The organism is Parundibacterium terreum (assembly GCF_014636315.1).
Taxonomy (GTDB): Bacteria; Pseudomonadota; Gammaproteobacteria; order Burkholderiales; family Burkholderiaceae_D; genus Undibacterium; species Undibacterium terreum.
Genome location: NZ_BMED01000001.1, coordinates 1,884,939 through 1,929,716, shown reverse-complemented (window position 1 = coordinate 1,929,716; position 44,778 = coordinate 1,884,939). Strand labels below are relative to the sequence as shown.

Sequence of the window (44,778 nt, the reverse complement as noted above, 5' to 3'; positions counted from 1 at the left end):
ACAGGTGATAGGCTACGACAAGTAAGCTTGTGTGTTTGCCCGTTGTTCGCAAACAATCACAACCGCCTAAGTCTTGTGGTGTGCCCCACCATGAGCACGGAGTACCGATGGTCTATCGGTACTCCAACAAAACTTGATTAGTGCGAAGACTAACCCTCCGACGCACACTCTACTAAGCTTCTTCCGAATTGGATTTGTTGTGACCGCCAGAACAACGGCACCACAATGAATCAACAAGTTATGCCTGATGACCATAGCGAGTTGGTACCACCCCTTCCCATCCCGAACAGGACCGTGAAACGACTCTGCGCCAATGATAGTGCTGCAACCAGTGTGAAAGTAGGTTATTGTCAGGCTTTTATCTAGAAAACCCCTCCCTCGAAAGAGTGAGGGGTTTTTGCTTTGCGCGGCCGGTTTTACGACATCGCTTTATAGATCCGCATCTCTGTTTGGCCGGCTCAACATTCAATTCAATTCAGTTCGTTCGGGCCTCAGACTCCCCTCCGCCATTCAATTTCCCTTCCGTAAAACAGCAAGACTATCGTCTCCTCTGTCTGGCTTTGCCCTCATTTCTCGCATCACCTTCTTTCTTCAGGCGTGAAAAAGGGCGCCGCAGCGCCCTTTTTGAGAATAGCGATATTAATCTTTATTCTTTGCTGGTGACGTTTGTCGCCGACAGCATGCGTTCGACATAGCGAGCAATCAGGTCTATCTCAAGATTGACGAAAGAGCCTGCTTTCAGATGCTTCAGTGTCGTTACCTGTATCGTATGCGGGATCAGGTTAATGGAAAAAGAGCAGTCGGTTTCGCTGTCTTCAACGCGATTGACAGTCAGCGACACACCATTGACGACTACAGATCCTTTATACGCCAGGTATTTGGCCAGCGAGCGCGGCGCTGAGATGACCAGCTCCCAGGATTCATCGACAGGTTTGAATTCCTTTACCTTGCCCAGACCGTCAATGTGCCCGGATACCAGGTGCCCACCGAGGCGCTCCGCCAGAGTCAACGCTTTTTCCAGATTGACCTCATTCAGGCCATCCAGTCCACTGGTCAGTCTCAGGCTTTCCCTGGAGATATCGATATCAAAAGTCGTCGCGGTCTTGCTGACCACAGTCATGCAGGCGCCATTTAGCGCGATGGAGTCGCCTATGGCTACATCTTCCAGCGGCAGGCTGCCAGCGTCCACGGTGAGGCGCAGGCCGGCGTCCGCGGACGTGCCCAGAGGGGTGGAGGAGGTAATTTTGCCGACGGCGGCCACGATTCCGGTAAACATAATCAGTATCTCAATGTGATGGATTAAACCTGGCAAGAATGCGCAGATCTTCCCCAATTTGGGTTATTTCGTGAAAAGACAAGTTCTGCGCGCCATCCAGGCTCTCCAGTAGCGGCAGATCAAACAGGCCGCGCGCATCACCCAATAGCTTGGGGGCGAAATACAATAGTAATTCATCCACGCATTGCTCGCGGATTAGCGAGCCATTCAGCTTGGAGCCTGCTTCTATATGCAGTTCATTGATCTGACGGCGGCCAAGCTCTTGCATCAATGCCGGCAGGTCCACCTTGCCCCTGGGATTAGGCAGACACAGCACCTCATTTCCCGCATCGCGCAACACCGATATTTTTTCCGCGTCTTCGACTGCGCAGACGATCAGGCTGCCTCCGCCTGTCAGAATCTTTGCCGAGGGAGAGATTTGCAATTTGCTATCGACGATGATGCGCAAGGGCTGGCGGTCAACGCTGATTCCGCGCACATTCAATTGTGGATTGTCGTCCTGCACAGTGCCGATGCCAGTCAGTATCGCCCCGGCCCGGGAACGCCACAGGTGGCCGTCATGACGCGCGGCCTCGGAGGTAATCCACTGGCTTTTTCCATTGTGCAAAGCTGTTTTGCCATCCAGGCTTGCGGCTGCTTTCATTCTGATCCAGGGGCGGCCTTTTTCCATGCGGGTCAGAAAGCCCAGGTTGGATTCCCGCGCCTCTTGCTCCAGCACACCTGTGATCACTTCGACACCCGCTGCTTTCAATTTGGCGATACCCTGGCCTTGCACCAGCGGATTGGTATCCAGGCAGGCGACCACAACGGTTTTGATTCCAGATTTGATCAGAGCGTCCGAGCAAGGGGGGGTGCGGCCATAATGGCTGCATGGCTCCAGTGTGACAAAGGCTGTGGCTCCTTCAAGATCATGCCCTTTTATCCTGGCGTCGGCCATGGCCTCTATTTCTGCGTGATTGCCGCCTGGAGGTTGTGTTACTCCCAGGCCCAGGATTTCACCATTTTTTATGATGACGCATCCTACCTTGGGGTTGGGGGCAACCCACTGAGGGGCTTTACCGGCCAAATCCAAGGCCTGCAACATAAAGCCTTCTAAGTCTGCTAGTTGATTCAAGATTCAATCCTTGCTGTTCGCCATCAACTTTGCATGATATCAATAATTGCTGTACTCAGGCCTACGGTCTACAGCTTCGCTTGTTGCAAAATTAGTCAGAGCGTCGTCAGGGTAAGACAGAATAATTGCCGGATGTCTCGCAAAGGCAACCGTTCATCAGTTGCTCCTTGAATAAACGTGCCACAAAATATTAATATGAGGCAACTAAAGGTAGTTGCGTCATATCTTCCGAAGAGCACCCGATTAGTGGCGAGTACGGCACTGAAGTGTATTCACGGAGTGTGAAATTTGCAATATGATGGGGCGCCATTCATTCAAGGACATACTATGCAATTTTCAAAGAAAACAGCCGGTTTTACGCTCATCGAGGTGATGATAGTCGTCATCATTGTGGGGATATTGGCGGCCGTCGCCCTGCCTTCATACAGAAATTACATACGTCAAGGCAAAGTACAAGAGGCAACCAGCAATCTGGCGACCATGCGCATCAGATGGGAACAATATTACCAAGATAACCGCAAATATGGTGGTTACGTGGATGGAGCTTGTAGTCCCGGAATTACTGAAAGCAAATACTTTACTTATCAGTGTGTCAGTAATGACGCAAGTCCACCCACCTATTCGATTGTGGCGAATGGAGTTGCCGGCCAGGATATGGCAGGCTACCAGTACGGGATTGATCAAAATAATGCAAAAACATCTACAGTTCCGTCAGGATCACAGGTGAATTGCTGGATTAAAAAGCCGGGGGAGTCGTGCTGAAAAACGAACTATCCGCATTTGAGAAAGGCTTCACGATGGTGGAGCTGGTGATAGGGATTGCCATCGTCGCCATTGTCATGGCGATAGGCATGCCTAGCTATGGCACCTGGATTTTAAACTCCAAGTTGCGCGGAGCAGCGGAGTCAATCCAGAGTGGCTTGCAGGTGGCGCGCGCCGAAGCTGTCAGGCGTAATGCGGCCGTGAAGTTTACCTTGGGTTCGGGCTCTAGCTGGACCGTGGGTTGCGTTACTGTGTCGGCGACTTGCCCCGCAGTTTTGCAGAGCAGGGCAACCGGAGACGGTTCGTCGGCAGCGGTAACGGTGAATGCAGTAGACGGCACGCCTATTACCTTCGATAGCTTTGGCCGCATGACTGCGCCGACGCCTTCGGCAGGAACTGCAACGCAAATCAATGTGGACATTGATCCTGCAGTGCTACCGGCAAACAAGACCAGAGATCTTCGAATCAATATTGGTGTCAGCGGCAATATCAAGATGTGCGATCCCGATCCTAGCGTGGTTTCGCCTGATCCGCGTGCTTGCTGAGAATAAAAGGGAGTGGATATGAGAAAGGCGTACAGAGTTAAATTGCCGTATCAGCAGCAAGGAATAGTGCTGCTGGAGGGGCTGATAGCCGTGCTGATTTTTTCGATAGGAATACTTGGCATCGTCGGTTTGCAGGCGGCGATGATCAAAGGCACATCCGATTCCAAATACAGGATAGAAGCGGGATATGTGGCCCAGCAGAGAATTTCGCAGATCTGGGTGGATCCGGCCAATCTGGCAAACTATGCCGAGAATCAAACGGACATCTCCGCAACCAGCGGCCTGCCCTCAGGTAAACGCAGTACTACGCGGGGAGCTGCCAGTTGCGACCTCGATATAAACAACCAGCCAAGCCTGAAATGTTTTGTCGTAAAAGTGGAGTGGCAACCACCGGGAAGCACTGAAATACACAATGTGACCACTGTGGCACATGTGCAAGAGTAGTCGATAACAATGAGAGAGCGACGCGGTGTCCCAAACTACACGAATTCCTTTTAGACACATCATGCCCCGCCAGGCAGGCTTTGGACTTGTCGAAATCATGGTGGGCATGGTGATAGGCCTGATCGCGACCCTCGTCATCGTCCAGGTGATGGGCCTGTTCGAGGGGCAAAAAAGAACCACGTCCGGTAGCGCGGATGCGCAGACCAATGGCAGCCTGGCGCTATATACGGTGCAACGGCAATTGCAGCAGGCGGGATATGCACTCCCTATTTATAGCAGTCTTCAGACGGCTATGGCTTGCGTTCCCGCGACCACTACCGACAATGATACCGGCACCGCCAACGTAGATTTATCCCCAGTAACTATTACCGATGGCGGCAATGGTCCTGACGGACAGGATGGCGCCAGTGACAGCATCACGATACGCACAGGTACTTCAGCCATGGGTGGTGCGCCGATCAAAATTTCCAGCGTTACCGGGAATATCATCGGCGTCACCAATAACCTGGGGTGCAGTCAAAACGACATCGCGATAGCTACCAATGGCGCGACTTGTCAGATGAGTAAAGTAAGCAATGTGGACCCGGGATATACCCAGATCACGGTGGCCTCGGCGAATGGAATGGCAGCGGGCGCCGTCCTGAGTTGCGTTGGGAGCTGGACCACGACCACATACAGTGTGTCTGCCGATGGCAATCTGCTGCAAAATGGCGCGCCGATTGCCAGCGGCGTTGTCAATATCCAGGCCCAGTATGGCATTTCGTCGATTGGCAACAATAATACGGTGACCAATTGGGTAGATGCCAAAGGCGGCACATGGGCGGCCCCCACCATCAGCGATCGCAATCGCATCAAGGCGATCCGCATTGCCATAGTCGCGCGCAACGGGCAATTGGAAAAAACAAATGTAACGGATGCATGCACATCTTGGACCGCCGCTGTGAACCCTACGGGGCTGTGTGCATGGCAGGGGACGTCGACGGATCCTGCACCGAAGATCAATGTCAGTGGTGACGCGAACTGGCAACGTTATCGCTACAGGGTGTTCGAAACCATCGTACCCCTGCGTAATATTATCTGGTCCAAAACACTATTAATCCAATGATGAAACAACATCACACGTTTTCGCATAGTCGACATAGCACGCCCAGCAAGCAGCGTGGGGTGATATTGTTTATTGCGCTAGTCGCCTTAGTTACTCTTATGCTGGCAGCGATTGCACTGGTGCGTACGGTCGATACCAGCACGGTAGTTGCCGGCAATCTGGCTTTTAAACAGGCTGCTACCACTTCTGGCGATGGTGGCTACGAACAGGCGATAAAGTGGCTGACTGCGACAGATACTGCCAATTCCGGTATCGACCAGTGGGCTGCAGGCAACGCTCATCCATTCAACGTCAATAACGCCGCAATCGGTTATTACGTGAATGTAGACCCGGCATTTGATCTTTCAGCAAGCTCAACGTGGACTTCGGGCAATAGTGCAGATGGTGGCACCGATGCTTCCGGCAATGCGATCCGCTACGTGATACAGCGCATGTGCCGGGATACGACAGCTTATTTGACTGAAGGGAACTGCCTGTTCAACGATGCGTCGGGCGGCCCAAAAAACAACGGAATTACGGGTTACGGCGGAGCAGGAGCCCAGGTCGGGGGGAAAAACGTCCTGTTCCGGATTACCGTCCGCGTCACCGGACCCAGAAATTCCATTAGCTATATCCAGGGCTTTACCTATTAGGAGTGCTTCATGAAACGCCATATAACCAGCCGCCAAGTCCTACGCAATGCGGCCTGCATCAGTTTAGCATTGAGCCTTGCATTTCCACTTTCGGCCTTGTCTGCACCGACTGTCTCGCTGGCGCCTGCACCTCTGGCCAATTCGACGACCACGTCGGTGCTGCCCAACTTGATGTTCACGCTTGATACATCGGGCAGTATGGGCTTCAATTACCTGCCCGACTGGGCGGATGACAGCATCTGCAAGAACACCAATGGCTCTTACAATCTTGCCTGTGTCAATCAGCCCTTGTTCCAAAGCGCAGACTTCAATGGCGTCTACTACAATCCGGCTATTAACTATCTGCCACCCGTAGACTATCAAGGAACGGCCTGGGCTAGTCAAACCACCTGGACGGCGGTAAAAAACAATGCATTTTCCGGGACGGCGAATACCAATCTGGTGACCAGCTATGTCGATATTGAGTGGTGTACCGATAGTGGTTATACCGACTGCTTGCGAAACGACAACTACATCTTGCCGGGTACGGTCAATAGCAAAGCCTATACGACCTTGCATACCACTACATCCAGTGGCACGGGCACTGTCGTATCGGGTGATGCGACTACCCCAACGACCTCTTCGCGTACCTTCGGCCCGCATTACTACACGATGAACCCGGGGGAGTACTGCGATAGCGCGCAATGGACAAATTGCCAGGCTAGCCAGACTGCGACTTTCAGTTTTCCGGCCAAATTGCGCTGGTGTACTTCGGCAGCCAACGCTTCCGCCTCATCGCCGGCAGCGGGCTCTTGCCAGAAGATTCGCACCGGTAGTTATACGGTGCCACGTTTTCCAACCCGGTTTTATTCTGGCGGCACTAGTGCGGTAGCCGCCGTGCCGGCCAGCGTGACAATGACGATTACCATGGCAAGCAGTTGCAACACTGGCAGTCCGACGAAGAAAGTGGGGATCGCCAGTATCAAGGCCAACAATATCAGCATCCTGCCTGCGGCAACTGCTTTAGAGACAAGCTCCAGCAATCTACGTAAAGACGTTACTAATCAGAGTGCAAGCGCCGGCTATACATTTTCAGGCAGTGGCAGCTCTCTGACAATTACCGCGCCTGCATCTGCGGGGCCTATGACATCTTCCGATATTGTCTTTACGCCTGTCGCCTCTAGTACATGCACATTTTCAACCGCGGTCACAAGTTCGACGGCGTTTGTTGCAGCCACTCCTGCAGTACCTGCCAGCTTCTACGGATCTTTTACCCGTACCGATATTGTTAGCGGAAATACCTATCCCAAGGCCGCAGGACGTACAGATTGTGCTGGTTCGACTTGCACCTACACTGAAGAAATGACTAACTTCGCAAACTGGTGGACTTATTACCAGACGCGCATGCAGACGATGAAGACTGCGGTCAGCCGGGCGTTCAAGCCTATAGACAGCCGTTATCGCGTTGGGTTTATCGATATTTACGGCACCAGTTATTTGCCTATTACGACATTCACCAGCGGCTCGGGTAATGCTAAAAACCTGTGGTATACGAAATTGTTTGGAGCTACGCCCTCCAATGGTACGCCACTGCGCTCTGCCTTATCCCGTGTCGGGAGGATCTTCGCGGGGAAAAAACCGGTCGGTACTTCCGATCCGATGCAATACTCTTGTCAACAGAACTTTGTACTGTTGACGACGGACGGCTATTGGAATACCGATGCCAATACGGATGTTTTGGATATCAACGGCGCCACGATAGGCGATCTGGATGGCGGTTCTACAGCCCGTCCCAAGTATGAGGGGCCGACAGCTTCATCTGCCACGCTGGCCGACGTCGCCAAGTATTATTACGACACCGACTTGCGAGATAGCTCACTGAGCAATTGCACGGGCTCCTTAGGGGTGGACGTCTGCGAGAATAATGTATTTGTCAGCAATACCGACAATAATACCAAACAGCATATGACCACCTTTACGCTGGGGCTTGGTGTGGATGGCACTATCACTTACCAAAGCGACTATAAGAACGCAGCGCCGGGTGACGATTTCTATAAATTAGCCAATGGTACTGGCACCCCCGTATTGAACTGGCCGGTGCCTGTGGCCGATACGGAAACGGCGGTGGACGATCTTTGGCATGCTGCGGTCAATGGTAACGGTACTTATTTTAGTGCCAAGGATCCTACCCAATTATCCAGCGGCCTGAATGCTGCGCTGGCATCCATCCAGGCCAAAGCGGGTGCCGGTGCTGCGGCTGCTACCAGCACCTTGAATCCTGTTGCCGGTGACAATGGCGCCTTCCTGGCCACATATACGACCGTAAAATGGCAGGGCAACCTGGAAAAAAGGCTGATCGACACCCACACAGGCGATATCAGCGATGCAGCGACCTGGTGTATTGAAGACGTAGTGCCAGGGGTTTGTCCTGCTCCCGGTACTATCGTACCTACCACTTCAGGCAGCGCTACCACGTATGCCTGCGTGACACCCGGCCAGGCGGATACGGAATTAGCGGTTGCGTGTACGGGTACGATGGCGTCCAAAGTTAGCGCAGCTAGCGATAGCCGCACGATCAAGATGAAGAGCAGCACAGGTACGCTGGTCGATTTTACCTATGCGAACATGAGCAGCACGCAACAGGCGTATTTTGTCGGCAGCAACCTGAGCCAATGGTCTGTCCTGGATTCGACCACTCAACAGCCGAATGCCAATGGGACCAATATGGTCGCCTATTTGCGCGGACAAAGCGGCTATGACATGCGGGGCTCCAATCCAGCTGCCAACCGCGTTTTCCGTCAGCGTGACGCCGTTACCGGCGACTTTACTGAATCGCAACCTGTATTTATCGGCAAGCCGGTGTTTAGCTACACAGATGCAGGTTATAGCACTTTTGTGACGGCGCAAAGCAGCCGTGGCAAATCCGTGTATATCGGTGGCAATGACGGTATGCTGCATGCCTATAATGCCGATGATGGTACTGAGCGCTGGGCCTATGTGCCGAGCATGGTTATTCCGAACATGTGGAAACTGGCGGATGCCAACTATGCCAGTAACCATACGAATTTTGTCAACGGCGCACCGATTGTTTCGGACGTTTATAGCGGCGGCGCCTGGCACACTATCCTTGTGGGCGGCTTGAATGGCGGTGGGCGCGGTTACTATGCGCTGGATGTTACCAATCCGGCCTCACCCACTTTGCTGTGGGAGATAGACTCTACAACAGACAATGATATTGGGTACAGTTATGGACAGCCGGTCATTACCAAACTGGCAAACGGCACCTGGGTAGTATTGCTGACTTCCGGCTATAACAACACTTCTCCCGGTGGTGGCGACGGGATACTGTTTGTGCGTAATGCATATACCGGGGCTTCGATCAGCAAGATAGCTACGGGGGGCGGTACAAGCACTTCGCCTAGCGGCCTGGCGAAAATATCGGCCTGGGCGGATGATCCTGAGAAAAACAATCTCGTCACGTATGCTTATGGCGGCGATCTTAACGGCAATGTGTGGCGCTTCGATATTAATGCAGCATCGGTAATGAAGTTTGCTACCCTGCAGGATTCCACCGGTAATGCACAGCCGGTTACCGCCGCGCCTTCGTTAGGCAGCATCAATGGCAAGAGGATCATCTATATCGGGACAGGAAAATATCTGGAGTTGAGCGACCTGACCGATACGCACGTGCAGAGTATTTACGCGATCAAGGATGACAATGCAACGACGACCCTGGTCAATCCTCGTACGACCTTAGTGCAGCAGACCTTGACGACCTCGGGCACCAGCCGTACTGCAAGCTCGAACGCGGTTAATTTCAATACCGGACGCGGGTGGTTTATCGATCTGCCGGATAGCGGTGAAAGGATTAATATCAATCCGCTGTTAGTATTTGGCAATCTGTATATACCGTCGACAGTACCTTCCAATACTGTGTGCAGCCCTGGTGGTTATAGCTGGTTCAATTTCTTTGACTATCGTTCCGGTAATAATGGAGCCAATGTGCCGACTTCGACCAAGATCAACTCGACCATCGTCGGTGACGGTATAGTGATTACCGACGGCGGTGGTACTGGTGGAGGTTCGACTAATACAGTGAAGATCGAGGGCGTTACGTCAAATGGTCAGACCTTGATTCTCGGTAGTGCCCCGCTTCCGGCAAAGGGCTACCAGGGACAAAGGGTTATCTGGCGTGAGTTAGTTCCATAGATTTGCATACCGCGCCATGCTGCGGTGACTCACTACCTTGCAACATGAACCTGCCTGCCATATATGTAATATGCGCAGGCAGGTTTTTTTTCGGGCAGATAATAAAAGCTGCGTAGTTACTGAGGCGGGCGGGCGAACGGCAGGGTAGGGCCGGCAGGTTCTATCGTCATTTGTATGCGCATTTCAGTTTTTACCGGAGAACCGTCTTTCTTCCCCGGTTCAAATTCCATGTGCATGCAGGCATTGATTAGCGCTTGCTTCTCTGTTTCGGAAAAATCCCCTTGTTCCATAATGACCTGGTCGATGCTGCCGTTTTCGTTAATTAATAGTCGCAGCACCGCAGAGCGCGGCTGATTACTTGCCAGCACCAGTGCCACATCTGATGACACATCAAGCTTGACCACCGGTTTTTCGGTGATCTGGTTGGTGGGGAGATAGTAGGCAGGCTCAGGCTCACCCAGGTCAAATAAACTGTCTGGTGTACCAATTTTGATGTCGGGCGGAGGCGGTGGGCCGGGCAAATCAGGCGCATTCAACGTGATTGCAGTTCCTGCGGATTCGCGTTCAGGTTTGCGGGCAATACCCGAATCCAGGAGTTCGACATCCAAGGTTTTACCTGCAGAGTGTACTCCCGACAGCGGCTTTCCACGCGGCCGGTATTTTGTATTGGCAGCGACTATCAAAACTATATGAATGGCCACGATCAAGCCTAATACCGCAAGGCGGGTACTTACGCTGCCGAACTGTTTGAATTCTCGGATGACTTTAGCCCATGAGCTTGATAACTCAGACATTGTACTGGACACTAGGCCGGCTCCACTCAGCGATACCTACGGAAATTGAATTATGTTTGCCGTATTTTATATGCTAAGGCTCTCCCCATACTCAAGACATGCATTCCCCGCTGGCAGGAACCTCTAATACGGACTTGATGCGGCCGGAACGGCGTTGATCCTAGGTCTTTTTTACTTCCTGAATCGCTTCCGCAAACTCCGACAGATCTTCAAAACTCTTGTACACCGAAGCAAAACGGATATAGGCGATCTTGTCCAGGCGCTTCAGTTCCCGCATCACCAGCTCCCCGATATAGCCGGAGTTGACCTCGCGTTCGCCGCTGGACAGGAGTTTTTCTTCTATGCGCTGTATCGCGGTATCGACGGCTTCGGCCGACACCGGGCGCTTGCGCAGCGCCAGCATCAGGCTGCCGCGCAGCTTATCGGTTTCAAATTCTGTCCTGCTGCCATTTTTCTTGACGATGACCGGCATTGCCAGTTCTATCCGCTCATAGGTAGTGAAACGTTTGTCGCATTGCGTGCAACGGCGGCGGCGGCGTATCGTGTTGCCGTCTTCCGGCGCGCGGGTATCGATTACCTGGGTGTCATCGTGGTGGCAGTAGGGGCATTTCATATAATTATTCTGTGATGGCCGCGGATGAGTTTAGGTGCTATTCGCAAGTATCCGGCAGCGCTGCGATTCTTTAAAAAATTCGCAGCGCCGTCGGAATGTACTGCCTTACTGCTTCTTATGCTGCATAGACCGGGAAAGCATCCGTCAGCTTTTTGACTTCAGCCTTGACTCGCTCTATCGTTGCAGCATCGTGTGGGTTGTCCAGCACGTCCGCCAGCAAATGGCCTACCTTGGCAGCTTCTTCTTCCTTGAAGCCGCGAGTGGTCATCGCCGGGCTGCCCAGGCGTATGCCGGAAGTGACGAATGGTTTTTCCGGGTCGTTAGGAATGGAGTTCTTGTTGCAAGTGATATGTGCGGAACCCAGGATCGCCTCGGCTTCCTTGCCTGTGATTTTTTTCGCGCGCAGATCTACCAGCATCACGTGCGATTCGGTACGGCCGGAGATGATGCGCAGGCCGCGTGAAATCAACGCTTTTGCCAGGGCATCTGCATTCTTCACTACCTGTTCCTGATAGGTCTTGAACTCAGGCGTCAATGCCTCCTTGAATGCGACTGCCTTGCCGGCGATCACGTGCATCAAGGGGCCGCCTTGCAGGCCGGGGAAGATGGCAGAGTTGATGATTTTCTCGTGTTCGGCCTTCATCAGGATGATGCCGCCACGTGGGCCTCGCAGGGATTTATGCGTGGTGGATGTGACGAAATCTGCGTAAGGCACGGGGTTAGGATAGACGCCGGCAGCGATCAGGCCTGCATAGTGAGCCATGTCGACCATGAAATAAGCACCCACGTCCTTGGCCACCTTGGCAAAGCGCTCGAAGTCTATGCGCAGCGCGTAAGCCGATGCGCCGGCGATGATCAGCTTGGGTTTTTTCTCGTGTGCGAGGCGTTCCATGGCCTCATAGTCGATTTCTTCCTTGTCGTTCAGGCCGTAGGAAACCACGTTGAACCATTTGCCGGACATATTCAGCGGCATGCCGTGAGTCAAATGGCCGCCTTCTGCCAGCGACATGCCCATGATGGTGTCGCCTGGTTTCAAGACAGCGAAGAATACGCCCTGGTTGGCTTGCGAGCCGGAGTTAGGCTGCACGTTGGCGGCTTCCGCGCCAAACAATTGCTTGATGCGGTCGATGGCCAGTTGTTCGGCGATATCGACATATTCGCAGCCGCCGTAGTAGCGTTTGCCCGGATAGCCTTCGGCGTATTTATTGGTCAGTTGCGAGCCTTGCGCTTCCATGACGGCCGGCGACGTATAATTTTCCGAAGCGATCAGCTCGATATGTTCTTGCTGGCGGTGATTTTCTTTCTGGATCACGGCAAACAATTCCGGATCTATATTGGCGAGGGTATGGTTTTTTGCGAACATGACAATCTTCCAGTCGTAAAAGGTGAGTGTGGTGGACCAGGTGCCCGTCCTGTCTATGTGCCGCACAAGCTTCTGTACAGCGTAGTCGACAATAGGGAATAGGCAGCCTTAATCGCTTTTACCATCCAGGCTACCCAGGCGTACGGCTAGGGCCCAATTTGTCCGGACCCGCAGAATCTCACGCTTCCCGATGGATACCCATCTTCCGCCGCTCTCAGGATGCTCCATCTTGGCGATGCAGCATCTTGCTCAGGACGTTTTCGCCAGTTACGTGAGACGAAATGGTGCCCAAATTTTACGTTAGACACCGGATTTCAGCAAGTTCAAGCAGTATTTGCCAAATAATTACAGTAAATTTCCACTTGGAAATATTTGCGGATCTTAAGGGTAGGCTCACTGTTGCCAGCCAGCTTTTTCAGGTCAAAAATCCTGCGCTACAGCACGTCCTGCTGTGCGCAAGACTAAATTGTCAACAAGCTCTAAAATACAGGCTGGTAAAGAACCGTATTTCTTTTAATGCAAGCCTGAAAAATAGACAAGGACATCCCATGATCATACTGATAACTGGCGCGAGCTCAGGATTTGGCGAAGAAATGGCACGCAAGTTTGCCCGTCATGGGCATAAGGTGATCGCTGCAGCCCGCCGCGTCGATAAGCTGAAAGCCCTGGCGGAAGAGCTGGGCAGCTCGGTATTGCCGGTACAAATGGATGTGACCGATAAAGCGTCTATCAATGCGGCCTTGCAGGGATTGCCGGTGGGATGGAAACAAATCGACGTGCTGGTCAATAATGCCGGTCTGGCGCTGGGTACCGAGCCGGCGCATTTGGCCTCGCTGGATGACTGGGAAACCATGATCAATACCAATACCAAGGGCCTGGTGACTGTTACCCGCGCGATCCTGCCGGAGATGGTACAGCGCAATACCGGCCTGATCATCAACATCGGCTCCGTTGCCGGTTCCACGCCTTATCCGGGCGGCAATGTGTATGGCGCGACCAAGGCCTTCGTTGATCAATTTACCCTGAATCTGCGGGCGGATCTGGTTGGCACCGGTGTGCGTGCAACCAATATCGCTCCCGGTCTGTGCGGCGGCACCGAATTTTCCAATGTTCGCTTTAAAGGCAATGATGCCGCCGCCGCCAAGGTCTATGAGGGTACCCAGCCGCTGACGGCAGTGGATATTGCTGAAACTGCCTACTGGATTGCGACGCTGCCGCCGCATGTGAATGTCAATTTCATCGAGATGATGCCGACTTGCCAGGGATATGGTCCGCTGAACATCAAGAGGAACTGAGCCGGGAGTTAAGTGGCGAGGGGGGCGGACTATGCCTGAAACCTTTTGATACCAACTGATACCAAAAATAAAGTTTTCATTGGCACAATGGAGGCCGGGAGGGGGAGTGCAAACTCTCTTTGCCAGGCTCCGATCTTTTAAAAGCAGGAATATGCAGGACAATTTTAGCTGGACACTCCGCGTGTACTATGAAGACACCGACGCAGGCGGCATCGTCTTCTATGCCAACTATCTGAAGTTTTTTGAAAGAGCCAGAACCGAATGGCTGCGTGCCGCCGGCGTCAACCAGCAGCAGATGACGCAGGAACACCAGGTGATGTTTGTCGTCAAGGGGACGGCAGTCGAGTATCATGCACCTGCCTATCTGGATGATGAACTGAAAGTCACGGTCGTGGTCGAAAAGCTGGGCCGTGCCTCCGTTCAATTTGTGCAAGAGGCCTGGTGCGGTGATACCTGCCTCGCTACCGGCAGGATCAAGGTCGGTTGTGTAGCAACCGCCAGCCTGAAGCCCAGTGCGATTCCCGCTCAAGTGCTGGACAGGATCAATTAGCCGGGCAGCAGCTTTGCCCATTGGTGCGGCAGCACACCGCCAAACTCCAGAACTATTGCATAGTATCTATTATTGCAACTTGTTTATAATTCAATAACGTCAACATTAAACACTATGACTGTTACTCAAGATCTTTCGTTTCTATCCCTGATTACCAATGCCTCCATACCGGTGCAACTGGTCATGCTGCTGCTGCTGGGAGTATCGGTAACCAGCTGGACCTATATTTTCAGCAAGATGTTCGCGATCAAACGGGCTCGCGCGCAAACTGAGGATTTTGAGCGCAGCTTCTGGTCAGGCGGTAGCCTGGTCGAGCTGTATCAGGCTGCGGCTGCCAACCGCCGTGGCACCACCAACAAGACCGGCGCATTGGAGCGCATCTTTGAAGCAGGCATGAGCGAATACCAGAAAGTCAAATCCGCCAATAAGGGGACCCTGGACGCCAGCGCGATGCTGGACGGCGCCCGCCGCGCGATGCGCGCGTCCTACCAGCGCGAAATGGATGCGCTGGAATCGCACCTGTCTTTCCTGGCTTCGGTTGGTTCAGTCTCTCCTTACGTAGGTCTGCTTGGTACGGTATGGGGCATCATGAATGCGTTCCGCGGCCTGGCCAATGTACAGCAGGCGACACTGGCGGCCGTTGCTCCCGGTATTGCCGAAGCGCTGATTGCGACCGCCATCGGCCTGTTTGCTGCAATCCCTGCGGTGCTGGCCTACAACCGCTACTCTCACGATATCGACAGGCTGGCGATCCGCTTTGAAACCTTTATTGAAGAATTCTCCAATATCCTGCAAAGGCAGTCGCGCTAATGGCTTCATCGCTACGTGGCGAACGTAAACGCAAATTCAAAGCCGAGATCAATGTGGTGCCTTACATCGACGTGATGCTGGTGCTGCTGGTGATTTTCATGGTGGCTTCACCCATGACCAATCCCAGCGTGATCAATTTGCCGACAGCGGGCCAGTCGACACAGCCGCCAACGGACTACATAGAAATTGCCTTGCAGCCGAATGCGCCTTCAACGATCAGCATCAATAGCAAGGGCAATGCCAACGGCCAAAACAAGCAGGAAAGCAAGGAAACGGCGACCAATATCACGCAGTTGCTGAAAAAATTGGAGGAATACCATGAAGCCAAACCCGATTTATCGGTGATGGTTTCTGCCGACAAGGAGATGAAATATGACGACATCATCAAGGTTATTTCCGAAGCAAAGAAAATGGGCATTAATCGCGTAGGTCTGGCGACGAAGTGATGCAGAGTCTTTCTGCCGTTCTAACCTCGTTCCTGTTATGTTTCGGCTGCTACGCAGCCGAACAGGACACTGGCGGCAGCAAGACCGAAACCAGGCCTGCAACGCAGGCTGAAACGAAAAACACGGCGGATACATCCGTATCTGAGACAGGCAGCGGCACAGGAGCGCCTGTACCGGTCCCCGGCAGTAATGCAAGTGGGTCAAAAAGCGAGGCGGAAAATGAACAGCCGGAATCGGAGCCGGATGAGCCGCAAGCCGGGAGACGGGCTGGCCGCGGCGGCCATCTGAGCCATATAGAGATCGGCAAGGCTCAAGGCGACTGGCTGGCTTTGCTCAGGGAGCACATACCTGAATTGTCGGCCAATGCCGAACCCCAGAATGTCAATCCGGCGATGCTGCGTAAATTGCGGCGCGACGTCAGTAATATCCTCGCCACTGAAGGCTATTTTTCCCCGACGGTTGATTTCGATACGCAGGTTTCCGTCAGTGCCGGCGGTACCGACCGGGTGATCGTCAATATTGAGCCGGGGCCGCGCACCATAGTGCAGGCAGTGAGCCTGAATTTCAGCGGAGCGCTGGCGGACGCGGCCAAGGCGGGACAGGCTGAGGCCGTGAAACGGCGCGATGCCATCGTTTCTGCTTGGGGTTTGCCGCAGGGCGCAGCGTTTCGCGATGATGAATGGAGCAGCGCCAAGAATGCCGCTACCGAGAATCTGCGGGCGGACACCTATGCATCAGCCACCATCGTGGACAGCAAGGCGACTGTCGATGCCGAGAACCAGAGTGCTGCCTTGCAGCTTGAGCTGGACAGCGGGCCCCCATTCACGCTAGGCGAGGTCGTGCTGAGCGGCTTCGTGCGCTACCCGCCCTTGCTGGTGGACAGATACAATCCTCCGCGTAAAGGCGAAAAATATTCGCGTGCGCGCCTGCTGGAATTTCAGCGCGCCTTGCAGAATTCCCCGTATTTTTCTACCGTAGCGGTCAGCGTCGATCCCGATCCTGCCAAGGCAGAAAATGTGCCGGTCGAAGTCAACGTTGTAGAACGCCGTTCGCGCGATCTTGGTTTTGGCGTGGGTTATAGCACCAACACCGGCTACCGCAGCGAAGTGTCTTACCGTGACCGTGATTTGCTGGACAAGGCCTGGGACATGCGCAGCGCAGTCCGCCTGGAGCAAAGGCGGCAACTGGCCTATGCCGATGTTTATCTGCCGCCGCGCGATGGCGGCTATCTGGATTCTTTCGGCGTGCTGGCAGACAGGGCCAATGTGTCCGGCCTGCTGCTGACGCGTACTGCACTTGGTGTCAAGCGCACCAGCACGCATGGCCATCTGGAGCAGCGCCTGGGCTTTAACCTGTCGCGTGAGCGGGCCGAGCCGGATGGCGAAGATGCTACCTATACCAATGCGCTGGTGGGCACCGTGGGCTGGACCTGGCGCGATGTGGATGACAGCTTTGCGCCGCGCAAGGGGCAGATTTATCAACTGGACTTTGCCATATCTGAAAAAGCCCTGATTTCCGACCAGCGCTTTATCCGTGTCTACGGCAAACATCAACGCTGGATCCCGATAGGCAAGCAGGATGGTTTTGTCCTGCGCGCCGAAGTGGGTGAAGTCTTTTCGCCGAGTATTGACGGTGTGCCTGAAGACTATCTGTTCCGTATAGGTGGCAGCAATACGGTGCGTGGCTACAGCTATCAGAGCATAGGTATCAATCAGGGCACGGCCGTGACCGGTGGCCGCGTGATGACGGCTGCCAGCGCCGAATATGTGCACTGGCTGAAGCAATCCAACTGGGGCAGCGCTGTTTTTATGGACGTCGGCGGTGCCTCCGATACCTGGAAGAATATAGACCTCAAGCAAGGCTATGGCGTGGGCGCACGCTACAAGACCCCGGCCGGTCCGATAGCACTTGACCTGGCTTACGGCAAGCAGGCAAGAAAAGTGCGCCTGGATTTCTCTATTGCGATCGCGTTCTAGGGAAAATCATGGACCAGGATATCAAACCGGATCAGCCTCAGCAGCAGGCGCCAGAAAAAAAACAGCGCAGACAGCGAGGGCTGGCTGCACACATCAGCGTGCGCCTCGCGCAATTCAGCCTGGGCTTGCTGGTCATTCTTGCGCTGGTGCTGGGATGGGGAATATGGACCCAGAGCGGCACGCAATCCATACTCAGTATTGTGCAAAGCTTCGGCAGCGGCCAATGGAAATTTTCCGGTGTCAGCGGCCGTTTCAGCGATGAGCTGGCGATCGCTGAGCTCGAATATAAAACCGCCGGCTTGCGTATCAACGCCAGCGGCGTCAAGCTGAACTGGAGCCCTCAGGCGCTGGCGCGCGGCAAGCTGGTGATTCACACGCTGGATGTCGCCGCCCTCACTGTCGCCAGCATTGCCAGCGACAAGCCCGCGCAGTTACCGGATCATCTGATCTTGCCCATAGACCTGGACATTGAGCGGGCCGCCGTAGGCCGTCTTGCGATCGCGACGATAGACAAGAGCGGGCATGAAACCGTCGACACTGAATTATCGGCCTTAACGGCAAAGCTGGAATCGGGACGCTTGCAGCATCAGTTTACTGCGGGCTTGTCCAGCCCCTGGGGCAGGGTACAGGCGCAGGGCAGTATCGCCACGGTCAAACCCTTTGACCTGAAGGCTCAATTGACTTATCAGGGCCGCCCCGGCAAAGACATTCCTGAACTGGGTTTGCAAGGCAGTGTGCAGGGCTCATTGCAACAATTGAATATCAAGGCAGATGCACAGGCAAAGCTGGATGCGCCGCCGGGGGCGGATACAGCCAAGGCGCCAAGCCAGAATGCGACGCTGCAAGGCAAGCTCAGCGCAGATATTGCGCCTTTTTCTATGCTGCCACTGCGTGCACTGCAAGCCAGTATTCGCGGGCTCAATCCGGCAAATTTTGCCGCAGACGCACCAGCGGCCAGCCTGAACATCAATGCTGATTTGCGCTCCGACGGCAAGGCTGCTGCGATGGCCACAGGGGAAAAGCAGGACATAGGCAGCTTATCCGGCACTGTCAGCATAGTGAACTTGCAAGCAGGCCAGATCGACAAGCAGCGCATTCCCGTCACTGGTGTGCAATCAAGTGTACGCTGGTCGGGGAAAGATCTGAGCTTGAAGAACACCAGCCTGCAACTAGCCGGCAACGGGCAAATCAAGGGTGAGGCGCAACTGCAGTTGATGCAGTCGGGCTTGCCTTTGATAGACAGCCGTTTTGACCTGTCCGGTATTGACCTATCCAAGTTGGACAGCCGCCTGCACTCCAGCCAGATCAAGGGCAGCGTTACCGCGCAAACCCGGGCGCAATTGGTCAGCCTGCAGGCCAAGCTCAGCGATCCGCGCGCCAGCCTGCAAGCGGACGCCAGCTACCAACTGGATAAGAATAGCCCGCAATATGCGCTGCTGAGCTTGTCCAGGTTTGATTTGCGCGCGGCAGATTCTCAACTGAAGGGCGAGGGCGAGATATCGCTGGCAACTGCTGGCCAGGCCAGGCAGGCATTCAAGCTCAAGGGGGATTTGCAGAATTTTGATCCTTCGCGCTGGCTGGCTGTACCCGCCGGCCGCATTAATGCCAATTTTACTGTTGACGGCCAATTGCAGCCGCGATTGAATGTCAATCTGCATATGCCGCAGTTGCAAGGCCAATACGCCGACCAGGCTTTGAATGGCGTGGCTGACCTGAGCTGGCTGCAGGGGCAGCAACTGCAGGTCCGCAAGCTGGATCTGCAATGGGGCAAGAATAGCCTGGCGGCCAGCGGTAGCTGGGGGCAGGGGCAGGATGATTTATTGGCAAAGCTGGATGCGCCGGATCTGGCCGCTTTCGCCGCGCCTTTGCACCTGCCTTTGTCAGGTAGCGTTAAAGCGGAAGGGCATTTGCTGGGCAAGATGAGCGAACCTGCCGGCAGGCTGGACTTGAGTGCAGAGAACCTGAACTACAAGCAGCAGTTTGCGCTGAAGTCCCTGAGTGCAAAATTGGATCTGGCCAGCGGCTTGAATGGGGTGATCAAAGGCGATGTATTGGCCCAGGGATTGCGCAGGACGCAGGCGGTGCCAGTGTCAACGGCAGCGAATGCAACAGCGACGGCAACATCAGCAGTAACATCAGCAGTAACATCAGCAGCGGCGCCGGCAGCCGCTAATAAAAAGGATGGCGCTGACGATATGCGTCTGCTGGCAGAACAAATCAAATTGACTGTCAGCGGCAAGCGCGATGCCCATCGCATAGAATTGAATACGCAGATTAATCCGGTCAGGAGCCTGAGTTTGACTGCCAGCGGTGGACTGCATGCGGTCGCTCCCCAGAAGGGGGAGTCCGTGCCCGGCTGGCAGGGGCAGCTGCTCAGCATGAAGCTGACTGGAAAACCCGGCGTAAGTTTGACCGCGCCTACCTCAATCAGCGTGTCCAGCCAACTGGTGAGCATCGCCAACGCGCAGTTGCAGGGGGAGCTGGGCAAGCTGTCGCTGGAACAATTTGAGTGGACGCCCGCGACGATAAAAACCCGTGGCAGCCTGTCCGATGCAGACATTGTGGATATTGCCAATCTGTTCAAGCCGCAGTATCTGGTGGGCGGCAATCTGCTACTGAACGCGCAATGGCAATTGCAACTGAAAGACAATGTGCAGGGCGAGCTGAATGTGCAGCGTCAAAGCGGCGACCTGCGTATCCGTGACAGCGACGGCACCAGCAGACCCATCGCGATAGGCCTGCGCGAACTGCAACTGAAGCTGGGCCTGGGCGGCCTGGTGGCTGGCAGTGACGGCGAGCGCATCGCCTTGCAGCTCAATGCCAGTGGCGCCCGGCTTGGAAACTGGCAAGTGAGGGCCAACTCGGTGATCAGCAAGCGGGACGGCGCATGGACCATCGCTGCGGACGCGCCGCTGGACGGCATGGTCAAGGCCGATGTGCCTGACATCCAGTGGCTGGGACCATGGTTGAACCCTGGCCTGGCGCTGAAGGGAAAGCTGAACGTGGATGCGACACTGGCAGGCAGAGTGGGCAAGCCGCGCTATGAGGCAAAAATACTCGGTAGCGAACTGGAGCTGGCGTTTGCCGCAGAGGGTTTGCTGCTGCCCAATGGCAGCCTGGATGCGCAAATCGATGGCAGCCGCGTCAAGCTCAATAAACTGCAATTTTCCAATACCGTCACCAGTATGCCGCGTCACGAACAATTCCGTGGCATTAACTGGATCAAACAAAAAGGCGAGTTCAACGCCACCGGTGAAGTGGACATCTCCAATGAAACCGGCAGCATACAGGCGCAATGGGATAAATTCCCGCTGCTGCAGCGTAACGACCGCTGGATCGTGGTCAGCGGCCAGGCGGGCGTGACGGAGAAAGACAAGATATGGACGCTGAGCGGCAAGCTGCTGGCCGACGGCGCCTACTTTAAAGTGCCGAAATTGCCGCCGCCGAGTTTGTCCAGCGATGTTGTCGTGCTACGCAAGGAAGATAAAAACAAAACTGCGCAGGACAACGACGATGCGAAAAAGGGGCTGAAAACCCGGGTTGACGTGACGCTGGATATGGGGCCTCGTTTCGTGTTCGTGGGGCGTGGCCTGGATACGACGCTGGCGGGCAGCATACGGCTCAGGGCGATCGATGCCGGGCCGGTGCAGGCATCCGGCTCCATACGTACCGAGGGCGGCGTGTATGAGGGCTACGGCCAGCAGTTGGCGATAGAGCGCGGCATCCTGAACTTCCAGGGGCCTCCCAATAATCCAGGCCTGAACGTGCGCGCGCTACGCCGCGGCCTGCAGGTGGAAGCTGGGGTCGAGGTCATAGGCACGGTCGCGGCGCCGCAAGTCAGGCTGGTATCGGAGCCGGATGTGCCGGATGCCGAGAAATTGTCCTGGCTGGTGCTGGGACGCGGATCGGATCAGATCGCCGGCAACGACGCGTCGCTGCTGATGTCGGCCGCAGGTGCAATTTTTGGCGGTGACGGCAGCAGGAACGTGCCGCGCGACATCGTTCAGGGTCTGGGTTTTGATGAATTCTCGGTGGGATCGGCGGATAATAGCGCCGGTTCCAAATTGCCTACGCAGACCATCGCGGGCGCTACAGCAGTCAGCTCTACCACGACCGACCAGGTGGTGAGCGTCGGCAAGCATCTTGCGCCCGGCCTGGTACTGTCGGTGGAGCGAGGCTTGTCCGATGCCAGCGGGGCGGTAAAGCTGACATGGCAACTGACGCGCAGGGTGAGTATTATCGGACGTACCGGCACGGAGTCTTCGGTCGATGCGTATTACACCTTCTCGTTTGATTGATTCTTTGCTGACTTGCTGCGTAAAGTTGTTGAATTTATATGTAAATGTTCGCAATGTCATTGGAAGGTGTTACAGGCAGTAACAAAGAGTTGTCGTAAGGATAGTAGCCTTGCGGTTTATAATTTTGGGTTGCAGACAAAGCGTTGATTGAGCGATAGGCCCAATTGGCGATTTTTGGATGTTTATAGAGAGAAATAGTCCTGGCCGGAACTTAACGGTGACAGGTATATCATACGATTCATGACAGCATTTTCCCCGAATACCCTGCCAAAAGAACCTGGACGCTGGCCCGCGATTGCGCTGGCGACCCTTGTGCACATTTTGCTGCTCGCCTTTTTATGGATAGGCGTGCAGTGGCAAAATCAGGAATCCACCGCGGTGGAAGCAGAAGTCTGGGACATGCAGACGCGCGAAGCTGCGCCAAAACCGGTGCCACAGGAGGAGCTTGCGCCTGAACCGGTAAAAGTACAGCCACCGCCGCCACCGGTCGTTAAGCCGGATGTGCCCAAGGAAGATCCCGAGATTGCACTGGAGCAGGAGCGTAAGCGCAAGCTTGCCGAGAAGAAAAAAGAAGAAGAGCAATTGAAGCTGGAGCGTGAAGAAGCCAAGCGCAAAGCTGACAAGGAAGAAAAAATAAAGCAGGAAAAAGAGAAAGAAAAACTGAAGCTGGCAGAGGATAAAAAGAAAGCCGAAAAACTGGCCGCGGACGAGGCTGAAAAGAACAAGCAGGCTGAGCTGAAGAAAAAGCAGAACAGCGACCAGGCCGCGCGCGACAAGGTGTTCGCTGAAAACATGCGCCGCCTGAATGGCCAAGCGGCAACGACCGGCAGCGGTGGAAATGGCGATGCACCAAAATCGACCGGCAATAACCGCGGGGATCCCAGCTATGCAGCCAAGGTCAGCGCCAAGATCCGCTCCAATAGCAATTACAATGCAAGTGATAACACGAGCAATAATCCTACAGTGGAATACAGGATAGACCTATTGCCAGATGGCACACTACGTGGTGCAATACGCAAGCTCAAATCTTCCGGTGCTCCCGGCTTTGATGAAGCTGTGGAGCGCGCCATCGATAAGTCGCAGCCGTTTCCAAAGAATAATTCCGGAGTGGTCCCGGACAGCATGATTTTGGTCTATAAATTAAAAGAATAGACCGTAAAAATGGCTGACTACGTATTAAGAGCAGCGCAAGAATAAACGTAAAAATGAAAGCAAAAGTGTCGATGAAAATATTTTCCGTATCTGCAAAAAATATTCTTGGAGCCCTGGCCGCAGTGGCTACGTCCTTGCTGGTCGCCAGCAGCGCGCAAGCGCAGTTGCGGATAGAAATCTCCGGTGTCGGCTCCATCCAGATACCGGTTGCCATTGCCGCCTTCGCTGATGAAGGGCTGGCGCCTCAGCAGATTACCGCAATCATCAAGGATGACCTTACCCGTAGCGGCTATTTCAAGATTATTGATGCAGGCATGGTGATCAATGAAACGACCCCGGTGAACTTTGATTCATGGAAGGCGCGCGGTGCCGATGCACTGGTGGTGGGCAGTGTGCAAAAACTCGCCGACGGCCGTTTTGATGTGCGCTATAAATTGCTGGATACGGTGAAATCCTCGACCTTGTCCGGGCAGTCGCTGGCGACCGCACCGACGGCAACCAGGCTCACCGCGCACAAGATCGCTGATGATATTTATGAAAAACTGCTGGGCGTGCGCGGCGTGTTTGCAACCCGTATTGCCTACGTGACCAAGTCCGGCTCGCAATACAAGCTGGAGATCGCCGATGCCGATGGCGAGGGCACGCAAGATGCACTGCGCTCCAACGAGCCTATTATTTCACCTGCCTGGTCGCCGGACGGCACCAAGGTAGCCTATGTATCGTTTGAAGCCAAGAAGCCAGTCGTCTATGTGCAGAACCTGATTACCCGTGCACGTACCGTGGTTGCCAACTACAAGGGCAGCAATTCTGCACCGGCCTGGTCGCCTGACGGCAACAAGCTGGCAGTGTCCCTGTCGCGCGACGGCCTGACCCAGATTTACACCGTGAATGCGGACGGCAGCGGCTTGCAGCGTTTGACCAATACCAGCGGTATAGACACCGAACCGCAGTTTTCTGCCGATGGCCAATACATCTATTTCCTCAGCGACCGCAGCGGCGGCCCGCAGATCTACCGCATGAGCAGTAGCGGCGGCGATGTCAAGCGCATGACCTTCAATGGCGGCTATAACATATCGCCGCGCATTTCTCCAGATGGCAAGACTTTGGCGTATATCTCGCGGCCTGACGGCCGGTCTTTCCAACTGTATGTGATGGATTTGGCCTCCGGCCAGAACCAGCGCCTGTCGGATACGACCAAGGATGAGTCGCCAAGCTTTTCGCCGAATGGCAAATACATCATGTATGCAACGGAGTCGGGTCGTCGCGGTACCTTGGCCGTGGTATCTGTCGATGGCAGAGTGAAGCAGAAATTGACAATTCAGGCCGGAGACGTGAGGGAGCCTACCTGGGGTCCTTTCATGAAATGATGCATTAGAGTTCAAGCAGACCAAGTCGTTTTAAGCCGGACATCTGTCGGAAACCAAGAATTACTTTATTACCCCATTATCATTATTTATCGTTATCAATAAGGAGAATTAAAATGCGCTCATCCTCAATCACTACTACGCTGGCCCTGCTGGTATCCAGCGCATTGTTGCTGGCAGCTTGCAGCACCCCTGTCAAACTGGAAGACAAGCCTGCGGTCGAAGACAAATCAGCGACAACGACACCAAAACCAGCGGACACCCGCCAGGTAAGCACGGTTGACACCGGCTCCGTGGATCCTTTGAATGATCCTAAGGGCATCCTGGCTAAACGCAGTGTGTATTTTGATTTTGACAGCTACATCGTCAAGGATGAGTTCAAGCCTGTCGTTGAAGCCCATGCCAAATACCTGGTTGCCAACAAGGGCCGCAAGGTTCTGATCCAGGGCAATACCGATGAACGCGGCGGCCGCGAATACAACCTGGCATTGGGTCAAAAACGCGCGGAAGCAGTACGTAAATCCCTGGCATTGCTGGGTGTGCCTGAAGGTCAGATGGAAGCCGTTTCCCTGGGCAAGGAAAAACCTAAGGCAACTGGCAGCGATGAAGCATCCTGGGCAGAAAACCGCCGTTCCGACATCGTCTATCAATAATTTTGACGGCGGTGGCGCTGTTTTGAGTTCAAGTACTCGGATTCAGCGCCCGTACACCGCTGTTTGAAATTTTTTGACATCACGGTCATTTCTGCGTAGGCTGAAATGACCGTTGGTTTTTTTGCAGTTGCAGGATACTATTTCAGCGTCTGTCTCATATTTGAAGAGTGCCATTATCGTGATTAAATTTTCCAAACTCAGCATGACCAAGTCCGCCATTGCTGCGGCATTCATTGTTGCCCTGGCTCCGTCCATCGCCTCAGCCGGCCTGTTTGACGATGATGAAGCTCGCAAGGCGATACTCGACCTGCGCGCCAAAGTGGATGCGGTCAGCGCCAAGCTGGACAACAAGCTGGATACCAAGGCCGATAAAAGCAGCGCACTGGACCTGGCCAACCAGAATGAACAATTGCGTGGCGAGATCGCCAAATTGCGCGGGCAGATAGAAGTGCTGACCAATGATCTTGCCAATACCCAGCGCCGCCAGCAGGATTTTTATGTGGACCTGGACAACCGCGTGCGCAAGCTGGAACCGAAGATGATGAACGTCGATGGCAAGGAAGCGACGGTAGAGATCAATGAGCAGCGCTCCTACGATGCGGCCCTGGCTTTGTACAAATCGGCCGACTATAAAAATGCCGGAGCGGCGTTTAACGCCTTCCTGGTGAATTACCCGCAATCCGCTTTTGCCGGCTCCGCGCAATACTGGATGGGCAACTCTTTCTACGCGCAGCGCGATTGCAAGAACACGGTCGTGGCTATGCAGGGCCTGGTGAAAAATTATCCCGACCATCCCAAAGCACCGGATGCAATGCTGAATGTTGCAGCCTGCAATATCGAACTGAAAGACAAGGCCGGCGCCAAGAAGACGCTGGAAAACCTGATCAAGCAATATCCTGACAGCGAAGCTGCGCAAGCGGCAAAGAATCGCCTGAGCTCCCTGAAATAATATGGAAGTCGATATTGCGTCTATCGCCAGCCAGGTTGTCTGGCTGGCTTTTTTTCTGGGCGCTGCCTTTGGCGCAATCGCTCAGCGCAGCCAGTTCTGCACGATGGGGGCTGTGGCCGATATCGTCAGCATGGGTGACTGGGACCGCATGCGGCAATGGCTGCTGGCTATCGCAGTAGCAATACTGGGAACTAATCTGCTTGCCTATGCGGGTTATATCGATTTGTCCAAAGCGATCTATACCGCGCCGCGCCTCACATGGCTGTCACATATTGTCGGTGGCGCGCTGTTCGGCTTCGGCATGGTCATGACCAGCGGTTGCGGCAGCAAGACCCTGGTGCGCATAGGCGGCGGCAATTTGAAGTCGCTGATCGTATTCATCGTGATCGGCCTGTCGGCATTCATGACGCTGAAAGGCGTGCTGGCGCTGCCACGGGTGAACTTGCTGGAACCGGTATCGATGACATTGGCTACCAACCAGGATTTGCCATCCATACTAGCGCCGCTGCTGGGCGACAAGCATGTGCTGCAATTGCTGGTACCTGCAGTGATTACATTGGTATTGCTGATCTTCGTTCTGATGAGCCCGTCTTTCCGCTCGCTGGAAAATATCCTGACCGGCCTGGGCGTGGGACTGATCATCGTTGCTGCCTGGTTTGTGTCCGGCAAACTGGGCTATGTGGCCGAGGATCCCAATACGCTGCAGGAAGCCTATGTAGCGACCAATTCCGGCAAGATGGAATCGTTCAGCTTCGTCGCTCCGTTTGCGTACACAATAGACTTGCTGATCTTCTGGACCGACAAGAGCAAGGCGGTTTCCTTCGGTATCGCCGCTACGCTGGGTATGATTGTGGGTTCGTTTGCATATGCGATCTCTGCCGGCAAGTTCAGGTTTGAGGGTTTCGGCGGTGTGAGTGATGTGTCCAATCATCTGATCGGCGCAATGCTGATGGGCTTCGGCGGCGTGACCGCTCTGGGTTGTACGGTGGGGCAGGGGCTGAGCGGTATTTCCACTCTGGCGGTGGGTTCGATGATTACCTTCGCCTCCATCATCGGCGGCTGCGTCTTATCCCTGAAATACCAGGCATACCGGCTGGAGAAAATAGATGCGGCTGCGGCCTTCAAAGCATGCGGGCCATAGGGAAACATAAGAAAATTAATTAAGTATAAAAAATTCCTGCACGATGATTGACAGGTATCTCAGAACATCCTATAATTTCGTTCTTTCGGGTCGTTAGCTCAGCTGGTAGAGCAGCGGACTTTTAATCCGTTGGTCGCAGGTTCGAATCCCGCACGGCCTACCACGAAATTCGAAGGACTTAGGTGCAAATCTAAGTCTTTTTCATTTTATATGAATGCGTAAAACAGGCCGACGTCGGTATAGTTTTGGCAAATTGATATAAAAAAAGCTTTATTGGGTCGTTAGCTCAGCTGGTAGAGCAGCGGACTTTTAATCCGTTGGTCGCAGGTTCGAATCCCGCACGGCCTACCAATTTACATTAAGGATTCAGGTGAAAACCTGAATCCTTTTGTTTTTTCTGCGTAGAAAATATGGCAAGCAAGCCAAGGGCTAATTTCCCTGTGCTGCATCAGGATCACGGTCTTGGTATAGACTTCGCAGTATTGACACTCTTCTGCAGCACAATCAAGGACGCCTGATGAAATCCAAACAGGGCAGCAACGCCAACACTCCCGGCAATTCCAGCAATCCCAGCAACGACAAGCACGAGATCAGGCCAGGCCAATCGCTGGAACTGCTGAAAGAGCTGCATATTCTCACGCGCGACGGCAAGATGAATCAGGATAGCCGCCGCAAGCTGAAGCAGGTTTACCATCTGTACCAATTCATCGAGCCCTTATTGCAGCAACTGCAGCAAGATCATGCGGACATCAGCCTGGTTGATCATGGCGCCGGAAAATCTTATCTGGGCTTTATCCTGTACGACCTGTTTTTCAAGTCTATGGATAGCGCCAATCAATCGCGCATCTACGGCATAGAAACGCGGGACGAGCTGGTGCAAAAGTCGCGCGAGCTGGCGCTGAGGCTGGAATTCCCAGGCATGTCTTTCCTGAACCTGTCGGTCGCCGACTCCATCACGTCTGCTGCTTTACCGGATCAGATTGATATTGTCACTGCGCTGCATGCCTGCAATACCGCCACTGACGATGCGATACAGTTTGCCTTGAAAAAGAAAGCCAAATTCATGGTGCTGGTGCCTTGCTGCCAGGCGGAAGTGGCGGCAGAACTGCGCAAGAGCAAAGGCGATGCAGTACGCAATAACCCACTGTCGGAAATGTGGCGCCATCCCATACACACGCGCGAATTCGGCAGCCAGATCACCAATGTTTTACGCTGCCTGCAATTGGAAGCCCACGGTTATCAGGTCAGGGTAACGGAACTGGTAGGCTGGGAACATTCGATGAAGAATGAGCTGATAGTTGCCGAATATAAAAACCTGCCGGCAAAACGGCCTGCAGAACGCCTGTCGGAAGTGTTAAAAACCACAGGTCTGGAAAATATGCGCGAAAGATTTTTCACTCCTCAGTTATAGTCACCAAGTAGTCACAATTAATGATTAATATCATTTATTCAAGGTGATGGGGAGGCGCCGCTTCATGGTGCGGCGCATGCGTAGAAGAGTAGTTTTCGCGGCTCTTTTTGCCGACATCATCACTTGCATTGCATAACGTTTTTCTGGGATTACATAGCATGTTTGCTGCGGTAGATCTGGGCTCCAATAGTTTTCGTTTGCATATAGGCCGCCATGAGGGCGATGTCATCCGTGTCGTGAAGAGCGCGCGCGATCCTATCCGCCTGGCCGCAGGTTTGGACAGCAAAGGCAATCTGTCCAAAGATGCGATGCAAAAAGCCGTCGATTGTCTGGCTCGCTTCAAAGTGATACTGGACGCCTATCCCATCGATGCCGTGCGCGTCGTCGCCACCAATACCATACGTATCGCAAAAAATGCGGCAGATTTGCTACCCGCGGCAGAGGCTGCGATAGGTCATCCTATCGAAGTCATTTCCGGTGAAGAAGAAGGCCGTTTGATCTACCTGGGCGTGTCGAATGCGATTGCGATTCCCGGCGAGCGGCGCCTGGTGCTGGATATAGGTGGCGGCTCTACCGAGGTGATACTCGGGCGGGGCCATGAAATCGTCAAGGTCGAGTCCTTCAGCATAGGCACGGTCAGGCATAGCTCCGGCTTCTTTCCCGATGGCGTCATGACGGAAGAGGCATTTGATGCGGCTATCCTGTCTGCGCGCTCTCAATTCGAGGATGCGGCGCCGCCGTATCAGCCGCAGCACTGGCGTTCCGCTTATGGCTCATCCGGTACGATACGCGCGATCTCGGATGCGATTGCGAAGAACAGCCTGGGTGACGGCCGCATTACGCAGGACAGCCTGGAAACACTGAAGCAGTATTGCATACAGACAGGGCAGATCAGCCAGTTGCAATTATCAGGCATTAAATCTGAGCGGGTGGCGATGGTGGTAGGCGGGCTGGCGATACTGATCGGCCTGATGCAGGAATTTAATATCGAGGTACTGAATCCCATAGAGGCGGGCTTGCGCATGGGGGTGATGTGGGACTTGTACCTGCGTTCTACCAAGCGCGACCGGCGCGAACTGGCTGTAAATAGTGTTGTCGCCCGCTTCCATACCGATACCGCGCGCGCCAACCGCGTGGCGGATATGGTGCGATCGCTGTATACGCAATTGAAGCCTTCCAGCGACCTGTATGCCCGCCACCTGTATTGGAGCGCCTTGCTGCACGAAGTCGGCATGGTGGTGTCGCAAACCGGCTATCACAAGCACGGCGCCTACATGATAGAGAATGCCGACATGGCAGGCTTTACCACGCGTGAGCAGAGGGTGATGAGTGCGCTGATCCTTAGCCAAAAAGGCAATTTGCGGAAAATCAGCGATATCCTGGCTGATTTGGATTTTGCCAAGGCGGTGCTGGCGCTGCGTCTGTCAGTGACCTTCATGCACTCGCGCGTGGAGTTGGACTATGCAGATATACGCCTGAAGATGAAGAACAAGATAGAGCTGGAAATCAAGCAGGACTGGGTCAGTTTGCATCCTACGGTTGCTTACTGGCTGCAGAAAGAGATCGAGTGCTGGCGCGAAGTCGGCATAGAGTTTCTGGTGCGCGCAAGCGCCTAGCCGGGCAGGCTGATCAGCCTGTACTGGATGCTTCAGCGTGGCAGCAGGGATCTGGCAATTTGCCCCAGGGTCTCTATGGCTTGTTCAATCCGCTGATCCCAGGGATGGCCGTAGTTTAGCCGTATGCAATTATTGAATTCCCTTTTTGCCGAAAAAATCGGACCCGGTGCGATGCTGATGCCCTGATGTAGCGCTATCCTGTGCAGCATCAGTGCGTCTATGCCCGGCGGCAAGACTACCCACAAAAAATAACCTCCCCCCGGCTGCGTAAAACGGGTACCTGTGGGGAAGTGCTTGCCCAGCGCCTGCATCATCAGGTTTTGTTGCACAGACAGTGCCTGCCGCAATTGCCGCAGGTGTCTGTCGTACCCGCCCTGGCCCAGATATTCTGCCAGTGCCATCTGCGAAGGCACTGCTGCAGACAGCGTGGTCATCAACTTCAATCTTTCCACATCGCGTGAGAAACGTCCTGCAGCGACCCAGCCCACGCGGTAGCCCGGCGCGAGGCATTTGGAAAAAGAGCTGCAATGCATCACCAGGCCTTGAGTGTCAAAAGTCTTGCTGGGCACTGGCCTCTTGGGGCCCAGGTACAGCTCTCCGTACACGTCATCTTCTATCAGAGGTATTTGGTGCTCGGCCAGCATTTCCACCAGCCTGCGTTTTTTATCCGCAGGCATGGTGCTGCCAAGAGGATTCTGGAAATTGCTCATCAGCCAGCAGGCTTTGGGCTGATGTCTTAGCAGCACCTGCTCCAGCGCGTCCAGATCCATGCCGTCACGCGGATGGGTGGGCACTTCCACAGCTTTCAGGCCCAGTCTTTCCAGTGCCTGCAGCGCCGCGTAAAAAGTGGGAGATTCCAGTACCACCGTATCGCCCGGGCGGGTCACCGCCTGCAGGCAGAGATTCAATGCTTCCAGCGCGCCATTGGTGACGACGATTTCGTCGGTGGGAATGTGCACGCCGTCTATCAGGTAGCGCAAGGCGATCTGCCGGCGCAGGGACGCATTGCCCGGCGGCAGATCGGCTACCGTATGGCGGGGATCAAGATTGCGCATGCTGGACGACAGGCATAACGACAATTTTTTCAGGGGGAAGAGCAGTGGACTGGGAAAGGCCGAACCCAGCGGAACAATATCCGGCGTCTTGAGGCTATCCAGCACTTCGAAGACCAGTTCGCTGACGTCAACCTGGGTCGAGTTGCTATCCGGCCGCGAGATGTCGGGTTCCGGCGGTAAATGCGCCAGCCTGGCTTTGACATAGTAGCCGGAGCGCGGCTTGCTGGTGATCAGCCCGCGCGACTCCAGCAGGTAGTAGGCCTGGAAGACTGTTGACGCGCTGAGACCCCGGCTCTCATGCAACTGGCGCACAGAGGGCACACGGTCACCGGGCCGCAGCACGCCGGTGCTGATCATGCCGGTAATGTCTTCCGCCAGTAATTCGTAGCGCTTCATATCCATTTTCTACGGTTGAAGCCTTATTCTGTCAGAATTAACTGATATCTACAATTTTGTTTAATTTTTAACTGCGCTGTAGCTGGGATATTCATGCGGCCTTTTATGCGTCAGAGAAGGTCTCAGGCTGCCAGCACGGAAATCGCAAGTTTTACCAGCACCAGTAGCAGGCTAATGAAGCTTGCTGCGGCAATGACTGCAGTCAGGATCAGCCACTGCGGTTTCAAGCTGCGCATATCCTGGGTCAGGTTGGCCATCTTGCGCACGCCGAAAAAGCTCCAAAGCACTGCAAAGATCAGTTGTTTTGGACTTGGTGTAGTATTAACGGCAAGCTTGTCGGTTGATTTCATGATGTGCTCCTTCTATGCTGTTAGAGCCAGTATGGTGCATACACATCAGTTTTATAAGAAGCAGAAAGCGCGGAATAATTACGTATCAGTTTTACTGTCTTTGAAAACTGATATGGTATTTTATTTAAATTCTGATTCTGTTCTTTAGCCGGGGATGGCGCTAAGCTGCGTCATCTGTACCTCCCTTGCCTGGATGACTATGAATAATCTTTTGCTATTCAGCTTGCAAACCGCTGCCTGCCGCATGCTCGCCAGTTCGTCCCGCCTAGCGCCTCTGATGATGGCAGTTGCGGTTTTATTGTCCGGTGTTGCCATGCAGGCAGGGGCCGCCGGACAGGCGGCTGCAACCGCCACGGCAAGCAACCCAAGCACGACAGGCACCCCCAAAGCGGAAGGCACACCTGCAGCAAATCAGCAGACCGTCGTGCCGGATACCATCGCGCAACGCCTGGCTGCATGTACCGCTTGCCACGGCAAGGAGGGCAGGGCGGCCAGTGACGGTTACTATCCGCGGATTGCGGGCAAGCCAGAAGGCTACCTGTTCAATCAGTTGAAGAATTTTCGCGACGGCAAGCGCAAATATCCTTTGATGACCTATATGGTGGGCCAGATGCCGGATGCCTACCTGCGGGAAATGGCGGAATTTTTTTCCAGCCAGCACCCTCCCTATCCCGCGCCGCAAGCAGCACAATCGGACCAGTCCATACTGGAGCGCGGCCGCCAACTGGTGCAAAGCGGTGATAGCAGTAAAAAATTGCCGGCCTGTGTTGCCTGCCATGGCGACAAGATGACCGGTATCGCTCCGTTTATCCCCGGCCTGCTTGGCTTGCCGCGTGATTACGTCGTGGGGCAACTGGGGGCCTGGCAAACGGGAGCCAGGCACGCGCATGCGCCTGACTGCATGGCCCAGATCGCCAAGGCCTTGTCGCCGCAAGACATAGGAGCCGTGTCGGCCTGGCTGGCATCCCAGCCCATGCCCAGCGATGTCATTGCCCCGCTCGCCGGTGCCGCCGGTGCCAATGTCTATTCCAGCAGGCCCCTGGTCTGCGGCAGTGCTCCACAATAGGATATATTTTCATGAAACGTTTGCTGATTCCGCTATCCTGGCTGCTGCTATTTGTGGTGATTGTGCTGATCGCCATGGGTTTCTACGGTTATATGCTGGGCAACGAGCATGGCGGGCCTGCTGCCGATAATGGCCGCAGCGGTTCTCCGACACATGCCGAACTTGTTGCGCGCGGCGCTTATCTGGCGCGTGCCGGTAACTGCATGGGTTGCCATACCTTGCGCGGTGCCCCCGCCTACGCCGGCGGCCGCAGCATACAAACGCCGTTCGGGAATTTCTATACACCCAACATCACACCGGACAAAAAGACAGGCATAGGTAGCTGGACCGAAGAAAATTTCTGGCAGTCCATCCACGCAGGCAAGTCCAGAGACGGCAGCATGCTGTATCCGGCTTTTCCATATCCCAACTACACCAGGATCACGCGCGCCGATTCCGATGCCCTGTTTGCCTATCTGCAGTCTATCCCCGCCGCCGAGCAGGCTAACCAGCCGCATGACCTGCGCTTCCCGTATAACCAGCGTGCTCTGCTAGGTATCTGGCGGGCCCTGTACTTCAGTCCCGAGGTCTATCAGCAGGATACTGCGCAGACAGCAGACTGGAATCGCGGCGCCTATCTGGTGCAGGGCCTGGGCCATTGCAGCGCCTGCCATACCAGCCGCAATGCGCTGGGCGCCAGCATCAACGAAACCCTGCTCGGTGGCGGCATCCTGAGCGGGCAGGAATGGTATGCGCCGTCGCTTACTTCCGAGAATGAAGTAGGGCTGGGCCGCTGGCAAACCTCGCACGTTAATGATTTGCTGAAAACCGGTGCAACTACCACCGGCTCAGTGACCGGCCCCATGGCGGAAGTGGTTGCACAAAGCCTGCAGCATCTGACTGATGCCGATATCAATGCGATGTCCGTGTACCTGAAAAGCTTGCCGCAAAAGAGAACCGATCCCGCCGACAAGGAAATCATGCCGGCCTTCCTGAAAAGCACCGTTGACTTCATCATGGGGAAAAATGTCAGCCAGGCAGAACAACTGAGCAACGAAGCAGTGTTGAAAGCCGGTGCGAGCCTGTACAAGACACACTGCATGGATTGCCACCAGGCCGGAGGCGAAGGGGTTGCGCAAGTTTATCCGCCATTGAAGGCGAATCACAAGTTGATGACTTCGTCGGTGGCCAATCCTATACGCATGGTGCTGGCGGGCGGGTTTGCCCCGGCAACCGCTGGTAACCCTCGTCCCTATGGCATGCCGCCGTTCGGACCCAAGCTCAGTGACGATGAGGTTGCCGCGGTGGTATCTTACATCCGCAATAGTTGGGGTAACCAGGCGCCGATGGTTTCGCCATCCGATGTGAACAAATACCGGACTGCACCGCTGGACTGATGGAGTTGCGCGATAAAGGAAAATGGCAGGAAAACGGCACGCAGCGAAAAAGCTGCGTGCCGTTTTTTATGGAGCTGGCCGGTTAGTGTGCATTAGTGTGACTGAGGGTGACTCAGGGTCACTCAGTGCTACTTCCGCAGCAACTCCAATATGCTGGAAAAGTCTTTGCCGCCGGCACCGGCCTTGCTATGCATGCCGTACAGATTGCGTACCAGCTCGCCCATAGGCGTCGCTGCCTGGGACGCCAGTGCGGCTTCAGCCGCCAGCCCCAGATCCTTGTGCATCAGGTCCACACCGAAGCCGCCCTGGTAGTTGCGGGAGGCCGGTACATTATCCATCACTCCAGGATAGGGATTGTATAATTCCAGCGCCCAGTTGCGGCCCGAACTCTTGCTCATGATGTCGGACAAGACCTTGGGATCGAGACCGTTGGCCGCGCCCAGAGCCAGGGCCTCCGCAGTACCTGCCATCAGTATGCCCAGCAGCATGTTGTTGCAGATTTTTGCAGTCTGGCCTGCGCCGTGTGTGCCCGCATGGAAAATATTCTTGCCCATGGCGTTCAGAACTGGCCGTGCACGTTCCAGGCTGGCGGCATCACCGCCGACGATAAAAGTCAGGGTGCCGGCCTGCGCGCCGCCGGTGCCGCCGGATACCGGTGCGTCTATCATGCTCAGCCCGCGCGCTTGCGCTGCCTGCGCCATTTTTTGTGAGGTCTGTGCGGCGATCGTACTGCAATCTATGATGAGGGCGCCATCTGCAATCTGCGGCAATATGCCTTGCTCACCGAGATACAGGCCTTCTACATGGCGGCTGGCCGGCAGCATGGAAATCACTATATCCGCGCCGGCGACAGCCTGCTGTGCCGACTCAACCGCCTGCGCACCTGCATCTGCCAGCAGCTTCATCGCTGCTGCCGACAGGTCGAACACCTTTAATGTATAAGCTTGCTTCAGCAGGTTTAGCGCCATGGGCGCACCCATGTTTCCCAGCCCTATGAAGGCGATATGCTGCTGAGTTTTATGCTGCGTGTTATTTTGCATTTTTTGTCTCCTTATTTTCGTATTTGATTTTATGCCGCCAGGCGTTTGTCCGGTGCTGGGCAGGCGGCCAGATCCCTGAGTGGATGCGATGCCGCATCCCATGGACTGTTAAAAAACTGCTGTTCAAAATCCTCAGGGATATCCAGCAGTTGCGCCGGGTTCCATCTCGGCTGCATGTCCTTGTCTATGATGAGCGCCCTGATGCCTTCTGCAAAATCCGATCCGGCAGCACATGCCAGCGATACCCCCAGCTCCAGCCGGAAAACTTCCGCCAATGACAGGTGCTTGCAGCCTGACTGCAACGCATGTGCTATGAAGGCGGAGCCGGGGCTTCCCTTTGTTAATGCGGCAACGGCTTTTTGCAGCCACGCATCCTCGCTTTGCAAGCCGGTAATTTGCGCGACAATATCTTCCAGCCTGGCGCCTGCACAAAGCTGATTGATCAGGTCAAAATGCTGCCGCAGCGGACCAGCTTCAAAGGCTGAGTGCTGCTGCGCGGCTTCCAGAGTAGTACTCAATAGCTTGTGGTTTTCTTCATCGTTTTCGCTCCAGTCTTGCGCTCGCAGCGAACTGATTAGCCGGGGTTTTTCTGCATGGTGCAGCTGATAGTCCGCCAGCTTCACGAAGCAGGCGTCCGATGCATTGATGGATGCCCCGGTCAGCGCCAGGAACAGGCCGAGCTTGCCCGGCATGCGGTTCAGGAACCAGCTCCCGCCTACATCGGGATACAGGCCTATCGCAATTTCCGGCATCGCCAGCCTTGATTTTTCCGTGACGACGCGGTGACTGGCGCCTGCCATCAGGCCTATTCCTCCGCCCATGACGATGCCATGTCCCCAGCACAGTATGGGTTTGCGGTAGGTGTGGATTAGGTAATCCAGCCGGTACTCTTCCTCAAAAAAACGCAATGCATAGGGATTGCCTAGGACATTGTTTTTTTCTGACGAGGCATGATGCTCCAGCATGGACTGGTAAAGATTTTGCAAATCGCCGCCGGCGCAAAAAGCTTTTTCTCCGCTGGCCTGCAGTACGACCAGGGCGATGCTTGCATCATCCCGCCACTCTGTTAGTTGCTGCGCCAGCAACTCAACCATGTCCATGGATAATGCATTCAGGGTCTTTTCCGCGTTGAGTGTGGCTAATCCCAGCTTCTTGCCGTTGCCGGCGGCCAGTGTCTCAAACAAGACCGGGGAGGCTGTTGTGTTCATGCATTCCTCCATACCGGTGCGCGCTTTTCCAGGAAAGCGTTGACGCCTTCCTTCTGATCGGCGCTGTCGAATAACTTGATGAAGGCCTCGCGTTCCGGCGGTAGCATGCTGGCCATGGGCTGGTTGCGGGCGCCCTGTATCAATTGCTTGCAGGCCTTGACGCTGGTCGGGCTTTGTTTAGCAACCTGCTTTGCCAGTGCCAGCGCGCGTTCGACGACGGTGCCGGTGGCGACGACTTCTTCCACCAGGCCTATGCGTAGTGCCGTCTCGGCATTGATGCGTTCGCCGCACAGTATCATTCGCTTGGCCCAGCCTTCACCGACTAGCCAGGCCAGGTTTTGTGTGCCGCCAGCGCAAGGCAGCAGGCCGACGGCAGCTTCCGGCAGCGCCAGTTGCGCCTGTGTTTCAGCGATGCGCAGATCGCAGGCCAGCGCGCACTCCAGTCCGCCGCCCATCGCATAGCCGTTAATCGCGGCAATGGATACGCCGCGAAAGCGCGACAGTGCTTCAAATGCTTCGCCAAAGCGGCGTGCCATTTCGGTGGCCACGGCCACATCGCCGTCGGCGAACAGTTTCAAATCCGCGCCGGCGGAAAAGAATTTTGCGCCGGCGCCGGTCAGCACCAGGCTGTAGATATCCGGCCTGGCATTCAGGTCGTCCACCAGCCTGACCATGTCTTTCAGTCCGGCCAGGGTCCAGGTATTGGCAGGTGGATTGCTGATCGTCACCAGCGCGGTGTTGCCGGTGATTTCAAGTTGCAGGTTGGTATAGCTGCTTGTCATAGGAATTCCTCGCTGGGTGACTGGTTGAGAAGGTGGCGCGCGACGATGACGCGCATGATTTCATTGGTACCTTCCAGGATCTGGTGCACGCGCACGTCCCGCAGGTAGCGCTCCAGCGGATACTCGCGGATATAGCCGTAGCCGCCGTGGATCTGCAGCGCTTCGTTGCAGACGGTGAAGCCGGTATCGGTGGCGAGCCTTTTGGCCATCGCGCAGTACACGGAGGCATTGGGTGCCTGCATGTCCAGCTTGGTTGCTGCCAGCCTGACCATCTGGCGTGCCGCCACCAGCTCGGTCTGCATATCGGCCAGCTTGAACTGCAGTGCCTGGAAATCGGACAGGCGCTGCTTGAACTGCATGCGCTCATTCATATAGGTCTGTGCGCTGTTCAGCGCAGATTGCGCTGCACCTATGGAGCAGGTGGCGATATTGATGCGGCCGCCGTCCAGGCCACGCATTGCCATGCGAAAGCCTTCGCCTTCCTGGCCCAGCAGATGGGAGCGCGGGATGCGTACCTTGTCAAAGCTGATGGTGCGGGTCGGCTGGCTGTTCCAACCCATCTTGTCTTCCTTGCGGCCATAGCTGATGCCGGGCAGGTCTGCCGGCACCGCAAAGGCAGAGATGCCAGCGGAGCCTGCCGCGCCGCTGCGTGCCATCACTACCAGCACCTTAGTGGCTCCTGCGCCGGAGATGAATGCCTTGGCGCCATTGATGATGTACTCATCACCGTTCAGCGTTGCCGATGTGGTCAGCGATGCGGCGTCGGAGCCGGCGCCGGCCTCGGTCAGGCAATACGATGCCAGCTTCTTGCCGGATGCCAGTTGCTCAACCCAGGTGTTGCGCACTTCCGGTGTTGCCCATTGCGCTATCATCCAGGTCGCCATATTGTGTATCGTGATATAGGCAGCGGTCGAAGGACAGGCGCGTGCCAGTTCTTCAAACACTATTACTGCATCCAGTCGCGACAATCCCAGCCCGCCGGCATCCTGCGGCACATATATGCCGCAAAAGCCGAGTTCTCCCGCATGGGCGATGACGTCCAGCGGGAAGATGGATTCCGCATCCCAGTGGGCCGCCTTGGCCGCCATTTCATGGGTAGCAAAATCCCTGGCAGATTGCTGGTAGGCGCGCTGGTCTTCATTCAATTCGAAGTCCATGGTGCCCGCCTATTTCAGGTTGATTGTCGTATTGACCTTGCCGGATGTTGTGCTGTCGTCAAACCAGCGTGCAGTGATGGTCTTGGTCTGCGTATAGAAGGCAATAACCTGCTTGCCATACGGGCCCAGATCACCCAGCTTGGATGCACGTGAACCGGTAAACGAGAACAGCGGTACGGGCACGGGAATAGGCACGTTGATACCGATCTGGCCGACATCGATGTCCTCTTCAAAGGTGCGGGCGGCAGCGCCGGATTGCGTGAACAGCGCGGTGCCATTGCCATTCGGGTTGGCGTTGATGATGGCGATTGCTTCCTGCAGGCTATCTGCGTGCATCACGCACAGCACGGGCCCGAATATTTCTTCTTCATAGATGCGCATGCCGGCCTGCACACCGGTGAACACGGTGGGGCCGACAAAATTGCCTTCCTCGTAGCCGGCAACCTGCGGGTTGCGGCCGTCCAGCACCAGTTGCGCTCCCTCCCGCACGCCTTGCTCTATCAGGCCTGTGACCCTGGCCTTGGCCTGGCTGGAAATGACGGGGCCGATATCTGTATTCGGTTCAACACCGGCGTTTACCTGCAGCGAGCGTGCCTTGTCCAGCAGCTCCGGTATCCAGGCCTGGGCTTCGCCGACCATTATCACTACCGACAGGGCCATGCAGCGCTGGCCTGCTGCACCGAACGCTGCGCCAGCCAGGTTATTCAAGGTCTGTTCCTTGTTTGCATCCGGCAAGACGATGGCGTGGTTTTTTGCGCCCATCATGCATTGCGCGCGTTTGCCTGCCAATGTGGCGCGCTTATACACGTGGGTGCCGACCCGGGTCGAGCCGACGAAGGACACTGCCTTGATATCCGGATGATCGCAAATCGCATTCACGATCTCTTCGCCGCCATGCACGACGTTCAGCACGCCGGCCGGGATACCGGCCTGTATCGCCAGTTCCGCCAGCCGCATCGTCACCATCGGGTCCTGCTCCGAAGGTTTCAGAATGAAGGTGTTGCCGCAAGCGATCGCCATCGGAAACATCCACAACGGTATCATTGCCGGGAAATTGAATGGAGTGATGCCGGCACACACGCCCAGCGGCTGGTTGATGGAGTAGGTATCGACTCCGCTGGCCACGTTGCTGGCTAATTCGCCCATTTGCAGGCTGCCGATATTGGCTGCATGCTCTACTACTTCCAGTCCGCGGAAAATATCACCTTCGGCGTCTGCCAGCGTCTTGCCTTGTTCTGCAGTCAGGATGGCGGCCAGTTCCTGCATGTTCTCGCGTATCAGTTGCTGGTATTTCAGGAAGATGCGCGCGCGTGCGCCTATCGCCGTCTTGCGCCAGGTGCTGAAGGCCTGCTTCGCACTGGCGACCGCCAACTGCATTTCTTCCGGAGTGGCGAAGGGTACGCGGGCAATCACTTTCTGGGTGGCGGGGTTGATGATGCTGCGCCATTGTTCGCTTTTGGATTCGAGCAACTGGCCGTTGATCAGCAGTTTGACGGTGGGGATGGACGAAGTGGATGGGGAGGAAGAATTAGAGCCTTGCTGCATGATGCGTCTCCTGTACGGACGGCGCTACCCGAGGCGAGTCTGTTGCTCGCAGCTTGCGGGTAAAGCCTTTGCCTGAAAACGGAACGGCCTCGACCAGATGGTGATGTCAGGGGCAAGGCAGTTCCGGCCATGGGTGTCAGACACCCCTTGCGCACCTTCCGTACGCAAGCAGACCTCGGGGAAACTATGCCAGGCATTGAGAGAACGAAGCATCGCCTGCGTGTGGCACGCGAGCCGCTTCCGTTCAAACATGGCCTTCCGCAATGTTTTCCTGATGATCAACAGGCCGGTATCCGGGCTTGCAAGTCTTGTTACATCGCCTTCCCAGTCCATGCATGAACCAGTGGCGTGATGATGTAACCGCACTCACATACCGTTGCGGAGGCAGCAGGGGCTTGGTGCCGGATTGAACTACTCCGGCATGAACCGCTTTCCCGTTTAACGCTGCCCAAGATGATGGGCAGCGCACCTGTTAAATCTAGAATAGCATACTAATTGACGTTTACGTAAACGTAAGTTGGCCCATAGCATGAGAGGTTAAAATTTTTCATGCGAGGCCAATAAGCCCGCACAAAATGAAAATCTGGAAAATTATTCCAGGAGGAAATTCCTGGATTCGGCTGCCAGCAGTGCCGGGGCATCTGCAGCGTCATCCTTCAGTTCTACCCCGGACAATTGCCGTGCGAACGATTGCGACATCAGATAGAACAGCTTGTCCGCAGCATCTTCATAGCGCAGTCCTTCCGGCCGTACATTGGAAATGCAATTGCGGCTGGCATCGGTGAGTCCGTTGCGTGGGGCCCAGGTCAGGTACAGTCCCATGCTGTCTGGCGAACTCAGACCCGGCCTTTCACCTATCAGCACGACCACCATTCTTGCGCCTAGCAATTCGCCGACTTCGTCGCCAATGGCGACCCGGCCTTGCTGGACGATGCAAACCGGTGCGATAGACCAATTTTCCTTCGCCATCCTTTCCCATACCGTATGGAGCAGAGGCGCAGCATGCTGTGCGATGGCGAGGGCAGACAGTCCATCGGCGATGACAAAGGCGACGTCATAGCGGCGATCTGCTGAGACAGATTTTGCATTTTCAAGGATTTTCCGGGAGGCGCTATCCAGCATACGACCCAGATCGGGGCGTTGCAGGTAAACGCCGCGATCGGCGGCTGCGCTATGCAGTACCAGGCAGGGGCTATTGCTATTGATGGATGCATTGATATCCCGTTGCAGCGATGGAATGTCCAGCGCCAGATGCACGGCGTCGCGCGCCTTTGCATGTGCCAACTGGAAGTCCAGTTGCGTCGCGCTTGGCAAACTGATGCCGGCCCTGCCCAGGGCAATGCGGGCTGCGGTGAAACGGCGCAGGCTGTCCCAGGGATTGCGCGTGACGGGGGCTTTTTTATCACTCATGATTTACGCGGCTAGGAGAGTCGCAGCAGGGCTTTTTGAAAAGCGGGCGGCAGCGTTTCAGTCAATCGAAACTCGCCATTACCATTGATTATCTGCATCTTGTGCAGCCAGGCTTCAAATTCCGGTGCTGGACTCAATCCGAGAACGCGGCGCACATACAGCGCGTCGTGAAATGAAGTAGTCTGGTAGTTCAGCATGATGTCATCCGAGCCGGGCACACCCATGATGAAATTACAGCCGGCCGTGCCTAGCAGGGTCAGCAACACGTCCATGTCGTTCTGGTCGGCCTCGGCATGGTTGGTATAGCAGACATCGCAACCCATAGGCAGGCCCAGCAGCTTGCCGCAGAAATGGTCTTCCAGTCCTGCGCGTATGATTTGCTTGCCGTCAAACAGGTATTCCGGTCCGATAAAGCCGACCACGGTATTGACCAGCAGGGGATTGAAACGGCGTGCCACCGCATAGGCGCGCGCCTCGCAGGTTTGCTGGTCCAGACCGTGATGCGCGTTGGCAGAAAGGGCGCTGCCCTGGCCGGTTTCGAAGTACATCACATTGTTACCTGCCGTGCCGCGCTGCAAGGACAATGCGGCTTGCAGCGCCTCCTCCAGCAGGGGCAGGCTGACGCCAAAACTGCGGTTGGTCGCCTCGGTGCCGCCTATGGACTGGAATACCAGGTCAACAGGTGCTCCGCGCCTGATTGCCTCTATCGTATTGGTGACATGGGTCAGCACGCAGGACTGGGTGGGGATGTCGTACTGGCGGATGACTTCGTCCATCATGCTCAGCAGCCGCATCACTTGCGGCAGGTTATCGGTGGCGGGGTTGATGCCGATCACGGCGTCGCCGGAGCCATAGAGCAAGCCATCCAGCAAACTGGCGGCGATGCCGCTGGCGTCATCCGTGGGGTGATTGGGTTGCAACCGGGTGGACAGGCGGCCGGGCAGGCCTATGGTGCTACGAAAGGCCGTCGTCACGCGGCATTTCTGCGCGACCAGGATCAGGTCCTGGTTACGCATGATCTTGCTCACGGCGGCCGCCATTTCCGGCGTAATGCCCGGAGCGAGTGTTGCCAGTGCTGCGCTATCTGCGTCGTCGCCCAGCAGCCAGTTGCGGAAATCGCCGACAGTCAAATGGCTGACCGGGGTGAAGGCGGCAGCATCATGGCTATCCATGATCAGGCGCGTGATGTCGTCTTCTTCGTAGGGAATCAGTGCTTCATTGAGGAAGGTCGCCAGCGGCAATTCCGCCAGCGCCATTTGCGCCACCACCCGCTGTTCCGCGGTATCCGCCGCAACTCCCGCGAGCATGTCGCCAGAGCGTAGCGGCGTGGCTTTTGCCATCAGGTCTTTCAGGCTATCAAAACCGTAGGTCTTGCCGCCTGCAGTGTGGGTGTACTGATGCGCTCGTACGACCATATCCCTCGCCCTGAGTTGATCAAATGATGCTGTTCATCATAGCCCTGCGGCGGCGGCAGGGGCAAGCAATAAAATCTGCCGCTTGCAAGGGATTCAGACTGGTTCCTTGCCTAGATCTTGTCTTCCGCATAGCTGAGGCCGAATTGCCGCCGCATGCTGTCCATCCATCCCATCAGCGCCAGGGTCTCATCCAGCGGCATCACTGGGCTTTCAGTCAGGCCGGCGCGCAGGCAGCGCATGGTTTCTATCGCCTGGTGCGTGTAGCCGTTGCCCAGTACCGGCAGGCTGATGGTGCGTGGCTCGGCTTGCTCTTGCGTGATAGTCAGTTCGGTGCAGCGGTAGAAGGGAGCATGCAGGCGGATATTTCCTTTGTCGCCTGCAATGAATAATTCTGTCGGGGTGGCTGCCTTGATCGAGCACAGGCAGGAAGATAGCCCGCCATCCTTATGCGTCAGCATGAAACTGGTTTGTTCGTCCACACCGGTACTGCCCAGTTCAGCGATTGCCTGCACGGCGACCACTTCTCCCAGCAGGTAGGATGCCATGGATAGCGGATAGATGCCTATATCCAGCAGGGCGCCACCTCCCAGTGCGGGATCAAGCAGGCGATGTTGCGGCCCCAGGTCGGAGGCAAAGCCGAAATCTGCCTGCAGCAGTTTCGGCTTGCCTATCTCACCGGCCGCCAGCAGCCGTTTTACTTCCAGCATTGCCGGCATGAAGCGCGACCACATTGCCTCCATCAAGAATAGTTTTTTCTCGCGCGCGACGGCCATCACTTCGCCTGCTTGCCGCGCATTCATCGTGAAAGGTTTTTCGCATAACACGGGTTTGCCTGCACGCAGCGCCAGCAAGGTATTTTCGGTGTGCATTGCATGCGGAGTCGCTACATAGATCACATCCACATCTGCGTCCTGTACCAGCGACTGGTAATCGCCATAGCAGCGGATGGCTGTACTCGTTTTATTGCTTGCCTTATTGCTTGTCTGATTGCATGCAGCAGCAAATGCCTGTGCATTGCCCAGTTGGCGCGATGCAACTGCATGTAGACTTGCATCCGGCAACTCTGCCAGCGCATCTGCAAACTGGCGGGCAATCTGGCCGGTGCCGAGTATGCCCCAGCGTATTGGTGGTTTCATGGATAAGGGCGGCGAGTAACAAGTTATGAGGCGCAAGAGGCGCGCGGATGCCGGAATTTTACACCGAGCTGGATGTTATGCGGCTCCGGCGGCACGGCTTCAGGTACCCGGGGTGCGTGGGCAAATAGGCCTGCCAGCAACCGTGCCAGCAGGTTTTGCCGGTTATGCCAAAGAATCCGACGTAAAATTCGCTTGCAATGAAAATTAACTGTATCTAAAATAGATACATATTAGGATTTTACATGAATACTAGCCATCGTTTTGCAGTCGGGGTACATATCATGGCCTTGCTGGCATCGACAGAAGGGCCGGTCTCTTCGTCCATGATAGCCGGCAGCGTCAATA

Annotated in this window: 37 protein-coding genes, 2 tRNA genes, 1 rRNA gene and 2 riboswitches (1 of these 42 cut by a window edge); of the genes, 25 read left to right on the top strand and 15 right to left on the bottom strand. The window is 55.3% G+C overall.

What is annotated here, in order from left to right; translation table 11 throughout:
* Positions 1-243 precede the first annotated feature (243 nt).
* A 5S ribosomal RNA gene (gene rrf / locus IEW12_RS08985) occupies positions 244-356 on the top strand.
* Positions 357-646: 290 nt separating this feature from the next.
* Here the strand turns inward: rrf and IEW12_RS08980 are convergent.
* Together IEW12_RS08980 and ribD are read right to left on the bottom strand one after the other, a co-directional pair.
* Positions 647-1,276: a riboflavin synthase gene (locus IEW12_RS08980; RefSeq protein WP_188565557.1), complete on the bottom strand. Its 630-nt coding sequence runs from the start codon at positions 1,274-1,276 to the stop codon at positions 647-649.
* Positions 1,277-1,286: 10 nt separating this feature from the next.
* Positions 1,287-2,360, bottom strand: coding sequence for a bifunctional diaminohydroxyphosphoribosylaminopyrimidine deaminase/5-amino-6-(5-phosphoribosylamino)uracil reductase RibD (gene ribD / locus IEW12_RS08975; protein WP_188565738.1), 1,074 nt, complete (start codon positions 2,358-2,360; stop codon positions 1,287-1,289).
* Between the two features lie 357 nt (positions 2,361-2,717).
* On the opposite strand from ribD, the gene IEW12_RS08970 reads away from it, so the two are divergent.
* From IEW12_RS08970 to IEW12_RS08945, 6 genes are all read left to right on the top strand, one after another.
* Positions 2,718-3,152 carry a type IV pilin protein gene (locus IEW12_RS08970; RefSeq protein ID WP_188565556.1) on the top strand — a complete coding sequence of 145 codons (435 nt, stop codon included), beginning with the start codon at positions 2,718-2,720 and terminating at the stop codon, positions 3,150-3,152.
* Positions 3,146-3,697, top strand: coding sequence for a GspH/FimT family pseudopilin (locus IEW12_RS08965; RefSeq protein ID WP_188565555.1), 552 nt, complete (start codon positions 3,146-3,148; stop codon positions 3,695-3,697). The genes IEW12_RS08970 and IEW12_RS08965 overlap by 7 nt, the downstream gene beginning before the upstream one ends.
* Positions 3,698-3,715: 18 nt before the next feature.
* Positions 3,716-4,141 (top strand): type IV pilus modification protein PilV, encoded by a 426-nt coding sequence (gene pilV, locus IEW12_RS08960; RefSeq protein ID WP_188565554.1) that lies wholly within the window; start codon positions 3,716-3,718, stop codon positions 4,139-4,141.
* 61 nt (positions 4,142-4,202) lie between these two features.
* The gene (locus IEW12_RS08955) at positions 4,203-5,246 is read left to right on the top strand and encodes a PilW family protein (RefSeq protein WP_188565553.1); all 1,044 of its coding nucleotides are present in this window, start codon (positions 4,203-4,205) and stop codon (positions 5,244-5,246) included.
* A gap of 59 nt (positions 5,247-5,305) precedes the next feature.
* Positions 5,306-5,878 carry a pilus assembly PilX family protein gene (locus IEW12_RS08950; RefSeq protein ID WP_229750999.1) on the top strand — a complete coding sequence of 191 codons (573 nt, stop codon included), beginning with the start codon at positions 5,306-5,308 and terminating at the stop codon, positions 5,876-5,878.
* Positions 5,879-5,887: 9 nt separating this feature from the next.
* On the top strand, positions 5,888-10,066 hold the full coding sequence (locus IEW12_RS08945; protein ID WP_188565552.1) for a pilus assembly protein: 4,179 nt from the start codon (positions 5,888-5,890) through the stop codon (positions 10,064-10,066).
* 116 nt (positions 10,067-10,182) lie between these two features.
* Here IEW12_RS08945 and IEW12_RS08940 read toward each other — a convergent pair whose 3' ends face one another.
* From IEW12_RS08940 to glyA, 3 genes are all read right to left on the bottom strand, one after another.
* The gene (locus IEW12_RS08940; RefSeq protein WP_188565551.1) at positions 10,183-10,674 is read right to left on the bottom strand and encodes an energy transducer TonB; all 492 of its coding nucleotides are present in this window, start codon (positions 10,672-10,674) and stop codon (positions 10,183-10,185) included.
* Positions 10,675-11,020: 346 nt separating this feature from the next.
* A complete protein-coding gene (gene nrdR / locus IEW12_RS08935) occupies positions 11,021-11,473 on the bottom strand; it encodes a transcriptional regulator NrdR (RefSeq protein ID WP_188565550.1) in 453 nt (150 codons plus the stop codon).
* Positions 11,474-11,588: 115 nt separating this feature from the next.
* On the bottom strand, positions 11,589-12,836 hold the full coding sequence (gene glyA, locus IEW12_RS08930) for a serine hydroxymethyltransferase (protein WP_188565549.1): 1,248 nt from the start codon (positions 12,834-12,836) through the stop codon (positions 11,589-11,591).
* Between the two features lie 125 nt (positions 12,837-12,961).
* Positions 12,962-13,117: riboswitch (ZMP/ZTP riboswitch) on the bottom strand.
* Positions 13,118-13,384: 267 nt separating this feature from the next.
* On the opposite strand from glyA, the gene IEW12_RS08925 reads away from it, so the two are divergent.
* The 15 genes from IEW12_RS08925 (at position 13,385) to IEW12_RS08855 (ending at position 30,497) form a co-directional block, all read left to right on the top strand.
* Positions 13,385-14,131: an SDR family NAD(P)-dependent oxidoreductase gene (locus IEW12_RS08925; RefSeq protein WP_188565548.1), complete on the top strand. Its 747-nt coding sequence runs from the start codon at positions 13,385-13,387 to the stop codon at positions 14,129-14,131.
* Between the two features lie 151 nt (positions 14,132-14,282).
* Positions 14,283-14,681 (top strand): tol-pal system-associated acyl-CoA thioesterase, encoded by a 399-nt coding sequence (ybgC, locus tag IEW12_RS08920; protein WP_188565547.1) that lies wholly within the window; start codon positions 14,283-14,285, stop codon positions 14,679-14,681.
* A gap of 114 nt (positions 14,682-14,795) precedes the next feature.
* Positions 14,796-15,491 carry a protein TolQ gene (gene tolQ / locus IEW12_RS08915; protein WP_188565546.1) on the top strand — a complete coding sequence of 232 codons (696 nt, stop codon included), beginning with the start codon at positions 14,796-14,798 and terminating at the stop codon, positions 15,489-15,491.
* A complete protein-coding gene (locus IEW12_RS08910; protein WP_188565545.1) occupies positions 15,491-15,937 on the top strand; it encodes an ExbD/TolR family protein in 447 nt (148 codons plus the stop codon). The genes tolQ and IEW12_RS08910 overlap by 1 nt, the downstream gene beginning before the upstream one ends.
* Positions 15,937-17,913, top strand: coding sequence for an autotransporter assembly complex protein TamA (locus IEW12_RS08905; RefSeq protein WP_188565544.1), 1,977 nt, complete (start codon positions 15,937-15,939; stop codon positions 17,911-17,913). Before IEW12_RS08910 ends, IEW12_RS08905 begins: the two co-directional genes overlap by 1 nt.
* An 8-nt stretch (positions 17,914-17,921) precedes the next feature.
* The gene (locus IEW12_RS08900) at positions 17,922-22,211 is read left to right on the top strand and encodes a translocation/assembly module TamB domain-containing protein (RefSeq protein ID WP_188565543.1); all 4,290 of its coding nucleotides are present in this window, start codon (positions 17,922-17,924) and stop codon (positions 22,209-22,211) included.
* A 240-nt stretch (positions 22,212-22,451) separates the two neighbouring features.
* The gene (gene tolA, locus IEW12_RS08895; protein ID WP_188565542.1) at positions 22,452-23,363 is read left to right on the top strand and encodes a cell envelope integrity protein TolA; all 912 of its coding nucleotides are present in this window, start codon (positions 22,452-22,454) and stop codon (positions 23,361-23,363) included.
* Positions 23,364-23,434: 71 nt separating this feature from the next.
* The gene (gene tolB, locus IEW12_RS08890) at positions 23,435-24,730 is read left to right on the top strand and encodes a Tol-Pal system beta propeller repeat protein TolB (RefSeq protein ID WP_229750998.1); all 1,296 of its coding nucleotides are present in this window, start codon (positions 23,435-23,437) and stop codon (positions 24,728-24,730) included.
* A gap of 113 nt (positions 24,731-24,843) precedes the next feature.
* Positions 24,844-25,380, top strand: coding sequence for a peptidoglycan-associated lipoprotein Pal (pal, locus tag IEW12_RS08885; RefSeq protein WP_188565540.1), 537 nt, complete (start codon positions 24,844-24,846; stop codon positions 25,378-25,380).
* A 202-nt stretch (positions 25,381-25,582) separates the two neighbouring features.
* Positions 25,583-26,329: a tol-pal system protein YbgF gene (gene ybgF / locus IEW12_RS08880; RefSeq protein ID WP_188565736.1), complete on the top strand. Its 747-nt coding sequence runs from the start codon at positions 25,583-25,585 to the stop codon at positions 26,327-26,329.
* 1 nt (position 26,330) lies between these two features.
* Positions 26,331-27,470 (top strand): YeeE/YedE family protein, encoded by a 1,140-nt coding sequence (locus IEW12_RS08875; RefSeq protein WP_188565539.1) that lies wholly within the window; start codon positions 26,331-26,333, stop codon positions 27,468-27,470.
* An 87-nt stretch (positions 27,471-27,557) separates the two neighbouring features.
* Positions 27,558-27,633, top strand: a tRNA-Lys gene (locus tag IEW12_RS08870).
* A 112-nt stretch (positions 27,634-27,745) separates the two neighbouring features.
* Positions 27,746-27,821 (top strand) — tRNA-Lys (locus IEW12_RS08865).
* 166 nt (positions 27,822-27,987) lie between these two features.
* On the top strand, positions 27,988-28,881 hold the full coding sequence (locus IEW12_RS08860; RefSeq protein ID WP_188565538.1) for a methyltransferase: 894 nt from the start codon (positions 27,988-27,990) through the stop codon (positions 28,879-28,881).
* A gap of 158 nt (positions 28,882-29,039) precedes the next feature.
* Entirely contained in the window at positions 29,040-30,497 is a 1,458-nt protein-coding gene (locus IEW12_RS08855; RefSeq protein ID WP_188565537.1) for a Ppx/GppA phosphatase family protein, read from the top strand.
* Positions 30,498-30,529: 32 nt separating this feature from the next.
* On the opposite strand, the gene IEW12_RS08850 is transcribed toward IEW12_RS08855, so the two are convergent.
* Positions 30,530-31,948, bottom strand: coding sequence for an aminotransferase-like domain-containing protein (locus IEW12_RS08850; RefSeq protein ID WP_188565536.1), 1,419 nt, complete (start codon positions 31,946-31,948; stop codon positions 30,530-30,532).
* A 122-nt stretch (positions 31,949-32,070) separates the two neighbouring features.
* The gene (locus IEW12_RS08845; RefSeq protein ID WP_188565535.1) at positions 32,071-32,298 is read right to left on the bottom strand and encodes a DUF2970 domain-containing protein; all 228 of its coding nucleotides are present in this window, start codon (positions 32,296-32,298) and stop codon (positions 32,071-32,073) included.
* A 280-nt stretch (positions 32,299-32,578) separates the two neighbouring features.
* Here IEW12_RS08845 and IEW12_RS08840 point away from each other — a divergent pair, with 280 nt between their 5' ends.
* On the top strand, positions 32,579-33,364 hold the full coding sequence (locus IEW12_RS08840) for a c-type cytochrome (RefSeq protein ID WP_503826889.1): 786 nt from the start codon (positions 32,579-32,581) through the stop codon (positions 33,362-33,364).
* A gap of 11 nt (positions 33,365-33,375) precedes the next feature.
* Entirely contained in the window at positions 33,376-34,740 is a 1,365-nt protein-coding gene (locus tag IEW12_RS08835) for a cytochrome c (RefSeq protein ID WP_188565534.1), read from the top strand.
* 128 nt (positions 34,741-34,868) lie between these two features.
* Here IEW12_RS08835 and mmsB read toward each other — a convergent pair whose 3' ends face one another.
* The 8 genes from mmsB to IEW12_RS08795 form a co-directional block, all read right to left on the bottom strand.
* Positions 34,869-35,780: a 3-hydroxyisobutyrate dehydrogenase gene (mmsB, locus tag IEW12_RS08830; RefSeq protein WP_188565533.1), complete on the bottom strand. Its 912-nt coding sequence runs from the start codon at positions 35,778-35,780 to the stop codon at positions 34,869-34,871.
* Between the two features lie 29 nt (positions 35,781-35,809).
* Positions 35,810-36,988 (bottom strand): enoyl-CoA hydratase/isomerase family protein, encoded by a 1,179-nt coding sequence (locus IEW12_RS08825; protein ID WP_188565532.1) that lies wholly within the window; start codon positions 36,986-36,988, stop codon positions 35,810-35,812.
* The gene (locus IEW12_RS08820; RefSeq protein ID WP_188565531.1) at positions 36,985-37,770 is read right to left on the bottom strand and encodes an enoyl-CoA hydratase; all 786 of its coding nucleotides are present in this window, start codon (positions 37,768-37,770) and stop codon (positions 36,985-36,987) included. Before IEW12_RS08820 ends, IEW12_RS08825 begins: the two co-directional genes overlap by 4 nt.
* Positions 37,767-38,927: an acyl-CoA dehydrogenase family protein gene (locus IEW12_RS08815; protein WP_188565530.1), complete on the bottom strand. Its 1,161-nt coding sequence runs from the start codon at positions 38,925-38,927 to the stop codon at positions 37,767-37,769. Before IEW12_RS08815 ends, IEW12_RS08820 begins: the two co-directional genes overlap by 4 nt.
* A gap of 9 nt (positions 38,928-38,936) precedes the next feature.
* A complete protein-coding gene (locus IEW12_RS08810; RefSeq protein WP_188565529.1) occupies positions 38,937-40,472 on the bottom strand; it encodes a CoA-acylating methylmalonate-semialdehyde dehydrogenase in 1,536 nt (511 codons plus the stop codon).
* A 267-nt stretch (positions 40,473-40,739) separates the two neighbouring features.
* Positions 40,740-40,960: riboswitch (cobalamin riboswitch) on the bottom strand.
* Positions 40,961-41,063: 103 nt separating this feature from the next.
* Positions 41,064-41,882 (bottom strand): ethanolamine ammonia-lyase subunit EutC, encoded by an 819-nt coding sequence (gene eutC, locus IEW12_RS08805; RefSeq protein WP_188565528.1) that lies wholly within the window; start codon positions 41,880-41,882, stop codon positions 41,064-41,066.
* Between the two features lie 11 nt (positions 41,883-41,893).
* Complete coding sequence (locus IEW12_RS08800) at positions 41,894-43,297, bottom strand: ethanolamine ammonia-lyase subunit EutB (RefSeq protein ID WP_188565527.1); 1,404 nt, start codon at positions 43,295-43,297, stop codon at positions 41,894-41,896.
* A 110-nt stretch (positions 43,298-43,407) separates the two neighbouring features.
* Positions 43,408-44,433 (bottom strand): Gfo/Idh/MocA family protein, encoded by a 1,026-nt coding sequence (locus tag IEW12_RS08795; protein ID WP_188565526.1) that lies wholly within the window; start codon positions 44,431-44,433, stop codon positions 43,408-43,410.
* Positions 44,434-44,675: 242 nt separating this feature from the next.
* On the opposite strand from IEW12_RS08795, the gene IEW12_RS08790 reads away from it, so the two are divergent.
* Positions 44,676-44,778, top strand: the 5' portion of a protein-coding gene (locus tag IEW12_RS08790; RefSeq protein ID WP_188565525.1) for an Rrf2 family transcriptional regulator. Its footprint extends 317 nt past the window's final position; only the first 103 of its 420 coding nucleotides appear in the window; the start codon lies at positions 44,676-44,678; the stop codon falls past the right edge of the window.

Excerpts from the sequence above, each read along its gene's own strand:
- IEW12_RS08905 (WP_188565544.1), top strand. The coding sequence starts at position 15,937 with ATGCAGAGTCTTTCTGCCGTTCTAACCTCGTTCCTGTTATGTTTCGGC.
- IEW12_RS08820 (WP_188565531.1), bottom strand. The coding sequence starts at position 37,770 with ATGACAAGCAGCTATACCAACCTGCAACTTGAAATCACCGGCAACACC.
- IEW12_RS08840 (WP_503826889.1), top strand. The coding sequence starts at position 32,579 with ATGGCAGTTGCGGTTTTATTGTCCGGTGTTGCCATGCAGGCAGGGGCC.
- IEW12_RS08835 (WP_188565534.1), top strand. The coding sequence starts at position 33,376 with ATGAAACGTTTGCTGATTCCGCTATCCTGGCTGCTGCTATTTGTGGTG.
- IEW12_RS08900 (WP_188565543.1), top strand. The coding sequence starts at position 17,922 with ATGGACCAGGATATCAAACCGGATCAGCCTCAGCAGCAGGCGCCAGAA.
- IEW12_RS08810 (WP_188565529.1), bottom strand. The coding sequence starts at position 40,472 with ATGCAGCAAGGCTCTAATTCTTCCTCCCCATCCACTTCGTCCATCCCC.
- mmsB (WP_188565533.1), bottom strand. The coding sequence starts at position 35,780 with ATGCAAAATAACACGCAGCATAAAACTCAGCAGCATATCGCCTTCATA.
- glyA (WP_188565549.1), bottom strand. The coding sequence starts at position 12,836 with ATGTTCGCAAAAAACCATACCCTCGCCAATATAGATCCGGAATTGTTT.
- IEW12_RS08825 (WP_188565532.1), bottom strand. The coding sequence starts at position 36,988 with ATGAACACAACAGCCTCCCCGGTCTTGTTTGAGACACTGGCCGCCGGC.
- tolB (WP_229750998.1), top strand. The coding sequence starts at position 23,435 with ATGAAAATATTTTCCGTATCTGCAAAAAATATTCTTGGAGCCCTGGCC.
- IEW12_RS08945 (WP_188565552.1), top strand. The coding sequence starts at position 5,888 with ATGAAACGCCATATAACCAGCCGCCAAGTCCTACGCAATGCGGCCTGC.
- pilV (WP_188565554.1), top strand. The coding sequence starts at position 3,716 with ATGAGAAAGGCGTACAGAGTTAAATTGCCGTATCAGCAGCAAGGAATA.
- IEW12_RS08970 (WP_188565556.1), top strand. The coding sequence starts at position 2,718 with ATGCAATTTTCAAAGAAAACAGCCGGTTTTACGCTCATCGAGGTGATG.
- pal (WP_188565540.1), top strand. The coding sequence starts at position 24,844 with ATGCGCTCATCCTCAATCACTACTACGCTGGCCCTGCTGGTATCCAGC.
- IEW12_RS08925 (WP_188565548.1), top strand. The coding sequence starts at position 13,385 with ATGATCATACTGATAACTGGCGCGAGCTCAGGATTTGGCGAAGAAATG.
- ybgF (WP_188565736.1), top strand. The coding sequence starts at position 25,583 with ATGACCAAGTCCGCCATTGCTGCGGCATTCATTGTTGCCCTGGCTCCG.
- IEW12_RS08800 (WP_188565527.1), bottom strand. The coding sequence starts at position 43,297 with ATGGTCGTACGAGCGCATCAGTACACCCACACTGCAGGCGGCAAGACC.
- tolQ (WP_188565546.1), top strand. The coding sequence starts at position 14,796 with ATGACTGTTACTCAAGATCTTTCGTTTCTATCCCTGATTACCAATGCC.
- IEW12_RS08845 (WP_188565535.1), bottom strand. The coding sequence starts at position 32,298 with ATGAAATCAACCGACAAGCTTGCCGTTAATACTACACCAAGTCCAAAA.
- ybgC (WP_188565547.1), top strand. The coding sequence starts at position 14,283 with ATGCAGGACAATTTTAGCTGGACACTCCGCGTGTACTATGAAGACACC.
- ribD (WP_188565738.1), bottom strand. The coding sequence starts at position 2,360 with ATGTTGCAGGCCTTGGATTTGGCCGGTAAAGCCCCTCAGTGGGTTGCC.
- IEW12_RS08955 (WP_188565553.1), top strand. The coding sequence starts at position 4,203 with ATGCCCCGCCAGGCAGGCTTTGGACTTGTCGAAATCATGGTGGGCATG.
- IEW12_RS08850 (WP_188565536.1), bottom strand. The coding sequence starts at position 31,948 with ATGAAGCGCTACGAATTACTGGCGGAAGACATTACCGGCATGATCAGC.
- IEW12_RS08860 (WP_188565538.1), top strand. The coding sequence starts at position 27,988 with ATGAAATCCAAACAGGGCAGCAACGCCAACACTCCCGGCAATTCCAGC.
- IEW12_RS08795 (WP_188565526.1), bottom strand. The coding sequence starts at position 44,433 with ATGAAACCACCAATACGCTGGGGCATACTCGGCACCGGCCAGATTGCC.
- tolA (WP_188565542.1), top strand. The coding sequence starts at position 22,452 with ATGACAGCATTTTCCCCGAATACCCTGCCAAAAGAACCTGGACGCTGG.
- IEW12_RS08910 (WP_188565545.1), top strand. The coding sequence starts at position 15,491 with ATGGCTTCATCGCTACGTGGCGAACGTAAACGCAAATTCAAAGCCGAG.
- IEW12_RS08855 (WP_188565537.1), top strand. The coding sequence starts at position 29,040 with ATGTTTGCTGCGGTAGATCTGGGCTCCAATAGTTTTCGTTTGCATATA.
- IEW12_RS08815 (WP_188565530.1), bottom strand. The coding sequence starts at position 38,927 with ATGGACTTCGAATTGAATGAAGACCAGCGCGCCTACCAGCAATCTGCC.
- nrdR (WP_188565550.1), bottom strand. The coding sequence starts at position 11,473 with ATGAAATGCCCCTACTGCCACCACGATGACACCCAGGTAATCGATACC.
- eutC (WP_188565528.1), bottom strand. The coding sequence starts at position 41,882 with ATGAGTGATAAAAAAGCCCCCGTCACGCGCAATCCCTGGGACAGCCTG.
- IEW12_RS08980 (WP_188565557.1), bottom strand. The coding sequence starts at position 1,276 with ATGTTTACCGGAATCGTGGCCGCCGTCGGCAAAATTACCTCCTCCACC.
- IEW12_RS08875 (WP_188565539.1), top strand. The coding sequence starts at position 26,331 with ATGGAAGTCGATATTGCGTCTATCGCCAGCCAGGTTGTCTGGCTGGCT.